Origin of the sequence: Microcoleus sp. F10-B2, from assembly GCF_036704965.1 — a bacterium.
GTDB lineage: Bacteria > Cyanobacteriota > Cyanobacteriia > Cyanobacteriales > Microcoleaceae > Microcoleus.
On record NZ_JAUBTB010000039.1, the window covers coordinates 1 to 57,671 of the forward strand.

Sequence of the window (57,671 nt, forward strand, 5' to 3'; positions counted from 1 at the left end):
CTCCCCCTCTCCTATTCTCCCCCTCTCCCCCTCTCCTATTCTCCCCCTCTCCCCCTCTCCTATTCTCCCCCTCTCCCTCTCTCCTATTCTCCCCCTCTCCTATTCTCCCCCTCTCCCTTCAACTCCCCTTCAAACGCTCCAACAGCCATTGAAATCTCGATTCAGCCAAATCGGGATTTTCGACATTTTGCCCGATGGCGCCCTCGTCGTCGGGTTCTTGATATATTAAACCATCACTATCATCGCCGAAGCGTTTGACTGTACCCCGCAGTCTCGACGACAGAAATTTGGTAATCGCCCGATAAAACCGCAGGGAAAAAAGCACGTCTTGCTCGAGTTTTTCAGTTAGCAGCCGCCTCGGAATTGACAGGATGAGGCACTCTTCAATTGCCGTGACGCTAGCAGAAGGAAGCCTCCCGTCTACAAAAGACATTTCGCCCAACACTTCCCCGGAAATAATTTTTCCAATTTCTTTGTCGCCCAAAGATGATACAGCAACGCTCAAAGTTCCCTCCAGAACTATGTACAGGGCGTCTAAGGGCTTACCTTCGGTAATCAGAGTTGTGCCGGGGAGGATTTGGGTGCGGGTGCCGTTGGCGAGCATCCAATCGATGTCGCGATCGCTCAATTCGCCTAATATGACTAGAACTTTGCTCATAAAGTCAGGTTGAGATGAGATAATTTGTATTTTTTTACTTGTTTAGTTGAGTGCTGTTGTGAGATGGTCAGACCATGAGCGAAAGCGAAGGCTAAACTTTACAAATAGAACACTAAATTTTACACAATTCTAATAATATTTAGTAAATTTGACACGATCGAGCTACAAATGTTTGTCCGATTAGTGCTATTCTACATTACTTGTCAGGGACTGTGCAGCAGCCGATCGCGTTGTTTTAACTGCACTTGCTTTGGACGGCGGGGCTGCCAAAACTGTTTTGAAAGCTTGCTGTCTCTTGGTTTCGAGCTGGTGCGCCCTCAAAAACCGGATTTTTTCGGCATGGCTGCGAGTGCAGCGCCCTCAAGTACAGTATTGTAGAATGCAAGCCAGACGCGCGATCGACCCCTCAATTAAACAGGATCGAGGGTGAAATCATCCCTAGGATTGATTTTTAGCCGATCGATAGGTAAATTTAAATTAGCCTCTAAACCGGCCGTCAGTTCTTAAATCTAATCAGCTTGAGAGTTGACTCTTCAACGGTTGAGTGCCAATCTAGGAACAACACAACTCGTATTTGTGTCTTTTTTTAGCAAAGCTCTCGACGGTCGCCCTCAAACACTTACACTTTTAACACACGGTTCATTGAGGAGTTTCTATGAATAGTCTCTTTTCCAAGTCTACTTTCGCGTTAATAAATCTTGCTGCTTTAGCTGTTTGTTGCAGTACCCTGTCAGCGAAAGCTGAAACTGGTAACTTGCCCGATATCGGTACAACTGCAACAATCGCAGCTCAAAATATTGACCAAATTTCTGAGCCTGCGGCAACTTCAGCAGTTAAACCAGACGCAGAAACAACGGCTAGTAATAAAAAAATTGATTCTATCAGTTGGAGCGAACTAACAGAAACGGCAGAGCCAGCAGCCTCTGAACCGGCAGCCAATTTGCAAGTATCTATTGCAACACCAGAAAAATCGGAAGCAGCAACATCTGAAATAGCTGGAACAGAAACTGCGCCAAGTACCTCCATTGCTGCTGAGACAGAAAAGTCGGAAGAAACCGCTAAAATTGCTGATAATAGCGTCAAAGTGGAGTCAACGGTCGAGAATGCCAAAAAGAACGATCGACCTACCTCAATTGTTGCCGAGAGCAATAATCTGGAAGTAACAGCAACGAAGGAAGAAAAAGAAGTCAAAACAGCACAAGAATTGTTGAGCAATCCTGTCAGCACTTCCGCCTCAGCTTTGACAAACCAACCGAAAGTTGCTGAAAAACCGGCAACTGTCTCAGAACCAACTAAAAAAGTGGCTCAAGGAACTCAAATCCGACCGGGCCGAGCTACCCGTTCGGGGCCCAGCTACATCGGCATTGGCGGCAATCTAGGTTTTGGCGGAGATACAGCCTTGGGCGACGGTTCATTTGCGATTGTTAGCAAAATCGGTTTGACCAACAATTTCTCGGTGAGACCGACTGTTTTGTTCCGCGACAACTTAACTGTTCTAGTTCCCGTTACCTTCGATTTTGTATCTCAAGAGGCCGTCGAAGTCAGCGATGATTTTGTGATTACTGCTGCTCCTTATGCAGGTGCTGGCGTTGCATTTTCTACCGGTGATAACAGTAATTTTGGCTTCCTGATTTCGGGTGGTGTAGATGTGCCGCTGTCGAGAAATTTTACAGCCACAGCGGGACTGAATGTTGGTTTTCTCGACGGAGCTGAAGTGGGATTGTTAGTCGGTGTCGGCTATACGTTCCCTAATGTTGTCAGGTAGTGTGGCTGTTTGAGCAAACGCAGGACAAATAAATACGTGCAGAGTTGGCTGTAGGAATACAGTCAACCTTTTTTTTGATGAGGGAAAATCTGCCAATTCGATCGATGTAGGGTGCGCCACAAGCAGAGAGCGCCGAGATAGATTTTTGTGAAGGATATAATGATGGTTGGATCGATCTTATATTTTGCACCATTTTCAATAAGCTTTTTATGGACGGGCAGGATGCCCATCCCACAATCAAATTCACTCTTTGTGGAACAGGCATATTGCCTGTTCTAGAAAATGGTGCAAGATATGAGATCGATCGTACTTTCTCACCAACCACCCGAAAAAACCGTGACCAAAACAGAAATCTTAGCAGCACTCAAAAATCTGACAGCAGAAGAACGCCTAGAAATCATCGAAACAGCTTCGCGGATGATGCGCGAAGAAATAGAAGAAAAAGCCCAGCGCAAAACTGAGAGAAAACGGAAACTCAGAGCCGCAGCAGAAGCAGCAGTCAAAGATTATATGCCGGGAGGTGCTTTACATGATTTGTGGTCGGCTGATAGCGAACCCTACTTTGATTCCGAGGAAGAATGCCTTAACGCAGGGATAAAAACTAATGCGTAGAGGTGAAATCTGGCTGGTTGCGCTTGAACCTACTGTGGGCGCCGAAATCGGCAAAACCCGTCCGGTAGTAATTGTCAGCGATGAAACGGTGGGAATTTTGCTGCTTGAAGTTATTGTTCCCATCACTGACTGGAAAGAGCGATACACCGAGAGAAACTGGATGGTTCGACTAGAACCCAGCGGCGAAAATGGCTTGACTAAAGTCTCCGCTGCCGATACTTTTCAAGTCCGTTCCGTTTCTCAACAAAGATTTGTCCGACAACTCGGAACCTTGTCCGAGACAATTATGGAAGAAATTGCAGAAGCACTGACAATTGTTCTGGATCTAGATTGAATAACTAGGCAACAGCGTACAAATAGTGTTATTTATAGATAGATTGTATGGCGCGATGGCCTAAATGATTCCTATACAACTTACGCTCAAAAATTTTCTCAGCTATCGCGAAGCTGCTTTAGACTTTCGCGGCTTGCACACTGCTTGCATTTGCGGGCCTAACGGTGCTGGCAAATCCTCCCTCTTAGAAGCCATATCCTGGGCAATTTGGGGCTGTTGTCGCAGCGATACGGAAGACGATATCATCCATATCGGCGAAACTGATGTGCGCGTTGATTTCACTTTCTCCACAGGCGGCCAAATCTACCGGGTGATTCGCAACCGCCGGCGCGGACAATCGGGAAGTTTGGAATTTCAAGTAGCAACAAACCCCCCCTTCCCCCCCCTTGGTAAGGGGGGGCCAGAAGAAGTGAATTCTTCCCTTAATGAAGATCCAGAAAACTTAAATTCTTCTCCCCCCCTTGGTAAGGGGGGGTCGGGGGGGGTGAATTTTCGCACGCTCACAGACAAAGGTCTGAGAACAACTCAGCAAAAAATCCTCGAACACATCAAACTAGATTACGATACTTTCATCAATTCGGCATATTTGCGGCAGGGGCGAGCTGATGAATTTATGCTCAAAAAGCCGATCGAACGCAAACAAGTTTTAGCCAACCTGCTCAAACTCGACTCCTACGATACTTTATCCGACCAAGCCAAGGATACCTCCAAACAATTTAAAGCTCAAGTCGAAGTGCTCAAACAGAGTTTGCTAACCGTACAAGAGCAACTGCAACAAAAAGAGACCATCGCCTCCGAACAAACTCAATTGCAGCAAGCAACCGATTTGCTTCAGCAGCAGCAGCAAGCCGACACAACCGAGTTACAGCAACTGCAACTCCAGCACCACAACCGCCAAACTTGGCAAAAACTCCTCGCAGGCCACCAGCAACAGCACTACAATATCACTCAAGAATGCCGCCGCTTGCAGCAAGAACTCAGCGCAGCCAAACAGCAGCAAAATGAGCTACAAGCCCTCCTAGGGCAAGAAAAGGAAATAACAGCAGGCATCGCGTATTTCCACAGCTTGCAAGCGACAGAAGAGACTCTGGCTGGCAAATTCAAAGCTAACCAACAAGCTCAAAATCAGCGCCAGCAATTGCAAGAACAGCAGCGGCAAGAACTGAGCTTTTTGCAAAGCAAAATTCAGCAGTTGCAAGCTCAATTAGAGGTTTTAGAACAAGATGAAAAAGATGTTCTGGAAATTCTCAAACAGCAGCCGGAGGTTGATAAAGGACTCGCACAGTTGCAAGCAGTTCGATCGCGCCTCAACGAACTAGAGCAACTGCAACTGCAAGTTTCGCCGCTGCTACAACAGCAGCAGCAAAAGCAACAAAAGCTCGATCGCGCCCGCGCCGGTTTAACCGCCCGGTTAGAGGAAATCAACCGACAGGTGCAAGTTCAGCAGCAGCAGCGACAACCGCAATTACAGCAGGAAATCTCGGCAATCGCCAATCAAATTTTGCAGTTGGAAAACAAGCGAGTTTATCAGCAGCGAGTCCGCGAAAAAGGTCAAGAAAGGCACGACTTTCTCGGAAACCTGCAAGCCAAAAGCCGCGACTATCAAACCAGACTCGCCGAGATCGACCAAAAACTGCAACTGCTGCGGAAACATGAAGGAGAAAAAACCGCAGGCGAAGGTAAAGCCTCGAATTTTGCGGAAAACGAGCCATCGAATTCGCATTTAATGGTGCGGGATGCAAATTTTGGCAATTGTCCTTTGTGCGATCGACCTTTAGACGAACACTACTGGAATTTGGTAGTCGCAAAACACCACACCCAACAGCAGGAAATCTGGAACCAACTGTGGGTTGTCCGCGAACAATTAGCCGTCTCTGAGCGCGAAATTCAAGTCCTCAGACATGAATACCGCGAACTAGAAGAGGAATTAGCGCCCTACCAAGAATTGCGGGAACGCCGCAGTCATTTACAAGCACAATTAGATAGCCTGGGTCAAGATGAAAACCGACTGCAAAGTATGCGTCAAGACGCTGCAGAAATAGAGCGGTTGCTGCGCACCGGCGAGTATGCAGCCGATGATTTGCGCGAACTCCAGCACATCGAACAGCAACTGCAACAGCTCAATTACAGCGATCGCAGCCACTCCCTCGCCCGCAGCGATGAAAAGCGCTTGCGGTGGGCGGAAATTAAGCAAGCTCAAATCAAAGACGCTCAGCAAAAACTGAATAAAATTAATGCCCGCCGCCCGGATTTGCAAACTCAATTAGCCACGGTACAGCAACAGTTAGAACAGCAAAAAAATAGCTCGGAAATACAGCAGCAAATTCTATCTTTAGATAGATACATTGCGGAAATTGGCTATAATTTGGAACAGCACGAACACGTGCGGAACGAAATGCGCCGAGATCAGTTTTGGATCGCCCGCGCCGAAAAATTGCGCTCGGCAACTGTGCAGTACCCGCAAGTGCAGCAGCGGGTTAATGAAATAGCAAATTCCATCGCCGTGCGCGATCGAGATTTGCAAGCTGTCAGCGCTCAAACTGCCGCTATGAACCAGCAATTGCAAGAACATCCCGATCCCGCAGCCCGCATCAGTGCGATCGAACAGCAAATCAGTCGCCGCCGCCAGCAGCTAGACCAACATTTGGGAAGTCTCGGACGCCTCCAGCAGCAGCAGCAAAATCTGGAAAATTTGCAAGTTCAGCTAGTAGCTCAAAAAGAGCAAATGCAAGTTGCAAAACGCCAGCAGCGAGTTTATCAAGAGTTGGGTCAAGCATTTGGTAAAAACGGCATTCAAGCTTTAATGATTGAAAATGTTTTGCCTCAACTAGAAGCTGAAACAAATCAGATATTGTCGAGATTGAGCGCTAATCAATTGCACGTTCAATTTATTACTCAGCGGGCGGCTGCTTCTAAAAAAGCAACTAAATTGATTGACACTTTAGACATTTTAATTGCTGATGCTCGCGGTACTCGCGCCTACGAAACTTACTCCGGCGGTGAAGCTTTTCGGATTAATTTTGCGATTCGGCTGGCGCTGGCTAGACTGCTGTCTCAGCGGGCGGGTACGGCTTTGCAAATGTTGATTATTGATGAGGGATTCGGGACTCAGGATGCTGAAGGGTGCGATCGGCTGATTGCTGCAATTAATGCGATCGCCTCCGACTTCGCCTGCATCCTCACCGTTACCCATATGCCCCACTTGAAAGAAGCTTTTCAAGCTAGGATTGAAGTAAGCAAAACTGCTCAGGGTTCTTGCATCAGCTTGTCAATTTAAAAGGGTTGACGAGCAGGATGTAAGGAGGAGAAGAAAAAAGTTGGAAATAGCCGTATTTTCACCTTTTGTTTTCTTTCCGCCTTCGGTATTTTCACCTGTTTTTTATGGATAAGTGCCGAATGCCTTCTGTTATCATACTTTCAAACAAGAAGGCCGCTTTATGCCCCTGCTCTAAACCATTATGGAATCAGCCATTGCCAATCTAAAATCTACAATCTAAAATGGTATTAGTCGTTTCCCCCGCAGGCTTTTGTGGAATGCTGACTTTGTTAAAAAAGCTAAATTAAAAAGAAAATTATAGAATAAAAATGGCTCAAGCTATTTATAAATTTTTATTGTTCTGTCCGATTTTCGGGAGTTTGGATCTTGCCACCGATGACAACAGACTCTTTCAACCTGTCTCTCCTAGAGCGGGCGATCGCAGCGTCGAGCAACAGCATTCTCATCGCCGATGCTCGCCAGCCTGACATACCGATTATCTACTGCAATCCTGCTTTTGAGAAACTGACCGGTTACAGTGCCGAAGAAGTTATTGGACGCAACTGCCGATTTTTGCAGGGCCCCGATACCGATCGGGCCGAATTAGACAAACTTCGCAGCAGTTTACGATCGGGAACGGAAATTCAGGTAGTTCTCAAAAATTATCGCAAAGACAAAAGTTCTTTTTGGAACGAATTAATGGTTTCCCCCATCCTAGACAATGAGGGTAAATTAACTCATTTTATCGGAGTTCAGAACGATATTAGCAAAAGAGTAGCAGCCGAAACAGCCAGGGAAGAAAGCGAAGAAAGATTGCGCGCGATCGCCCGCACGACTCCCGTTCCCCTGTTAATTACGCGCCTAGAAGATAGCCTGATCTTGTATGCAAATCCTGCTCTAGGTGAAAGTTTAGGGTTGAGTTGCGAACAACTTATTGGTGAAAAAACAATTGATTTTTATGCCAATATCAACGATCGATGTCACTTGCTAGAATTAGTCAAACAAAACGGCTTTAGCGACAGCAAAGAAATCTGCCTCAAGAAAGCAAATGGCAGTTTTTTTTGGGTAAAAATCTCGATGCGAGCGATTAATTTTAACGGCGAAGCCGCAATTTTATCGGCATTTTACGATATTACCGATCGCGTAGAAGCAGAAACAGCACTACGGCAAAGCGAAGCGAGGTTTCAAAAACTAGCCGCCAACGTTCCGGGGATGATTTATCAATTTCAGTTAGCAGCAGACGGCACTATGTCATTCCCCTACGTCAGTTCCGGCTGCCGCGAACTCTGGGAAATAGAACCAGATGTACTCCAAAATTCAGCTATTCCCGCTATAGAAATGATTCATCCAGACGATGCGCCCAGCTTCCACGAATCTTTTGCTATCTCAGCTAAAACTTTAGAACCTTGGCGGTGGGAAGGCAGATTTGTTTTTCCGGGCGATCGGATTAAGTGGATTAGCGGGGCTTCGCGACCCGAACCGGGCGAAAAAGATGACATTATTTGGGACGGCTTGTTGATTGACATTAGCGATCGCAAACTTGCAGAATCAGCACTGCGGCAAAGCGAAGCCAGATTCCAAAAAATGGCCGCCAATTTGCCGGGAATGATTTATCAATACTTGCTGCATCCAGACGGTTCCGATGAATTCATTTATGTCAGTTCCGGCTGTTGGGAACTCTACGAACTAGATCCAGAAAAACTTCAACAAAACTCCGATTTAATGTGGTCAACGGTGCATCCAGACGACCTAAAAAATCTGTTAGAATCAATCGCAGTTTCCGGCCAAACTTTAAAACCTTGGATATATGAAGGGCGGATCGTAACCGGATCGGGAAAACAGAAATGGATTCGCGGCATCGCCCGCCCCGAACTGCAACCTGGGGGCGATATACTGTGGGAGGGGGTAACAATCGACATCAGCGATCGCAAGCTAGCAGAAATCGCCCTCAGCGAGTCAAAAATCGCCCTGCAACAAGCCAATCAAGAACTTGAAAAGCGCGTCCTAGAACGCACGGAAGCCTTGGAAACATCCCAAAAAATGCTGTGGTCGGTAATCAACAACATCCCTCAGTTAATCGCCTGGAAAGATCGAGATTTAGTTTACTTGGGAGGCAACAAAAACTTTGCTAAACTCGCAGGTTTCAATCACCCCAGTGAAATCGCCGGTCTCACCGACTTCGATATGCCCTGGAAGCCCGAAGAAACAGAAGTTTTTCGAGCCTGCGACAGCCGTATCATGGCAACAAACACCCCAGAATATCACATCATAGAATCCAAAATGCAAGCCGACGGCACCCAATGCTGTCAGGAGACAAATAAAATACCTTTACACGACAATTACGGCAATGTTGTCGGCATTTTGTCTACGTTTGAAGACATCACCGACAGGCTTTCCCTAGCAGCTAAAGTCCGCGCCAGCGAAGAACTATTTCGCACAATTTTTGAAGATGCTCCCATCGCTATCTACTTAGCCAATTTAGACGACAACAAGTTAGTGCGAGTCAATAAAACTTACTGCGAAATGCTGGGATATACCGCAGCAGAATTGCTCGACAAAACATTGATTGAACTTGGGCATCCCGAAGACGATCCCAAAAATATCCAAGTTGCTCATTCTCTTGAGCAAGGAGAAATTAATAGCTATCAAATCGAACTCCGCCAGATTGCCGCTACAGGTAAAATTGTTTGGGTAAACGTTACAGCTACTTTGATTCGAGACGGCGAAGGACAACCTATTTACAACTTAGGGATGATTGAAAATATAACTAATCGCAAAATTTCCGCCGCCGCACTCCAAGCTTCCGAATCTCAATTAAGAAAACAAGCCGCCCAATTGCAAGAAGCCTACGAACACCTACAAAACGCTCAAATCCAATTAGTTCAATCAGAAAAAATGTCGAGCCTCGGTCAGATGGTGGCTGGCATCGCCCACGAAATTAACAATCCCGCAACTTTTATTAACGGCAATATTTCACATACATACACCTATTTTCACGATTTAATTGAACTCTTGAATCTCTACCAGGACAGTTACCCATCCCCAGTGCCTCAGATTGCTGAAAAAGTTAAGGAATTAGATTTAGATTTCCTCAAGGAAGATTTGCCAAAAATGCTCAACTCCATGAAAATCGGAGTAGAAAGAATCAGTAAAATTGTGTTGTCTCTGCGTAATTTTTCGCGGTTGCACGAATCAGAAATGAAGTTTGCCGACCTTCATGAAGGAATTGAAAGCACGCTGTTAATTTTGCAACACCGATTGCATCAGAAAAATCAACAAAACCCGATCGAAATTATTAAAGACTACGGAAAAATATCGAAAATTTACTGTTGTGCGGGGCAGTTTAACCAGGTATTTTTCAACATTATCAGCAATGCGCTCGACGCACTAGAAAACCAACCGCAACCTCGGACGATCGTGATTCGCACTGAAATGAAAAAAGCCGGATTGAAAAGCCAAAGTAAAAGCCAGCTCGTTAATTGCGATCGCATCGTCATTTGCATCGCCGACAGCGGCCCGGGAATGACTGAAGACGTTCGCAAACGGCTGTTTGACCCCTTCTTCACCACCAAACCGGTAGGGTCTGGAACAGGCTTGGGATTGTCCATCAGCCATCAGATTGTGGTAGAAAAACATAGGGGAACCCTGCGGTGCATCTCAGCGCCCGGACAGGGAGCGGAATTCTGGATTGAAATCCCGTGCTCCGCTAACGGAAATTAATCTAAAAGTTTCAATATCTAACTTTTAATTCTTCATTGCCGTCGGTGCTTGAGTTATCAGGGTTTTGAATTAACCGCACTCAGAAGCCGAAATAAATCGCATTCAGCGGTGTGCTAATCTGCTGCCCTTATTCGCTAGGCAATTATGCTCAAAAAACTACCTTTATCCTGGTCTCGCTACATTCCAGCCGGGTTGACGCTCGCTTTGGGTGTAGGACTGTCGACCCTGGCATTCGCCTTGGTTTGGGACTGGGAAGACAACCGCCGCGACTACGAAATGCACCGCCGCATTGACGATATTTCGATCGGCATCGAACGCCAGCTAAACTCCGACTTAGACGCAGTTCTCGCCCTCAGCGACTACATGAAAGCCTTCAGCGCCGTCGAGCGTTCCTCTTTTGCCCGGTTTGTCGCGCGTCCCCTATCCGTCCACCCCAGCCTGCAACTCCTAGCTTGGGCCCCCCGCATCCCCAATGCTCAGCGGCGCAACTACGAAGCCAAAGCCAGAAGCGAAACCGACTCCAGCTTCGAGATTACAGAGCGCGGCCCCCGAGGAGAACTGCGCAAGGCCCCTCAACGTTCCGAATACTTCCCGGCTTTCTACGTCGAACCAACAGCCGGAAACGAGACAGCATTGGGCTTTGACCTCGCCTCCCACGCAGAAATCCGCGCAGCGCTCGATCGAGGCCGCGATACTGGAGAAATGATTGTCACCAACTACGTCGGCCTAACTCAGGGCCATGTCCCGGAACTGGGTCTTTTGACAATAGTTCCGATTTACGAAACCAGCACTAAACCAACTACCCTAGAATCCCGCCGCCAACTGCTGCAAGGATTTGTTCTGGGCGTATTTCGAGGCAAAGATATTTTCCAAACCTCTTTAAAAGGACGCAATACCGACTACCTCACTATTTATCTCGCCAGCCAGACTCCAGACAAGCAAGAAGCACCGCCGCTGTTACCGCAAACGGGCAGCCCCGTTCTCAAAAATCTGCCTGCTGACGGCCCGATTCAGCAATTTGCGGTGCTGTTCCAATCCGCCAACCAACAAGTTCTCCCAGCATCAGCCGCTGCGGAACGATCCCTCAGACAAAACTGCCCGATTCTTTACAATCCAGGCCCGGAGTATACAGCTTGCAAAAGGCTGCTGAAAATTAGCGGCCGCCAGTGGTCTATGTACGTGTCCGCAACGCCGGAAATTCGCAGGATTCGCAAGCACTGGCGCTCTTGGGGAACTCTGACGATGGGGATGCTGTGGACTCTGATTCCGGTGACATATATGCTGACAGCTTTGAGCCGCACCGCCCAAATCGAAAAGCTAGCCCGAGAAAGAATTCGCCAAGCCGAACAGTTGCAGGCTGCTTACCTGCAGTTGGAACTCGAACAAGCTAAATCCGAGCAACTGCTGCTGAACGTTTTGCCGGCAGCGATCGCCCTGCGCTTGAAGGACAATGAACATAATATCGCCGAAAGTTTTGGGGAAGTGACTGTGATGTTTGCCGACATTGTGGGGTTTACAGAACTTTCGTCGAGAATTTCAGCGACTGCGGTGGTGGAAGTGCTCAACGATATTTTTTCGGCTTTTGACCACTTGGCCGATCGCCACGGTTTGGAGAAAATTAAGACTATTGGTGATGCTTACATGGTTGTCGGCGGTTTGCCTACGCCCCGAGAAGATCACGCCGAGGCAGTTGCGAATATGGCGATCGATATGCTGCACGAAATTCGGCTTCTGAGTTTAGAACATTCGGAACCTTTCAGCATTCGGATCGGGATTAGCAGCGGCCCTGTCGTTGCCGGCGTGATCGGCTTAAAAAAGTTTATTTACGACCTCTGGGGCGACACAGTAAATATTGCTTCGCGCATGGAATCCCACGGAATTACCGGCTGCATTCAAGTCACCGCCGACACCTACGAGATATTAAAAGATAAATATACTTTTCAGAAGCGAGGCGCCATTCAAGTTAAGGGCAAGGGATACATGGTTACTTATTTGCTGACTGGCAAAAAGATTATTGAGCCAGCCCAAAAACAAATACAAGCCTCCGAATCCCCGATCGACTAAGACTTGCGATCGCCAAGCTAAAATAGTATAAACTCAAGGTATTCTATCACCCATGCACCAAAAAAAGGAAAAACCATGACGACGCTGCTAATTCAAACCGAAAGCGTCCCACTGACCGTCAATTTCCCTGCGATTCAATCGATGACTGTTGAACAGTTCTATGAATTCTGTCTAGTTAATCGCGATTTGAGAATTGAGCGTACTGCCAGTGGGGAAGTTATCATTATGTCACCAGCTTTTTCAGATACAGGGAACCGCAACTTCAAGATTGCCCTACAATTGGGGAACTGGGCAGAAGAAGATGGCACAGGTGAAACGTTTGACTCCAGTGCAGGCTTTACCTTGCCAAATGGAGCAACCCGATCCCCGGATGCCTCATGGATTAAACTAGAGCGCTGGAATGCCTTAACTGAAGAACAAAAAGCCTCATTCGCACCGATTTGTCCAGACTTTGTGATTGAATTGCGGTCTGCTAGTGACACTCTCAAGGGATTGCAAAACAAGATGCAAGAATATATTGACAACGGTGTATCGCTCGGCTTTTTGCTCGATCGCAAAAACAGAAAAGTCTACATCTACCGTCCCAATGGCGAACCTGAAATCTTAGATAATCCTGAAACAGTCAGCGCAGATCCAGAGTTACCGGGATTTGTCTTGCGGATGGCAAAAATCTGGTGATTTAGATCGTTATACCATACTCAATGACATCAATTCATCTGTCATTTCAAAATTCGCCGTCACGCTTTGCACGTCGTCTAAATCTTCCAGTGCATCCATTAACTTAAGGAGCGATCGAGCTTTTTCAGGAGTGTCTATTTCCACTGTATTGCTAGGAATCCAGCGAGTTTCCGACTGCAAAACAGCAAGTTTTTTTTTTCAAATGACACTCTCCGCTCTTTCATAGACTGGGATTCTTGGTTCATAGATACCTTATTTTTTAGCTCGCATCACTAAATCAATTAACTGTTCTCTTCCCCAGAGTTGTACCCCATTCGCTAGAGCCAGTTTATGAGCATTGGATGTAAACATACTGTTTGTAATAACGATCGCATCTTGCGCCCCGTAATACTTAACCGCACTAACCACTTCTTGCACGGCGGAATTTCCCACTTTTCCTTGATAGCGTTTTGCCTGGACAACGGTTTTCTTGCGGCCTTTAGAGAGAATCAAGTCCGCACCAAAATCCCCCGTTTTGGGTGTCATTTCGACCGCATAACCGAGATTGCGGAAACAGCAGGCTAAAAATTCCTCAAACTCTGCTCCCGTCATGCGATCGACTTGATCGATTAAATACCCAATCTCTGCCACTTCTAACCGCGTAGAACCTGCTAAAATCTGCTTGAATTTTTTCAGCAGAATTGCACTCAACTTAGTAGAAGGAGAATGAGAAGATAAGGGGGGAGCTTGTGATTCAGTATCTATTAAATTCGCAATCTTTGGCACGTCTAATCGCCCAGCAACTTTTATGATTTTTTGGAAATTTTGCAGCATACTCGAACTCAAATTATTAGTAGAAGGAGAATTAGAAGATAAAGAGGGAATTTGTGATTCAGCTTGGACTTCAGTTTGTGCTTCAGTGGGTGGCGGTACCGCATCCTCGATCGAAGTTGGCTGGGCTGGCTTTTGAGCTTGCTTTCTTTTGCTCAAAACAGCCCGTTGAATTGCCAGCAAAATTTTCCCCTCTTGTTGATTAATTTCACCGTCAGCCTCGATTATCTCAGTGCATCGCTTTAAAAGTGGTTCGGCAAAGTCAAGTTCGAGTTGTGCGAGTAAAATATCCAACTTGGGAAGCAATTTAGACTTATTTGTCACAGCTTCAATCTCAGCTAAAGTCCTGGGATTTAAATTCGCCGCTCGTAATTCCGGTAATAACTCATCCCATCGGGTGAATTTTTTGCTGGCATAGACGACATACACCAAAATCCAATCCATCACCGTTTCTTGTGCGATCGCTGTCTCTAAATATTGCTCACTTTCCGCTTGCAATACCTCTTGTAAATCTTCGAGCTTGGTTTCGATTTCCGAGGAATCGAGATGCGCTTCATAAAACCGACAAGCACCGTATCCCAGCGCGTAAATCATTGTCGCACTGGCGCTAGCATTAATTACCGCACCCGCCAAGGGAATATTGCTGACAAGCGTAACTCCAGCTTCGATCGCTAAATTGCTACCCAAGGACAAACCAAAAATAGCGACAACTTCTGCTTTGCGATCGCTCGATCGCAAATCCATGCCATAGGCGGCAGCAATTTGATAAACCAACTCGGCAGATAACGCCGTCATTGCCGCTAAATCCATGCCAGACAACGCCAAAGCCACGCCGGGAACTAAACTGCTCACCAAGCCACTTCCTGCCGCTAGCAAGGCTTTTTCCACCATCAAGTGATGTGCGATCTCTTCGGGTTTCTCGTGAGGATATTGGCGCTGTAACTCTCGAACTTGCGCCTCGGCATTTACGACATCAACAGCATCTATAGCATTAACTAACCAGTCGATTTTGAACTTTTGGGTCAGTTTTTTCAGGATAGGACTCTGCGAAATAAAAACTAGGGATGAACCAAAAAAATTGGGAACTTGCATTGCTGCACTTCCCGCACTCGCCGCTGCATTCCCCACCGCACTCGCGGTATTAACAACAATCGCACTTCCAGCACTGACGGCGGCATTCCCCACCGCACTCGCCGTATCAACAATCGCACTTCCAGCACTGACGGCGGCATTCCCCACCGCACTCGCCGTATCAACAATCGCACTTCCAGCAGTGCCGGCGGCATTCCCCACCGCACTCGCCGTATCAACAATCGCACTTCCAGCACTCGCCGCCGCACTCCCCACCGCACTCGCCGTATCAACAATCGCACTTCCAGCACTCGCCGCCGCACTCCCCACCGCACTCGCGCTTGCAGAGACGGCTCCGAACACGGAACCGAACCAATTGGATGTATCCTCTGGTTTAGCCGGCACATTCGATTTGGCTCGATCCTTGGTTTCTGAGACTTCGGTTGCTGAGAGAACTTCTTGTGAGTGGGTGCTGTCTATTTTGCTTTCGTTGTTATCTAGCATGGCTTTACTGTGGGTTGAGATTTTCAATGCAGCTTTTTGAGCAATGCGTTGGATTGACACTCCCCACTCGCGTACAGATAGGGATTCGTTTCCTGGTAATAGTGTAGCGCGATGTCCCGCTGGCGATTTTTCGTCTTTTGCAGTGCCAGCAGGACGCTCCCCATCCCTCATCTTTCAACCATTAAACCATGACCGAAGACATCAATTCATCCGTCATTTCAAAATTCGCCGTCACGCTTTGCACATCGTCTAAATCTTCCAGTGCGTCCATTAACTTAAGGAGCGATCGAGCTTTTTCAGGAGTATCTATTTCCACTGTATTGCTCGGAATCCAGCGAGTTTCCGACTGCAAAACTGCAAATTTTTTTTGTTTCAAAACATCAGCCAACTGTTCCAAATTAGCCACGCTTGTAAATACCTCTGCACCTTCAGTATCCTCATCAATTAATATCAAATCATAAGATTCCGCAGCCGCCTCTAGCGACGCTTCAAACAATTGTTCCTCATCAATCGGGCCGCCTACCGTACAAACCCCTTTGTGGTCAAACATCCAGCCCACACAACCAGTTTCGCCCAAGTTGCCGCCATTTTTAGTAAAAGCTTCTCGCAAGTCAGCCGCTGTGCGGTTGCGATTGTCTGTCAGCGCTTCAATCAGAATTGCAACCCCGCCAACGCCGTAACCTTCGTAGCGAATAGCTTCTAACTCCGAACTCCCCCCGGCCAAGCCAGCACCTTTGGCGATCGCCCTTTCTATGTTTTCATTAGGAATACTCGCCGCCTTGGCTTTTTCTATAGCCGTCCGCAGTTGAAAATTGCCAGCGGGATCGGGAACTCCGCTGCGGGCCGCGACAATAATTTCGCGAGATATTCTAGCAAAAACCTTGCCTTTAACGGCATCAACTCTCGCTTTTTGGCGTTTAATATTCGCCCACTTACTGTGTCCTGCCATACCTATTTAAGATTTTCGATTTAAAATGTCCGATCGAGATTAAACAATAACACCCAGATTCTGACAAATCAGAGTAACGTAGGGTGCACCTCGGCGCACCTTACACACATAGCATAGAATGGGATTTTTCGCACGAATCTCAACTTTAATTAAACCGGATCGCGGCTTCAGAGTCAGTCAGGTGAGAAGTATCGCCATTAAGTGCGATCGACCATTCTCCCTCACCCCGCACCACTTTCACCAAACAGCACAAAGAAGCGTTAATTTCCGTTTCTGCACCGCCCGCCAGCCCGATCGCAGTGCCTAAAACCGACGCACCGTGACCTACTAATAACATATCATCGGGAAACTCAGCCACGAGGCGTTTAGCAGTTTCCCCCGCCCTTTTGAAACAAGCTTCCACGGTTTCGGGATAGTTAGCAATACCGCCTTTATAGGAAGCATCAATCCTGGGAAAACGCCTGCACAAAGCTTCGACTGACTCAGTTTCCGGCATTTCTGTCATCCATTCCGGATTCAGCCATTCGCACAATCCCCACTCTAGTTTAATTGACAAATCGAGAGCTTCTGCCGCGTGATTTGCTGTTTGGACAGTTCGCAGAAAAGGGGAAGCAAAAATATGAGAAATTCCTTCTCCTTTGAGGCGATTGGCGAGTTGTTTTGCTTGAACGTGACCGTCTTCGGAAAGGTGAGGATCGTAGCGGCGTTCTGCGGTGAGAAACCAGTCGGGGTTAACGAAGTCGATGCGGTTTCCGTGTCGTGCGATCCAGACTGTTTGTGGCATGAGTTGGTTTGAATTTGGCTTCTTGATGTAATATTATATCAAAGATGCTGATTAGGGATCTTTATGAAATTCGAGTGGGATGAAAACAAGGCTGCGGTAAATTTGTCCAAGCATGGCATCTCATTTGAGGAAGCCAGAACGGTTTGTGACAATCCCCTCTACGTCGATTTCTACGATGATCCGGAGCGCTCTGATGAAGAAGAGCGCTATATTATTGTTGGAGAGTCCTAGCAAGGTAATTTATTGATATTCTCGTATACAGAAAGATCAAAATTAATTCGTTTGAGTAGCGCCAGAAAAGTAACACGAGTGGAGCGAGAAGTTTATGAAGAAGGATGAAACAGGGATGGACGATGAGCTGCGGTCGGAATATGATTTGAGGAAGTTGCGTGTAAGAAGCGTAGGCTCTGGACGAAAGACCTTTGGTGGTGTAAATATTCGTTTGGAACCGGATGTTGCAGAGATGTTTCCCGATTCTGAAGCAGTAAATGAAGCTCTGCGGTTTTTGATGAGAATTACTGGAGAAATTGACACAGCAAACGAGTTTCAACCCCTCAGCGAAGAAGAAACGATCGGGAGCATCTCAATGAAAGCAGTTAAGCTAGAAATTGGAGTTTTAAGGCCCGAGGCTGCGGGGCAGGAGGCAGGAGGAAAGAGGAAGAAGGAAGGAGCCAGAAGAAGTGTTTTTACAAATATGAGATGCTCCCAAACGATCGCCAAGAGTCTCGCAGCCTTGCAAGATTACCAGACAAACAAGATGGGCATGGGGCACGATCGGGTTCAGCAATGGGCAGATAGTCTAGGGAGCGATCGTTTTGGCTACCTATGCCAAAATAAAGTTAGACAATAAAGTTAACCATTCATCATAACTTTTATGACTCTTACACTCACCTTACCCCCCCAAATCGAAGCACTGCTGCGCCAACGGGCGGAAAGTACAGGACAAGATATAACCAGCGTTACCCTAGCTGTTATCGCGTTCGGACTTAGCTTTGATGAAAGCGATTTCTTCGAGGCATTAGAAGGGATTCAACGCGGACTTGATGACTTCGATCGGGGTCAGTTTTCTACTCTGGAAGAGTTTGTCGATAGACAAAACCAGAAATACGGACTTTCTTTGGAAACATAATGTATCGCATTGACTTTTCCAGTACAGCTCAATCTGAAGCTGATGCAGCGTTTCTGAACTTTTCCCAATTCACGACTCCCGAACGCGCTCAAGCATGGTATCAGGGCCTGATTAAAGCGATTTCCTCACTCCAAGAAATGCCGCGTCGTTGTGTTTTAGCCCGTGAAAACGCATTTTTCAGCCAAGAGATTCGCCAGCTTCTGTATGGAAGTGGTAAAACCACGTATCGGATACTCTTCACTATTTTTGACGATCAACCCATACCAACGGTGAGGATTATCCACATTCGCCATGCAGTCCAGCGTGCGATTGGCGAACCACAAGATGAGGCATGACCTTATGCTTAGCTTATCTAATTTTTTTGAAATAAGCGATCGCAAATTGCCATGCCCTCCGCAGCCGCGCATTACATTCGCCCGCTAACTCGCAGCATCTTATTCCCGCCTTTTTGAAACTCGTAGGGAGCCTCTTGAATTTCTACACTAAAACTTCTCTTTTTCAATTCTGCGATCGTCGGATTTAAGCGATCGGATTCCTCCCCGCTAAAACTTTGCAATAGAGGGAATACCCGGACTTCCTTCGCAACCCGACACATTTCTGTAATTGCTGCCAGATGAAATTCTTCTGAAAGCAAGTGAGAATAAGCAAATAAGAAATGGCTGCACAAAGCTAAATCGAACTGGCGGTCATTGAAAGGCAAAATCGGCAGATCAGCATTCATGTAGCGGCCTTGCTGCAAGCCAGATGGAAAATCTTCTAAAAATTCCTGCATCGCCTTCATCCGCACTTCGCCTAGCTGGTACGGCGATTCAAAATTGTTCCACAGGTAGCCGTCTACATTGGCTTTAACACCGTCAATCACAGTTTGATATGTTTCTTGGATGCGATCGCCAATTTCCACCGCAGTAAACTGATAAACTGGATCGCAAGAAATTACCTTTTTACCTTGGCGAGTCATTTCGGCATTGAAACTTGCCGGGCCGGCGGCACAATCAAGAATGTTTAGCTTGAGGTCACTTGAGGTCAAGCTAAACATTCCTATGTATTCATCCAAGCAGCGTCCCCAGGGAATTACTTTATCCAATTTTAGTGACACTTGTCTTTGTCCTGCAGAGAGAATTATTTAATATTTTACCTCAAATCAGGGCGGTTTTTTCCTATCTCCTTTCTGTGGCGGGTTGATTTGTATCGCGAGTTATGTATGAAAAATTTTGCTCAAACGAGATCCTAATCCTGAAAACAGTTGGGGGGCTTTACACTTTCTTTACAAAAAAGGTGCAAAATAGTTAAGTGCGATCGCACTATTTTTATGCTTCCACCTGTGGATTTTGCAGCGAAGCGAGGCTACACTGGACAGCAGGGAAAATAAACTACAATCAACTAGCTAAATTGCTCTCGTTCATTGGCAGGCTGCAACCAGGGAAGAAAAATGAAACATACCGTTCAAACCGCTACAAGTCTGAGTTTGTCAGCACTCCTGGTGCTATTGAGTTCGCTGCCCAGTATAGCTCAGTTGCCTGCCATCAGAAATCCTGCCGCCACTCCTAACCCAAACCAACCGAGAGTACCGCCGCCGCCACCTCGGGGTTCGAGTTTGCCGCCGATCGGCAATTCTGGTGCGCTGACACCAGAAGCAGCTTATACTTTAGGCCCGGGCGATCGCATTGCTTTAGATATCTTCGGCGTTCCTGAATTCAGCAAGGAATATCAAGTGTTAGTTGACGGGACGCTCAATTTGCCAATCATTCGCAGCGTCTCAATTCAAGGGTTGACGCTGCAACAAGCCGCTAACGTGATTACCCAGCGATACGAACCCTTCATCAATGTTCCCGTTGTTACCGTGACTGTGATCGTCGCTCGCCCCCTTAATATAGGCCTTGCCGGTGAAGTTACTCGCCCGGGTTCCTACAAGATTAATCCCACTAGAGAAGGAGGAGGAGTAAAATTCCCGACTTTGATGGAAATGCTGCAACTTGCACAAGGGGTGACATCAGCAGGAGATATGCGAAATGTCCAAATTCGCCGTCCGGCCCGCAGAGGCGGGCAGGAGCAAGTTACTACGGTAGATTTGCAGAATTTTTTAGAGACGGGAAATTTGCGTCAAGATGTCACGATTCGAGATGGAGATACAATTTTTGTACCGACAGCAAGTGCCCTGAATACTCAAGAAGTTCGTCAAAGAGCCAGTGCTAATTTTTCCGCTGATATTACTAAACCAATTGGCGTGGTAATTGTCGGCGAGGTAAACAGGCCTGGGCCTTATACTATATCTGCTGCTGATTTGCGATCGACCAACCAACAAACAGAACTGGGTTTTGTCAGCATCGAGCAACAGCAAGGAGCAGTTGTCGGTTTACCAACGATAACTAGAGCGCTCAAAATTGCTGGCGGTATCACTACAGAAGCTGACATTCGCCGCGTGCAAATCCGCCGCCGAATCAGAGGTGGCAACGAACAAACTATCATGGTAAATCTGTGGGATTTGCTGCAAAAAGGCGACGCGACTCAAGATGTTTTGCTGCAAGAAGGAGATAGCGTGATTATCCCGACAGCCGCTACTGTAGACTTAGCTGAAGTTTCTCAAGTCGCCAACAGCAGTTTTTCTCCGAACGCGATTAGCATTAATATTGTAGGAGAAGTAATTAGGCCCGGGGCTGTGCAGGTGCGGCCTACTACATCCCTGCACCAAGCTTTGCTGACCGCAGGCAGTTTCAATCAATTGCGGGCCAAAAAAGACAAAGTAGAACTGCTGCGTTTGAACCCCAACGGTACTGTTTCTCGCCGCACGATCGAGGTGGATTTTGCTCAAGGGTTGAATCCTGACAATAACCCAACTCTCCGCAACAACGATGTGATTCTGGTAGCGCGATCGGGCTATACTAGGGTAGCAGACAATATCAACAGTTTCTTGCAGCCGATCGCAGGAATTGCAACTGGGATCGGCGCTGTTAGCGGCGTTCTTACTGGGTTTGATACAACGATCAGAACTTTTCAAAACTTATTTTTGGGAGGAGATTTCGAGCGGCAAATTCAGCTCAGACAGCTTCGCGAACAACGTCAAGACAGACAAGAGCAACGTGAAGACAGACTGCTAGAAAGAGAGCTCCAACGTCAAGATAGATTGCAGCAAGCAGAAGACAGAAGACTGCAACTTGAAGACAGAAGACTGGAGCTTGAAGACAGACAGCGACAAATAGATCTTGAGAATCGGCAAATTCAAATCCAGGAGCAGCAACTTTTGCTCGAGAATCAGCAGCAGCAAATGCAGCTACAGCAAATGCAGCCAACTACTCCTTAATATCTAGTCATGTAAAATAACCTTTATAATTTTGTAGTGAGGACTTCAGTCCTCCCTACAAAACAATTTGATTGCGCTCGTTAAGCTCAAACTACACGCATCAAGTCCCAGTCTACGGAATTTAAAGTAATAACTTAAACACAGATTATTTCGGAAATAATGCACGTTGTTAGGATCGTCAATTAAATAATTTCCCTTTTTTATTGTGGGATGGGCGGGACGCCCGTCCCCGATAGACGGGCGTCCCGCCCATCCCACAACAGTCATGAAAAGTGGATTTTATTTAATTCTCATCCTTTAAATAATAATTTAAAATATTTAACAAAACTTTTCTGTATATATCTAAACCTTTCGCATTGAGGTGAATGCCGTCAATTGTTAAATCTGGATTGAGAGCTTGTTCCTTAAACAATTCTTGTATGCCGCGAGATTCAACAGTCACATTTTCGGCGGCTGCTACTCGATCGATGAGAACATTGATTTCGTCAACTCTAGCAATTGTTCCTGCTAATTTAGGATTGTAGCTGGCGGCAAGAGTGGAGTAAAAAGCAGGGATCAGAATAATCTGTTTTGTTTCGAGCGATCGCATCACGGCGATCGCCTCTTTTAAGTTACTGACAAACTGCTCGTCGCTAATGCCGTACATAGCATCATTTGTACCGATCGCCAAAATCGCTTTTTTGCAGGTAAACCGCTGCGGTACTAACAGTTTAAGCTGTTCTAGCAGCGAAACTGAACTCATTCCGCCGATCGCAAAATTAAAATTTTCTTCACCTAAAGAATCGCCGAGGGCCGAGGAAATAGAATCACCCCACACGCACCCTTGATATTGCTTGTCTTTAATTTGTTGTACCTGATTGTACACCGTAACTTGCCACCACAGGGCAGAACTAACTGTATCTCCCGAAGGTTGCGGGTTAGCTAACACCCGGAAGGGGAGGTACGCGAAAACAAACAAAGCCAAGAAGACCGAGATTAACTTAAATTTAACTTTCATAAACCTCAGGAGGAGACATTTTCGTGCAAGCTGAGAAAACAGTTATGTCAGTTAGATTGAATGAAATACCCTAGAAATTATGTTCCTCAAACAAATATCCTTGAAGGCAGATAAACTAATCGATTTCCCGCAGGGTAAAAAAGCCAATAGCAACGACTCTTCACTTTGAAATTATCTTGTTGGAGCTGCTAACATTGAATTTTCCATAGCTTTTAGCAAACTATTCTGGCAGGATTTTGTCGAACATGAAGGCGGTATCTTTTTGTCCGAAGCCTTTAACAGTCAAATATAATAACAGTGGAAAATCGAGCTGGGAAATGAGATCGCTGCAATTGAGAAGGTGATGAACCACCAGCACGTTGATGACATTCTCCCCGGTGCATAAAATGCTAGCACTGACAATTTATTATATTTGGGACAAGCATTAGCTCAGATGTGGGAAAGTCGCCTAAAATCGCTCGATCCTCAGCGACATTTTCAAGTTAAATGCGATCGCCACGAACACACTGTTGTAGTCACATTTTTTCAGGACAATTAATCAACCTTTTGCCTGTAACAACTGCGGCTGCAAAACCTGATTTAATTTGCCGCTGCGAAATCCCTCCAAATCCAAAGTCGCGTAAACAAAACCAAACTCTTGAAACACCGCCACCAATGCAGGCAAATCTGCCTTTAACACAAATTCCTTAATTTCCTCTGCGGGTAACTCAATGCGCGCCGTATCTCCGTCCGATCGCACTCGCAAATTTTTCAGTCCCAACTGCCGCAAATACCGTTCCGCGCGCCCCACTCTTTGCAACTTTCCAACGGTGATTTCTTCGCCGTAAGGAAAGCGCGAACTCAGACAAGGTTGAGCCGGTTTGTCCCACCAAGGTAAACCCAATTCTTTGGCCAATTGCCGCACTTCAAACTTAGTAATTCCTACTTCGGCTAAAGGCGATCGCGCGCCGCGTTCCTTTGCCGCCTGAATTCCCGGACGGTAATCCTTTAAATCGTCAGCATTCACCCCATCCACCACATAAGGATAACCCTTTGCTAGTGCTAGGGGTTTCAAAGTATCGTGCAGTTCGCTTTTGCAGAAATAGCAGCGGTTAACCGGGTTAGAAGTGTAATTGGGATTTGCCATTTCCTGAGTTTCTACTTCCTCATGGGCAATGCCAATTTCTGCTGCTTGAATCCGCGCATCTTCTAAATCTTCGGGCAGTAGAGACGGGGAAACTGCCGTCACTGCCAAAGCGCGATCGCCCAACACGTCAAAAGCGATTTTTGCCACCAAAGTGCTGTCTATTCCGCCGGAATAGGCAATCAACGCCCGTTCCATCTGTGCGAAAATATCTTTTAATTGTGCGAGTTTTTCCACTGACATAATTTCCACTTTTATTACTGCGAAGCTATCGCAATCTAATTTACAGGGTGATTTCTCTTCAACATCTTGTGGGGCAGGCATAAAAACCCGCCCAAAGGTACTATTTAAATGCAAAACAGCTTATTCGGGATCGATGCCGAGGGCTGCCAATCTAGCCAAAAGTTCTTGATTTCGCTGTCTTTCCTGTTCCAGCAGCGTCTCGGCTGACTCTTTATCTTGCTGTTGGCGATCGGCGCGCTGTCGTTCATTTTCAGCCCGTTCTTCCGGCCACAACAGCAACTCACCGGCTGCATTCCACCAGCGTAGCCAATATCCCGTTCTACCTTCGCGAGTTCCCTGCCACACTCCCAAAAATAGATTTAATCCAGGTATTAAATAACGCCCGTTTTCATCAGGATTTTGATTTTCGTAACGCCCCGATTCTAGCGCATAAACTTCTATTCTGCCTGTATGCGGTCGAAAAATGACATAGCGAGGAACTTTGATTACTTGTTCGTAAAAAAACCACTTGCCGATTTCTTCTGTGTGTTCGACAGAGTATTCATCGCCGTAAGTAGCTGAGAGAAATTCCATCACTACAAAAGGGACAGTTCCTTCGGTATGAGGGGTGTAGCTGTGGCGGGGGTAGTTGTGAGGCCAAGGTTGCACTGGCCTCACGTACATCCAGTCTGGGCCTTTGCAAATAGTGCGATCGTCCACAGCAGCGCACAAAGCAAAATTAGAAACTATGAGTGCGTCTTGTATTAGTTCGGGGGAACCAAATAAAGACTGGCGCAAACCGTTAGCTAGCAACGGATGGTCTATATCGTCTACAGGGTCGTCTGGTAGGATGAAATCATCGGGTAGCAGCGGCCAGGTAATTTTTAGCTGCGATATAGGTTTGTGAATTGCAGCAGTCATAAGTCACCTCATTTTACCAATAAAAATTTTAGTTTTAGTCGAATTTTCTGAGCGATCGCCTCCTTGATATTTTAACGCGATCGTTTGATCTGCTCGAGCTTTTGAAAGTAGCGAAGGCGCGCTTTAAAATTCCCTACGGGAAAATATCGCGATCGCAATTGACAGCAGCAGCACCACATACAGCAAACCGTAGCCAGCATCTGTAATCAAACCTGCCAAGTAAGGAACTTGTCCGTAAACAGCATCGTTTCTCAAATTGAATCTGGCTAAATCCGGCAAAACCAGATAAAGTCCCATCATCAATTGTTCAATACCAGGATTTTTAGTTAACTTGCCCAAAGCCACTAAATCCCGCGTTGAATGTCCCATCAAATAAACGCCAAATGTCAGTAAAGTTGCCAGCAGCGAACTGCTGAACACGCCAAATAAAATCCCGACACCAGCCATGAGACACAGCTCAAACCAGACAAACAACGAAGCGATTAAAATGCTTTCCAAAGGGAAAGGAATCCGGCTCAAACTCAGAATAGCCAGATAGATAACAGTCATTGCTGCTACAAGCACCGCCAGCACCGCCGACAGCCCTAAGTGCTTGCCCACAATTAACTCAGCCCGACTTATCGGCTTGGCAACTAACAGGTAAACAGTCCGCTTTTCAATTTCTTTGTTGACCAATCCGGTAGCCACAAAGACTGTGGCAATTAGACCGAGAATGGTCATAGCAGCCAAACCGACATCTAAGATAATTTTCTTCTCGGTTGTCGCCGCCAATTCCGGTATCAACCGTACAGATGCTCCCATCAACAGAGCAAAAATAATAATTAAGTAAAGGATGCGATCGCGAATTACTTCCCAAAATACATTGGTCGCAACTGTCAAGATTCTTCTCAAATTCATCTAGTTATTAACCCGCTGGAAACTTTCACCATACTTTAATATAAGGAAACAAGAAGTTCGGCAACGAAGCAGTGTAATGGATTTAACGGATTTAACTGATGGGATGTTGACTAAAGAAGTCCAAGATTCTTCCCCATCTGTCCATCTGTCCATCTGTCCATCTCCCACTCTCGGGCTCGGACACTGTTCCCATCTCCCCCTCTTCCCCTTTCTTGTGGGACACTCTGGTAACTGCCTGAGACAAGCTCAAACTTGACTCTCCCCCGCAGTTCCATCTTTTTTCTGTCCGGGTTGAGAGCGTTTGATCGCATCGCAGGTTACAGTCGCCCTATTGCCTATATCGAACACCTCGCAAGATTTGGTAAACGAATATATTTCGGGTCTAAAAACCAGCCCCAGCCAAGTTGCCTGCATCTCTAACTGATAGCGGGACTCTCCTTGGACGATCGAAGTTTTGACATCCCAGCTCGCATCTTCTGGGACTACCCCAATTGTTTTTAAGGCTTGATTCTTCAGAAAAAATCGCTCGTTGTCAATATCTATTAACATTTGTTCTACCTGCGCCCACGGTTTTGTGCGGGCTTCATTTTGCAGGTATCGCTCCATTGCATTCAGGATGACAACACCTCGGGAGCGATTAATAGTTGGCTGTTGAAATGTCACCACATAATCGCTTTGCCTCAAATCCTGCGATAAAACGCTCGGATACTGCTGTATCCAACCTTGAATTAAAAAGTGAAATGCAAACCAACAGGAAAACAGCAGGTGAACTAGAGTAATCATCAAAAACTGAGGGCGCACCAACGACCTGATACCTTCCCGTTTTGACTCGCTCTTCCAAATCTCTATTGTCGCAAGAATTACTACTGCTATAAGCGGGCCGGATATCCATGCTATTTCCTTCCTGTCTGACGGCAATCTTAGCAGCAACCACAAGCCAATTAAGATGCTTGTCACCCACGGACTCAGACTTACTCCTTTAATAACAAAAGGTTGCTGGCTGGTCAGCAAACCCATTGAAAGTGTAAAAAATAACCAGCTCATATCAAAAAGCAGAGTTCTCGTCCGCCAGTCAGTGACTGCCGCCACCGACAGCAAAGCTAAAAAGATGCTGAGCAGTAAAGGCGTCTTCCAGTGGACAACTTTAGGCGGAATCATCGCCTTTTGGATTTTTTTATTGGCTTCCCAAAGGTTGTTCGTCAGCTTAGTGAGTTGCTGAGTGACATCCAACAATTGCTTCATCATAAATTTCAATTAATTATTGACGCTTTGCAAAAACAACACGGTTAAAATAACGAAATTGCTAACAGTGTGGGCGATTAAAATTCCTCCAAACTGGGTAGTTACTTGAAAAGTTTTTTTGGGAAGGCGGCGGCTGAGGGTGGGCGGCCCTATAAACTGAGGCTTGGAAGCTTTTTTATTGCCGGAAACTATGTTTTCTATAATTTCTAATCCCTGCCATTTAGCTAAAAAAGTTACTGCTAATACTGAGACGGCTATCAGAGTTATTGCCGGGTAAATATCCTGCGCTCCCCCTAATAAGATGTAACCGATCAGCCGTTCCCGCAAATCTTTTGAAATAACGCTTTCAATGCCAAAGAAAACTAACCAGCCTACGCAAGTACAAGAGAGATTGAGGATAGCTGTATATTCAACGCTGGTTTTGGGTTCGAGTTTAAGTAGTTTTTGCAGAAACCACGCTTCGATCGCGATCGCCAAAAACATAATTAAAATTTGCACCAAAACAGTCCGAAATGGGAAAACATTGGCAATCATAGGATTCAGGTATATCAGCCCGTGTTAGATTTTAATTGTACATCACAAGCGCAATAATCTTAACTGCAGGTTTTAGCCCTTGATTGCGTTCGCTCGTCGCTAGTAAAATAGGGGGTAGAGACTGTATCTTATAATCTTTTGAGATCGGGCAACAGAATGGAAAAATTAAACATTCAATTCGCGCGATCGAATACCCACCCCGAGACAGACTCAATAACTGCTGATTATGGTAAGGAATGGCATTGGTATTCGGACAGCCTCATCCCGCTCGGAACGCGCCGCGGGTCAGATTCACGTCTACGACGGCGCTGGGAAAGGCAAGTCTCAGGCAGCTTTGGGAGTAGTGTTGCGCTCGATCGGGCTGGGTATCAATTCGGCCTCGCCCACGCGAGTCTTGTTGCTGCGCTTTCTCAAAGGCCCCGGCCGCTCCTACGACGAAGACGGGGCAATAGAAGCCTTGCAACGGGCATTTCCGCACTTGATCGACCAAGTGCGCACCGGCAGAGCCGAATATTTTGGGGCCGAAGCAATCACCCGCTTCGATCGCGCCGAAGCTCAGCGAGGCTGGGATATTGCCAAAGGAGCCATCGCCAGCGATCTCTATTCCGTCGTGGTACTAGACGAACTAAACCCTGTATTGGACTTGGGTTTGCTGCCAGTTGACGAAGTAGTCCAAACCCTCAAAAACAAACCAGAATATTTAGAAGTAATCGCCACAGGCCGAGCGGCCCCGTCCGCTTTGCTGGATATTGCCGACTTGCACTCAGAAATGAAGCCCCACTATCACCCCGCAGCGGCCGAGCATCAGATTGCGGGTATCGAAATATACACTGGAGCGGGCAAAGGCAAGTCTACGAGCGCTTTGGGCAAAGCTTTGCAGGCAATAGGTAGGGGTATCAGTCAAGACCAATCTCACCGGGTGTTAATCGTGCAGTGGCTCAAAGGCGGCAGCGGTTATACAGAAGATGCGGCGATCGCAGCATTGCGGCAAAGCTACCCGCAGCTAGTAGACCACCAGCGGTGCGGCCGGGATGCTATAGTTTGGCGGGGGCAACAGCAAGAGTTAGACTGCATCGAAGCAGAACGCGGCTGGGAAATCGCCAAATGTGCGATCGCCAGCGGCTGGTACAAAACGATTATTCTCGACGAACTCAATCCCACAGTAGACTTAGAACTGCTGTCGGTAGATCCGATCGTCGAAGCGCTCCTGCGCAAGCCCCGCGATACAGAAATCATTATCACCGGGCGCTGCCACAAACCCCACGCTTACTTTGACTTGGCAAGCGTACACTCCGAGGTATACTGTCACAAACACTACGGCGATCGGGGCGTAGAACTAAAGCGGGGCGTAGACTTTTAGCTCGCCCAGCAGTTGGCGAGTTCGATCGTACCAGTTATTTAAAGACGGCCTGCCTGGGAAACCGGAAATTGCCACAAAGCCTTGTAACCAAGTAACCAATCTCCCAATTTTCCTTGTCTTCCCGATCTCCCCGATCTGCCTTTTTTAATCTTTAATTTCCGCCCCCGGACGCGATCCCCGACCGCCAATCCCGAGTGGAACATTAAGAATATGAGCCGCGTCTTCTTGAGCGTGAGCACCTGAGACTGTGCAAAAGGAATATTAAAGGGTGAAGACATTGAAAATAAAAGCTTACAAGCAAAAAGTCCGCGATGGAGAAAGTCTAGACAGGGTTAACGCCAGTAGGCTAGACTTGCGGCTGGCAAACAGGTTAAACTACAGCGGCATCCAAACATTCGGTGTTCTAGGCAGTGTCTGTAGTCGCACAAGCGATGACCAACAAGAAGTAGAGGAGTGAAGCTGTATGACAACACTAAATGACAATCCTAATCAAGTTGATTTAAACCTTCCGGGACTGGGCCCGGATACAATCTTCGCCGGAGCCGGGGCTGATTCGATTAGAACTTCCACCCTGGGTGGCAGCTTAATATTTGGCGAAGCCGATAACGATACTCTGATTTCAGTTGGCCCGAACGATACCCTCGTAGGCGGCGAGGACGAAGACTCAATCAGATCCCAGCGCACTCCGGCTTTGCTGTTTGGCGACGGAGGCTCGGACACAATAATCGCTGAAGCCCAGGCTTCGTTGTACGGCGGCTCGGGCGAGGACTTCCTCCAAGGTACTGTCGAAGCTAACCTCATATTTGGCAATGAGGACGCAGATACCATACTGGGAGGGTCGCAGAGAAGAGACTCCCTCTACGGCGGCAAGGGCAATGACGCCATCGGCTTCTTCATCGCAGGCGGCGGCAACAACCTCTCTTTACCTGGTGGCTTGGCTATTGGCTTCGCTGGCAATGAAGGCAGCAACTACTTGCGGGGCGACTTGGGCGACGACTTGATTGTAGGTATCAATCAGAGAGACAGTCTCTTCGGCGGTAAAGACAAGGACACGCTACGAGGTGTGGCCAGCAGCAGCTACCTGTCCGGCGATCTTGACGACGACATCTTAGTCATTACAAACACTACGCAAGCCAGCCCGTTTGATGCGAGGGCCATCACGATCGGCATTGAGAGAACCACCTTGATCGGCGGTGGGGGCAACGATTCCCTCTACGGCCCGATCGGCAATTTTGGCGAAGGCAGAAACTTTTTTGACGGCGGCGACGGCAACGACACGATCCGGGTTTTTGCCACGCAGGATACCGCGCAGGGAGGTGGAGGCGACGACTTCATCGTGTCGGCGACAGTGAGTGCACTTTCGAGTGTAGGCGCATCGAGTTCATTTCCAGGCTTCGCCGGTCGGAACTTGCTCGACGGCGGCACGGGCAACGACACGCTCGTGGCAGCTTTTTCGACTGATACAATGATCGGCGGCGACGGCAATGACAGCTTGAGCGGCATCTTTACTCAAGCCTCCGGTGGAGACGGCAACGATACGCTCAATGCCTCTTTTGCCGGTACTAATGCTGCGCTGATTACTCTCGACGGCGGCCTGGGCAGCGATCTGTTAATTGCCAACAGCACCCCTGGCGTCACCAACTTCATGAACGGCGGTGAAGGGGATGACAGAATCGTGTTTGGCACCACGCGCGATCGATTAATTGGCACCCTTGGCGGTAACGACACCATCTCCTATGCTACTGGTGTCAACTTTAGCGGTGTCCAATCAACGCCAAACATCATTACTGATAACTTGGGCAGCAACTTCATCACTGGCAGCAACGGCAGGGATTCCATAACTACCGGTGCTGGCGATGACATACTGTTCGGCGGCCCCACCAGTCTTGTTACCCCAGGAATTGACGGGGACGATACCTTAGATTCCGGCGGCGGAAACGACACGATTTTGGGCGGCTTTGGGAACGACTATTTGCTCGGGGGTGACGGCAACGACTCTCTCGGCGGCGGGCCCGGTGAAGACACGCTGATTGGCGGCAGTGGCAATGACAGCTTCTACTACAACAACTTCGGCGAGGGCGTCACGGTCAACTCCAACGGCAGCCTGGGTAGTAACCCAGACCGAATCGGGGATTTTACACCCGGCCAAGACAAGTTGATACTCGAGTACGATTCGTTCCTCTTACCACCATTAGACAATACGCTGCCAAATCGACCCGGTTCTAACGTGTTAGTAGTGCTCGACAGCGGGACTTACAACAACAATCTGACTCCGATAGGGGGAAATCCATCGCAACCGTTCCTCGTTTACGAAGGTGCCAGCGGTCGCTTGCTGTACGACCCTGACGGTGCTGGGAACAGGCAAGGCATTGCACTGGCAGTGTTCAACGAAAACCCACGCTTGACTGCATCAGATATTGTGCTGATTTAATTTAGGTGGGAGCGTGTACGGTAGGTTTGGAAAAAGCCGATCGTCGCCCGCACCAACTCTAAAAACTAATTGTGCTATGTTTCGAGCTAGGGAGATCAATCCCTAGCTTTTTTATTGCAGCGATCTTTAGTCGAGCATTCTGCATCAGGGAGCCTGAGTTTCTTTGCGTCGCGACATTCCCCCTGACGCACCCTACAAGTTGGGGCGAGCATAAAAAAAGCCAGCAAACGATATGTTTGCTGGATTGAGTAGGCAGGAAACTTGTAGCGAATACTGTTACTAAGCTTTGTCTACAATCTCTTTTGCTTTATCTTTGAGGTCTTCTTTCAGGTGAATTGCTGATGCTTCGTCCTGCTTGGCTTGACCTTCTAATTTATCTTTCTGATTGCCTGTAACCTCGCTAACAGCCTCTTGGATTTTGCCTTCAATATTCTTAGCAGTTGCTTCGACTCTATTTTCAATGCTCATTATTTTTTATTTTAACTCTACAACTACTAAGGTATGATTTTAAAGTTGAGGTTGAATCCCTCTTTAGTATGATTTTAAAGTTGAGTTTGAATCCCTCTTTAGATAGATTTGTTCTTAACTTTATAGCGACTTTCCGTTGAGTGAAGTACATATATCCGGTACGGACATGGCAATGCCGATTGGTGTCAACTTAAGCAGTTAACTCCCAACGTTCCTGATAGTAACCAGCCTTCTCAAGAGTATTGCTTAGGTTGTTTAATCAAGCCAAACATTTTAGGAGTCTCAACAACATAGCTAACTACCTTTGTACTTTTATCCCGCCACACAGCTAGCGAAAAATCGTACATTCCACAAAATACTATATCTAAGGTATGATTTTAAATTTGAGTTTGAATACCTCTTTAGATAGATTTGTTTTTAACTTTATAGCGACTTTCAGTTGAGTGAAGTAAATATATCCGGTACGGACATGGCAATGCCTATTGGTGTCAACTTAAGCAGTTAAGCCCCAAAGTTCCTGATAGTAACCAGCCTTCTCAAGAGTATTGCTTACGTTGTTGTTTAATCAAGCCAAACATTTTAGGAGTCTCAACAACATAGCTAACTACATTTGTACTTTTATCCCGCCACACAGCTCGCGAAAAATCATACAGTCCACAAAAAACCATCTCTATTGAAATGCGTGGATGGGGTTGAGCTAATTCCACAGCTACTGACGAATATAAATCATTGAGAACTACATAAAATATCCAAGTGGCATAGAAGCGCGAACCGTGCTATTTTTTGCGTACCGAGTGGCGACGAGCGGGTGGTGAAATCCCTCTACAATCATGATTCGACCCCCCAATCCCGTTGTTGAGTCTCCATTGGCTGTGAGTTTTATTCTCACAGCTTCGAGAGTTGAACCCTCCGCAATCCCGATCGCACTAAAATTTTGGTACACCGATTCCCAACCAATAGGAATAGGCAATTTATCGGCTCGGGACTGGACTTTTGCGATGACTGGCTCAAATACTTGTGCAAATAAGTCTGCGGGTAAACAGGCAAGTCGTTTGGATAACGCTTGTTTACTGACTTTAAATGGCTCTACCCACAGCAAACCTTCTGACTCTAATACCCGTATCACTTCACTTAACCGTGAAATCCTACGGTATACCAAGCTCAAGACTACTGCCATCATCACTGGTAATGTCAACACACTGTCAATGTCGTAGCTTGCCAGGCCCGAGGCCATCGCCCAGTTTTGGCGATCGGCGGGTTAAGCGTAACGGCTTCAAGCTTTCAGGAGTCAGGCAACACAACAACTTGGCTTGTATTTCTTCTATGGGTGGGCCTGGTACTTCCCAGACTCGACGCAGGTATGGATTACCTGACGCCCGCCGGACGTTTTTGGCTCGTAAAATGCAGTGCCGATTCGGCATCATCTCATACTTTTTCGGATTTTAACTCGGTTCGGGGGGCGTGATGCGCGCTCGATCTGGCGTGGCAGAGGTAAGATCGAGCGAGGGTGAGCTCTGTCTTAAAATAGCAATCGTCATCCCACGATCGTCCTTAAGTTGACACCTGTGGACGCTGCCGTGTCCTTAGCCCCAGCCAAGTAATACAATATTTAGTCGCAAGTCAGAATATCGTTTAGATAGAATTGTTTTTTTGAAGGTTCAACTAATAAATTATGAACACCAAAACTTCTAAATCGGGCAAACTGATGAGGGGGATTGCTGCAAGCGCGATCGCCTCCTGTGCCCTTTTTTCGCCTCAAGCAAGCTTCGCTCAAGCCAGCGGTTTAAATAATGCCCAACCGCTGCAAGACTTTCAAACTCAAGACAATACCGACCCATTTTCCGGCCGCAGCAGCGGCAGCGGAATATTTGATTTAATTCACAGATCGAGATTGGGAAACGGCCGCAGCATGGAAGAATTTAATACCGAACAGCGCCAAAATTTGAACGATGCTGCCGCAGAATATCGGAACAAACAGCGCCTACTACTGGAAAAGCAAGCTGTACCTTCTGAAGGGGCGATCGCACCTACAGAAATTACCGCCCCTGTCCCTTAAATTGCTTTCTTAGTCCGCCTAGGCGGACTTCGTTTGTCTAGCAGCGGTTTCAACCGCCGAGTTTTAATCTTTATTTCTTAGTCTCGCGTTGCGCGGACTTCGTTTGACTCTCGACAGCGGTTTCAACCGCCGAACAATCTAAAAACCATCGCCCTTAATCCCGTTCCAACCACGCCCGCATTTTACCCGGATTCAGCAAACCGTAAGGATCGACCAACTCTTTAAACTGCAACTGTTCCACATTAATACTTTTCATCCCTCCATCTTCCAATATATAAGTGTGAGGATTAGCAATCAGTGCGCCTTGCTCTTCGTGATAGCGAATAATTTCATTGAGCCGTGATTCCGTAGTGTAGCGAACTATTTGCAAAGCTGCGGCGATCGCCCTGCCGTTCATCCGCAAAAACTCCAAGTGCATCATCACCTCATCCCCATAATAATTGTACAGTTCCTCAATCAATTTCAAACCTCGATCTGCGGGAAAAAGCGTCTGCAAATAAGTCAGAGACGGGTCAGCGCTGCGAGCGTGCAGAGTTGTATGATTCCAAGTAAATTCAGCAATGGCTGCACCTTTGCTCGCTGCTTGCGCGTTTTTTTGATAGCAAATTGTGCCGCCATATTCGCGCACCAAAGCTTGCAGCGGTTCCAGACAAGATTCAGCTACCATTAACAAAGCGCAGTGCTGATCTTCAGGAATAGCATCGCGGAAAGCAGCAAAATAAGCAGGAATCGGCCAAGCACAAACACAAATTAGTTTTTTGATAATCCCGTCAGCATCGCCCAAAGCTTGACCGAAGTTTGCCGATGTCATAAAATCGTCAAAACCGACGATGATTTCCGCCCAAGCATAAGCAGGGGCGAGGGGAATTTCTAACTCAGTAATAATTCCATTTGTGCCGTAAGCGTGATTGACTTTCTGCACTTCATCGCCGCGCAATTCGATGACGCGGGGATCGTCTTCCATTGTAACGACTCGAACAGCATGAAGATTTCCGCGATCGCGCAATTGCCCGTAAGTTATCGAACCAATTCCCCCGCTACCCCCGCCAATAAATCCCCCAATCGTTGCGGTACGGTAGGTTGAGGGAACCATCCGCAATTCCCAACCGATTTCTCTGGCTTGTTTGTCGAAAACCGACATTTTCACCCCCGGTTCTACGCAAGCTAAACCCGGTTTTATCCAGCGGATACTGTTCATTTTGCTGGTATCTAAAATGACGCCGCCGTTGAGGGGGATGCACTGCCCGTAATTGCCCGTTCCTGCACCTCTAACAGTTAGCGGAATTTTGGATTTGACGCAGGCTGCCGCAATCCGCAAAACTTCGGCTTCGCTGGCGGGACGAACTACTAAATCTCCTGTTTTATCACTTAAGAGAGGTTGCAAAACTGGACTGAAGTGATAATAATCTTGAGATAGCTTGACAACTTGCGCGCGATCGCTAATTATTTCGATTCCCGAGAGTTCCGAAGAAAAAGCATCCCAGTCAATACTTTGAATCGCAGTTGCAGTCATTTTGTTTCCTCAATCCTGACAGGATTATATATTTTTTCAAGCATAACTTAGTAACCTAAAATACTAACTGCAATCTTTCTTTAAGCAGTAAGGTGCTGAGGTTTCATCCTACATAGCAGGACGGCTTTTTTCAATTAACAAATCCCCCAAACACCGCCATACCGTAGTATTTCCAAGGAACTGCAACAGTATCAAATCCAGATGAGGCCAGCATTTCTAACTGTGCCGAAAGTGTAGCTAGGCGATCGGGATTAGAATACCCGTAAGAGACACTCTTCCCCACATTTGCGCGAATTTGTGCTAATGTTTCCCCCTGATTTAGCGCCCAATCTTCTCGCGCCGCTTGATAAATATCTTTCATTGCTGCCGATTCTGCTAAAAGAGGATCGGCATTCCAAAAACAGCCACCAGCATTTAAACTTTCGCGAATGCGTTGAAACAATTTCAACTTCATCTCATCCTCAAGATGGTGAATTGCCAGAGATGAAATGCCAGCATTGAATTTATCACCCAACCCTGAAAAATTTGGATTGTTCGCCCATTCTCCAAAATCCATTTCTATGCCCGTCCACCGGGCTGCGTATCCTGCCAACTCTATTTTGGCGCGGGCAAAATCAAGCATTCGCGGCGAGTAATCGACAGCAACTATTTCCGCAGACGGGTAGCGTTGGAGAACTTTTAAAGTGAGTTCCCCCGTACCGCAGCCGAGTTCTAAAATGCGGTGGTTTGCACTAGCAATGCAGGCTGTTAATACATCCAGCATTTCGTCATATTTAGGTAAAAGTCGCCGAATGCCGGTATCAAAATCGGCAGTATTGACGAAAACTTCTCCCGGAAAAATTTCGTTGTTCGTAGGTAAGACAGTAGAGTCAGAATTCACATCGCCAACCATAGACTACAATTGCTATCCTAACCGAGATAGAGCAAAAAGTTCGTGAAGTAAGGACACGGCTGCCGTGTCCTTAGCTGATATCTCAACTGAAAACCGTTATAAAGTTATGCGTACTTTTACGGAGAACCCCTACAGTCGCTGTAAATAACAATAAACAATCCCTTGCACTACGCCGTCTGGGTTTAGCCCGACGCCGACAAAGCGACCTGAAAAAGCAGTGTTATGTTAGTAGTGCGTAAAATCACTTAAAGATTCAACCTCACATTTGAGGATACCATGCGCCAGTTAATTTCTCGCAGTCGGGCTGCCATCAGCCAATTAATTTACAAGCGAATTATCCTTGCGGTGACAATTTTATTTTGTGTAGGTGTAGGAGTAGCGATGGCAAATATGTCTCGTCTGTCCTCCACCCTAATTGAATCGCAAGCCCTCCAAAATGCCACCCTCTATGCCCAAGCTATTAAAGAAGCCCGCACCCTTTACAGTTCGGATGTTGTCAATCCTCTTAACACTGCTAAAACAATTAACTTTACCCACGACTACAAGCCGACAAAAGTAACAGTTCCCGTACCAGCAACCTTTTTGGTAGAACTCGGTAAACAGATCAGCCAAAAAAATTCTGACTTGTCAGTTCGTTTGTACAGCAACTACCCGTTTCCTTGGCGAGAAAAAGAAGGTGGGGCTCAAGACGATTTTGAACGAGAAGCCATCAAATATTTGATGCAAAATCCGACACAAAAATTTTTTAGGAGTGAGGAATTTCGCGGTAAGCCAGCTTTTCGCTATGCAGAAGCCGACCCTTTAACGGCTAGCTGCGTTAATTGCCACAACACTCATCCCTACAGCCCTAAAAAAGACTGGAAAGTCGGAGATGTGCGGGGGATATTAGAAATTACTCAACCTCTCGACACCATCACTCAAAAAACTCGCGACGGACTAAAAAACTTGTTTTTCTTGTTAGCCGGACTTTCAGTTTTAGGTGTCTCAGGATTAAGTTTAGCTATCAGCAGGTTGCGCCAAAATGCTAAACAATTAGAACAGCGCGTCAGGGAACGGACGGCACAATTGCAAGAAACTAATGTAGAATTGGTAAAAGAACAGGAAAAGTGCGATCGCCTGCTGCTCAATATTTTACCCGAGTCCATTGCTGCTAAGCTAAAAGATGGTCAAAGCAGTATTGCTGACGGCTTCGCAGAAGTCACGATTTTGTTTGCAGATATCGTAGGCTTTACCTTGCTGTCAGCACAAATATCTCCCGAAGAATTGCTCGAGTTTCTCAACGAAATTTTTTCTGCCTTCGATGGTTTGACGGAAAAGTACGGCTTGGAAAAAATCAAAACAATTGGAGATGCTTACATGGTAGTCGGAGGTTTGCCCAACCCCAGCACCAACCACGCCGAAAGCATTGCGGAAATGGCTTTAGATATGCAGGAGGAATTAGCAAAATTTAATGCCAAACATCATGCAGGAATTAACATTAGGATCGGCATCAATACCGGCCCTGCAATTGCTGGGGTTATTGGCACTAAAAAATTCATTTACGACCTCTGGGGCGATGCCGTTAATACAGCAGCCCGCATGGAATCCCACGGAATTGCCGGCGCGATTCAAGTCACACAATCAACTTACGATATCTTGCAAAATAAGTATCTGTTTGAAGACAGAGGAATTATCCACGTCAAAGGCAAGGGCGATATGAATACTTATCTGCTTGCAGGCAGGTTAGTCAGCGCAGTTTCGGTTTAATTTGTTTATTATATTATGAAGGGGTCTGCTAGTTAGTCCGGAGTCATCAGTCATCATATCATGTCCGGTCGATCGACCGCGATTTTCGTAGGGGCGGGTTCACCAACAATACCTGCCAATAATTGACAATCTCAAAAACCCGCCCCGACCGGGATATTATGGTTAATCAATCGGACATGATATTAGTCAACAGCCAGCAGCCAAGAAGTAACAGTTAATGGCTGCTGGCTGTTGACTGCTGAAAATTACAGGAATTACACAGGGGATGTGAAAAACTCGGTTTCTGTGCAGTTGCTTTGTCGATCGATCCCAAATTTATTAATTACCAGAAATCCGGTTTCTTTTTGTATGTCCTAAATTAGCCCATTGCCAAATAGTAATTTTTATGCAAGTGCGAATGTTCTCATTTTTAAAATTTTTCCAATCTCGCTTGTCTAGGCAAATAGCTTTGTGGATATTTGCTAGCATTCTTGTCATAGAGGGAATTATTTTAGTTCCCTCTTATTTTCGGCGAGAAAATGAACTTTTAAGTCAACTGGAACAGGTATCTCGGGCGACTGTTGATTCCCTAGAATTTTTGCTGCAACAAGATATATCCGATCGCACTTTTTTGCAAGAAGAAGTAAAAAATATTACTAAGGATTCTCAAGTAGTCTTAGGACTGTCTATTTACCATGCTAACGGTGAGCTAATATATACACTTGGCGAACCCCCAGAAATCAGTTTAAAGCAACTAAAAAGAACTCGTATAGTTCACAATCACAATTTCGATGGCAAGCGCTACGATATTGCTTGGACGGAGCGACATTTGGGAGGCGATTACATCTTAATTGTGCGCCACGATGCTTCCACCGTTCAACCGGAACTCTACGCATTTATCGGGCGGATTGCGGTTCTAGTCATCATTATATCAGCCTTTGTCACTTCGGTGACTATGTTTTTTTTAGGGGTGACAGTAATTGCACCTCTCTTGAGCTTGCGCGATGACTTGATCGCTGCCGGAGACGCTTTGAGCAAAGATCGAGAAAAACCTGATTTCTACTCTCTCTCTGTCAAACGCGATGACGAGTTGGGAGAACTCATGGTCGCATTCAATCAAATGTTTCACCGAGTATACAAGGAAATCGCACAGCGGAAACAAGCTGAGGAAATATTGCGCGCCGAACAAGAAAAGTCGGAACGTTTATTACTCAATATCTTACCAGTAATGATTGCCGATCGCCTAAAACAAGGCCAGATCAATATTGCGGACGGATTTGCCGAGGTTACGGTTTTGTTTGCTGATATTGTGGGGTTTACCGAAATATCTTCGCGCACGTCTCCTGAAGAATTAGTCGAATTGCTTAATAAAATATTTTCAGCTTTCGATCGCTTAAGCGAGCAATACGGCTTAGAAAAAATTAAGACAATAGGCGACAATTATATGGTAGCAGGCGGTTTGCCGCTTCCCTGTACAAATCACGCCGAATCTATTGCCGAAATGGCTCTGGAAATGCAGCAAGAAATTATGAAATTCCGCGACGAATGCGGTAAACCTCTCAATATCCGCATTGGCATTAATACTGGGCCTGTTGTAGCAGGTGTCATCGGCACTAAAAAGTTTATTTACGATTTGTGGGGAGATGCTGTGAATACAGCAAGCCGCATGGAATCTCAGGGACTTCCTGGTAAAATTCAAGTTAGCAGCTCAACTTATGAGTTGCTGTGCGATAAGTATTTGTTGGAAAAGCGCGGTAAAATTAACGTTAAAGGCAAAGGAGCTATGACGACTTATTTGCTCAAAGGCAGAAAATTGTAACTGACAATTTTAACCATCGCCCGCGAATACGTGGTATGGGGGCTGACGTTCCCAGGCAGCCGCCCTCGACACCAAACTAGATTTTTTTTAACGAACCGCGAAGACGCTAAGGGCACGTTAGGAAGAGAAGAAGAAATAATCAAAAATAAAAAGTTCATAAGTGAGTTAAAATTGCTATATTAAAAGGCGACTTGATATTAGTTGTATGGGTAAAAATGACTGCGAATCAGGAACATAATTCTTCAACTTCACCGATTTGGCAGCCCTTCACGCAAATGAAAACGGCTGCCCCGCCGCTGAAGGTAATTCGCGGCAAAGGATCGGTGCTGGAATTAGCAGACGGGCGGCAAATTCTTGACTGCATTTCTAGTTGGTGGGTGACTGTTCACGGACACAGCCATCCGGTTCTCGCTGAGGCTCTTTACGAACAAGCTCAAAAGTTAGAACACGTAATCTTTGCGGGATTTACTCACGAACCGGCCCAGAAACTTGCGAGTAAATTGCTAACTCATACGCCTATTTCTTTAACGCGGATTTTCTTTTCTGATAACGGATCGACTGCTGTTGAAGTTGCTCTGAAAATGGCATTTCAATATTGGCGCAATCTCGGAGAAACTAACCGTACTAGCTTTATTAGTTTTGAGGGAGGTTATCACGGCGATACTGTGGGCGCGATGTCTGCTGGCAGAAGTTCGCTGTGGTGGGAATCTTTTGCACCTTTAATGTTTGCTGGGGATGTTGTTCCTTTTCCTGCGACTTTTGACGGCGATGAGGAGGTGGAAAGCAAGGAGGCGGCGAGTTTAGAGAAATTGGAGTTTTTGTTGAAGCAGGGCGGCTATGCGGGAATTTTTATCGAACCTTTGGTGCAAGGTGCCGGGGGAATGCGAATGTGCCGCCCTGAGTTTTTGCAGGCGATCGCACAACTTGCCCGCCAGTTTAATGTATTGTTGATTTACGATGAAGTAATGACGGGTTTTGGGCGCACGGGCGAACTGTTTGCCTCGGTTAAATCTGCAACTTCACCGGATATCCTGTGTTTGTCTAAAGGATTGTCTGGCGGCTGTTTGCCACTTGCTGTCACAATGGCATCGGAGGATATTTATCAAGCTTTCTGGCGAGATGAATCGGACAAAGCTTTTTTTCACGGTCATTCTTACACCGGAAATCCTTTAGCTTGTGCGGTGGGTGTAGCATCCCTAGAGCTTTTGGAGCAAAACCCAAATGTTTATCAAGGGATGGAAAAACTCCACCGCAAATACCTGAATCAATGGCTGAGAAATCATCCTAAACTCGAACGGATTCGGACTTGTGGAACCATCGCAGCAATGGATGTGAAAACCGAAAGCGTTTCCGGTTATTTTAATGACATCGGTTCTGTGTTGAAAGCCAAATTTCTCGAAGCGGGGTTTTTGCTCCGCCCGTTGGGAGATACGCTTTACTTGATGCCTCCCTACTGCATTTCTCCTGATGAACTAGAATCGATTTATCGGGTGATTCGTCAGGTTTTGGATACTCTGTAAACCCTTTAATTTTCGTAATGAATTTACCCAATTGGAACGATTTGGCTGACGAAGCGCTGGCGGGCAAATGTCTCTCTCGCGAGCAATCTTTAGCCGTATTGCGCGCACCGGATGAGGTTTTGCTGGAACAACTAAACGCAGCTTATCGGGTGCGCCGCCACTACTGGGGAAACCGAGTCAGGCTGCACTATTTGTTAAACGCTCAAAGCGGCCTTTGTCCTGAAGATTGCCATTATTGTTCTCAGTCAAAAATTTCGACTGCGGAAATTGAGAAATATCCGCTTTTAGCTAAGGAGAAAATTCTGGATGCCGCCCAACGCGCAGCAGATTTAAAAGCTGGTACGTTTTGTTTGGTGATTTCTGGCCGCCAACCCAGCGCATCTACTTTCGATCGCGTTTTGGATGCTGTCGAGACTGTGAAGGCAAATTATAACCTGAAAATCTGCGCTTGTTTGGGATTGTTGAGCGAGGAACAAACTCACCGTTTGGCAAAAGCTGGAGTCGATCGCGTAAATCACAATCTCAATACTTCCGAATCATATCACTCGGACATTTGCACGACTCACACTTTTGGCGATCGGGTTGAAACCGTCGAACACGTAAAAGCAGCGGGAATCACAACTTGTTCCGGCGGAATTTTGGGGATGGGCGAATCGGATGATGATGCGATCGATTTAGCGCTTTCGCTTCGCAAGTTGGGCGTTACTAGCGTACCGGTCAACTTTTTCATTCCGATTCCCGGAACGCCATTTGCAGATGTGAACAGGTTAACTCCCCGCCAATGTTTGCGAATTCTCTGTTTGTTCCGATTTTTGCTTCCCAGTCAAGAAATTCGGATTGCTGGGGGACGGGAAGTGCATTTGCGATCGCTGCAACCTCTCGGACTCTACCCCGCTAATTCTATCTTTGTTGGCGATTATCTGACAACTCCCGGACAAGCTGCCCATCAAGATTGGGACATGATTCGAGATGCGGGATTTGCGATCGAATCCCCCGAAGGTTCTCTCTTAGAAGTTGATTCAGCAGTTACCAAACCCGAACAAAAAACCCTGGTTGTTTAACTATTATAGTAGTTTTCAATCGAATGAAATAGAGTAGGACACGGCAGTGCCGTGTCCCTACCCAATATCTATACTTCACGCTTACGCATGGGGTAGAGAAACCGGGCTTTATGACGTAGCAAATGCCTCAGCCTTAAGTTCTTAGATTGTAGCCAGAAACCCTTATTCTACCGTTGACATTCTTCAATCTAAAATCTAAAATCTAAAATCTAAAATCATACAAGAGGGGGAAATTGTGGACAAACGCGAAGAAATTACGATCGCAGAATACCAGCTAACTGCCGAATCTTTCCGAGAAGGAACTTGGCATCACGACGTATCCCAAAATCGCAACGCACTGACGGCTGCCATGCCCCGCAATCCCGGTAAAATTCTCGATATAGGATGCGGCCCGGGACGAGATTTAGTAGCGTTCAAGAGCCAAGGACACACAGTTGTAGGCTTAGATGCAACTCCAGCTTTTGTAGAAATAGCTAAGAAGTTATCGGGATGCGAAGTTTGGCAGCAATCTTTTCTGAATCTCGACTTGCCAAAGGCAGAATTTGACGGTATTTTTGCCAATGCTTCCCTGATTCACGTTCCCAGCGACGAGATGGTGAAAGTGCTGCAAGATTTGCACAAAGCCTTAGTTGTTAGCGGTGCAATTGTCATGTCAATGTGCCGGGGAAATTGGGAGGGATACGACGAGCGGCCAACCGGAAAACGCTATACTGCCGGATGGGAATATCATACTTTAGCGCCTTGTTTAGAACAAGCGGGATTTGCCGTTGTCGATCGCTACTATCGCCCACCAGGCTTACCCCGCGAAGCTCAATCTTGGGTAGTAATAGTGGGCAAAAAAATTTAATACAAATCGGTAATTGCCAATCTTTCCCCTCTCTTCCTCTGCGCCCTCTGCGCCCTCTGCGGTAAAAAAAAACTAATGCACAAATTGACACAGAATAGTCATATAATACTCCACAGTCAAGAAAACCAATTTCTGCACAAATTAAAACAAAATTAATATGACAGAGAAATTCCACGTTTTTTTAGCGGGTGCTAGTCGAGGCGTCGGCTTAGAAATCGCGAAATGTCTGACAGCACAAAAGATGCAAGTAACTGCACTTTTGCGATCGCCCGCCACCAGCACCGAATTAGAAGCAATGGGCATCAAAGTCGTGACTGGCGATGCTTTGGATGCAGCAGCTATGGAAACTGCGATGGCTGGCGGCGATCCAATTCATGCCGCAATCAGCACAATTGGCGGCTTGCCCAAAGATGGAGAAAGATCCGATTATTTTGGCAACAAAAACTTGATTGATGCGGCCGTCAAAGCAGGCGTGCAAAAATTTATTTTAGTTTCATCAATCGGCAGCGGTAATAGTGTCGGCGCTTTGCCGCCCCAAGCTTTAGAAACTTTGGGTCCGGTTTTAATTGAAAAGGAAAAAGCCGAAAATCATTTGATAGCAAGCGGGATGATTTATACAGTGATTCGTCCCGGCGGACTCAAATCGGAACCTGCAACAGGCAACGGTATTTTAACAGAAGATTGTCTAGTTGCTGGAACGATTCACCGTGCCGATGTAGCGCAGCTAGTTTGTCAGTGTTTAGTTTCTGATGCTGCTAACAATAAAGTTTTGTCGGCGGTAGACAGGCAAATGCTTTACGGCAATCCAGAATTTGAGGTATTAAATCTTTAGGGGCGGGTTTAGCGCAAACATAAGCTGTATCGCATCTAAATTGTTTTTTTTTTGCGGGCTAGAAGCCTTGTCATTACCCACATTTATGATAGTGAACAAGTAGTGCTGCAGATTAAATTTATGAACCTGGAGAACTTCACAGACCCCCAAAAATAGGCATTGGAGCAATGGGGAGATGTAGACCTTGGAGATAGCCGCCGGACCAACAGAGCTCTCGAGGCTGGAGCAGCGTTAGCTCAGAATCCATCAGCCAACTTACCAACACAAATGGAAAGTTGGAATCAATTAAAAGCCGCCTACCGACTGCTAAGGGAAAAGGATGTCACTTACAAGGCCCCATCGTCAACCCCATTGTTTAAGCACTCTTTGTCCAGCTCAACAAAGTGGCGCACCAATCGTACTCTCCATCCAAGACACAACGGAACTAGACTATAGTGCCAAAAAGCGCACGAGCGGGTTTAGGGCACATCGGAGATGGTAGAGGTCAAGGGCTCATGCTCCAGACTTGCCTAGCTGTCGTACCGAGACCCCTCAATCCAGAGAGCCTGGGTATCGCCCGACAATTGCCGTGGATGCGACCGTCCATGACAAAAGCTCAAAAACTTGCCCTCAAACAGTCAAAAAAAGCTTCAGCTTTAACGATATAGCATACAGAAGGCGATATTTGGGGAGATGCGGCAGTAGCAAAAGAACAATTGGATTGGTATGCTGCACGCTGGGTAATCGAAGAGTATCATAAGTGTCTCAAAAGCGGTTGTGGGATTGAACAACGCCAATTGGAGACTGGAGACGGACTACTGAGATTGCTAGGATTTTTGGCAGTTGTAGCTGTCAGGTTATTGCAGTTACGTACTGCTAGTAGAGGCGGGCGGGAGTTAACCTACCATTGATTATTGCTTCAATGCTTTGCCTTGATAAGTCCATTTGAAGGGTTTAGCCATAGTGCAATTGAAGTAATCGATGAATTCCAGGAGACGAGTTTTGAGTTGAGCTTTACTGATGAAATTGGCTCGCCTGAGTAACTTACGAACCAAAATACCGAACCAAATCTCAATCTGATTGAGCCAAGAACAATGCTTGGGGGTGAAGTGAAACACGATTCTATGAGTGGGGTCACGCAAGAAATCGGATCGAGTTGGCATCGATTTAAGAATACCCGATACCCCTTTCACCCCGAGAGGAACCTCCAGCCCTTCAAATTTTGCCACAAACCGAACCAAGGATTCCGATTGATGAGTATTCAAACAATCCATCACCAGATGCCATTTGACAGCATCAGGGTCACGGGCAATCAGGTTTTCGATGTGACGCATGATAGTCCAATTCGGTACGGGTATCGCCAACGGTCGCTTCGACTATCCGACCTTGAGCGACATCAAAACTCGCGATTAAGGTTTGAGTGCCGTGGCGAATATACTCAAATTCTCGCCGCTCCCGTTTGCCGGGACGCATGCTCAGGTCGGGAGACTTGCGCTCTATAGCTTGAATTCCAGTCATCTCATCAATCGAAATCGTCCGCTCTCCCTGCTGGGCCTGCTCCATTGCACTCAGGTAGACCTGGCAGATATCTTTGATTTTTTCATCAAACTGTGGATCGGGGGGGGATTCAACCAGTATTGTGATTGGTGCGGTTTTAAATCGGCTTCTGCCATCAATCGTCCAACATGGCGAGGGGAGATGCTGGTGACTAGACCTTGTTTGAGCGCTTCATCTGCTAGCTCTCTGGCACTCCAGTGGCTGATGGGTCGTCCATAGACTTCAGGTTTCTCGCAAGCCAGAGCAAATAGTTGAAGAATCTGTTCTAAGCTGAAGCTCATTGGACCTCCCGGTCGCTCAGCATCGGCTAATCGCTCCAGCACTTGACTGTTTTTTACACTCAACTCTAACCAACGATTACGCCATAGCGAAGCCATCTCTCGACTGATTTTGAGATCCCGAGCAATTTCTCGATGATTGCATCCTTCGTCTGCCAACAGAATAATTCTGGCTCTTAAGGCTATTTGCTGGGAAGTCTTATGGCGGCTGACAATCTGTTGTAATTGCTCTCGTTCTTCCTGTGTCAATTGCAAGGGTTTTGGGGCTAGTCTGGGCATGGGTCTGTCCTGTCTCTAAGTCTCCCTATCAATGGTAGCTCTATTTCCGCCTACCTCTACTAGTCGTATGGATGGAGCAGCAGACGCTCGTCAATTCGTCCCTAATTATATGTTAAAAGTCCTTTGGGCCCGCCGAGGCTTGTTTAAGGAGCAATTGACGAGGGTCTGAATTTGGGAAATCTGCAGCTCGCTTGGGTGGTTTTATTGGCACAAAATCGGATGGGAATCCAGGCTGGCAGACGTTATGGCGTGGTTGGACAAGATTGCAAGATATGTGTTGGGCACTCCAATTAGCAGCCCAACACTTTTGAAAAATGTGGGTAATGACAAGGGCTAGAAGCCCACCCACAAAATCAATACACAAAATAAATTTGTTTGTGGAACGGGCCGGAGAGCCCCTTGCTGAAAGCTTAGCTTAAACCAAATTTACTAAGGCTTTGCTTTTTTCTGAGCAGCGGCATAATGCTCGCTCATTAACTGATTAACTTCTGGATTGTAAATCCGCAGATAATTCCAGTAATTCTCAAACACCGATTTCACGTATCCTTTCGTTTCAGGAAACGGAATCTTTTCCGCAAAAGCATCCGGGTCACTAAAATCAAACCTCTTCAACCAATCTGATACTGCATTCGGCCCGGCATTGTAACTCGCCACAGCTAACATCGAGTTATTCTTGTACTCGTCGTGAGTGTGATCCAAATACCACGTACCGAGTTTAACGTTGTCGTCCACATTCTCCAATGAATACTTTTTGAGGCTGATTTTATCAGCAACCCAAGCTGCTGTTTCCGGCATTACTTGCATTAACCCTGTGGCACCAACTGATGATTTGATAGCGGGCATAAACCGCGATTCTTGCCGGATTAATGCGGTTACTAATACTGGATTTATTGTGCGTTCTTTTGACCACTTGACAATGGTTTCTAAGTAAGGAAAAGGATAAAGCGCTTGCCAGTAAATCGGTTGCTGTCTCAGAGCGAGGTATTCGGTTCTATCGTCGGGTTTTTCTCGCTGCCGCAAACTCCCAACCATCCACAAACCGTCTAAATTGTCTCCGACTGCTACTCGCATTAAACCGTCGGTAAACTGTTCCGCAATACTTGGTTCTACGCGATTGATAAATTCTATTTGCCACAGCTTCCAAGCATCTCTATCTTGACCTAATTGATAGAGTTCTTTCAACGCAGGAGAACCGGCGGTTGGTTCGGGGCGCTGAGGGGGCCGCACTACATTGGGAGACAAATCTCGGACTGTGGTAAAGTCGCCTACGGGCCAGCCGAGAAGTACAGCCGATCGCCACGCAAAATATGATTCTGGATAGCGTAATATAGTGTACTCAAATGCAGTCTTGGCGTCTTGTTGGCGACCGAGTTGCTGTGCCCATTTTCCGACCCAAAATGCGGCTTCTGGAGCTGGTTCGCTGTCGGGATTGTGGGTGGTTAATTCTCTCGCCCACTGCCAAGCTGATTTTAAATCTCCGCCTTTGGCATACTGCTGGGCGATCGTCCACCGCAGTTCGCTTGCTTTATCAGAATTGTTGTATTTTGTCAATAGCAACTTGCGGGTATCTGAGGCGGATTGACCGCTGCCTAATTTGTCGAGAAGTTTGGATTTATCTAACAAAGCTTCGGCGGCATAATTGGGGAATTTGCTAATAACTCGATCGAGCAAAACGATCGCTTCTTTCGGTTCGTTCAAGCGCGACAGCCGAATTAAACCCAAACCAGTATCTTCGGCATCGGGGAAATCCCGCACTAATTCTTGATAGGCAATTCTAGATTCCGGGATTTTTCCGTCGAGCCACAAACCGCGAGCTTTTCGGTAAAGATTTTGGGGGGTGCGGGGAGCTTTCCCGTAAGCAATAGCTCCTTTACCGTAATCCTGTTTTTCCCAATAGCCGAAGGCAATTTCTTCCCAATCTTCCGGTTTCAAAGCAGCGCTGTTTCGCTGCACGAGTTGTTCCAAAATTGTACCGTAATCTTTGACATAATGACCGTATTTTGCTACGAGCAGCATCAACTCCGGCTGATTGGGATTTTCTTTTAACTTGCTGAGGGCAATTTCGACGCTGCGAGGATGAGCGGGAAATTCAGTAATTGCCTGTTGCCAATATTCCGGTTTTGACTTGCCTAAAACATATAAAGCTTCCGCTGCTACGGGGTCGCTCGGATAGTTTTTGAGCAGTTCCTGCCAAGCTTTTTGGGCTTTGCCTTTGTCGCCGCTCAATTGGTAGGCTTCCGCCTTTTTTAGGGCAATGTGAGCAGCTAAAACCGGATATTCTTGCTCTAATTTGTCCAATAATTTTAATGCTTTGGCGGCATTTCCTTGCTGGATTAAATCGCTGGCAAGCAGGTAACGGGCGCGGCTTTGAGGGGAGATTTGCTGCTGCGGGTTCGTATTTACCGACTCACTGGCTGCGAGTTCAACTAATTTTGCCGATCGCTCGATCGGTGATAGCGACACCAGCATCTTGACTTCCGATTCGGAATTCGCTGCCTCCAGGGGCTGCTGGGCCTTCTGGAACGAGTCCAAACCCGTCCATTTCGTCCCAGCAACCAAAGAGCCGATCGCAATAACGCAAACTGAAACGCTGATTAATACAGAAACTTTGGCCTGGCGTCGTTTTACCATGGGAAAATTTAAGAGAATAAGAATAAAGAACCGATCGTTTGTCAAGAGCTATCACAGGCAGGATGGGTGTTCCACGCCATCACAGGCAGGATGGGTGTTCCACGCCATCACAGGCAGGATACCTGTTCCACGAGAAATAAATGTTAAGAGTGGGGCGGGTATGAACAGCCGGCCCTAAAACAGATTATTGAGATTGGTGGAAGATCCGATCGCAGGCGGACTTGGCTGATATAGTAGCAGAATTTATTTCGATGCGGAGCGGAGAATTTGTGCGATCGATCTATTTACCCGCACCTGCAAAAAAAGCACAAACCACCAACTACAAAGTACAATCAAAAATCTCAAATCTAAAGTGTAAATCAAAACATGGAATTTCTAGTCACCGATACACCCCGCTCTGTTTGGACGGGAGACGCCCTGGCAATTGGTCTGTTTGAGGACGCCCTGGAACTCACAGGCGACCTGGCACAATTAGATGAAAAGCTTGCAGGCACTTTGAAAGAGCTGCTACTGGAAGTAGATTTTAAGGGCAAAGCGGGCACGAGCGCCATCACCCGCGTCGGCGGCAATAATCCCATCCGCAAAATTGCGATCGTCGGTTTGGGAAAAACAGAGGATTTAAAATTAGACACCGTGCGGCAAGCTGCGGGTATTTGCGCCAAGTTAGCCAAAAAGGAGAAGTGCAAAACCCTCGGAATTAGCTTTCCTGTGTGGAAAAGTGCGCCGGATTCTACAGCAAGCGCGATCGCCGAAGGTGTAGAACTCTCCTTGAATCAAGACAACCGTTTCAAATCGGAACATGAAGACAAAAGCCCGCAACTCGAACAAATTCATTTGCTCGGTTTTGCCGGTACCGAAAGTGCGATCGCCCGCGCCCGCCAAATCACTGCCGGAGTCATTTTAGCACGGGAATTAGTCGCAGCGCCGGCAAATTTTGTCACCCCGATTACCATGGCAGAAACCGCTCAAAGTCTGGCTGCCGAATGCGGTTTAGAATTAGAAATCCTGGAGCGGGAAGACTGCGAAAAACTAGGCATGGGAGCCTTTCTCGGCGTGGCCCTAGCATCTGATTTACCGCCCAAATTCATCCATTTGACTTACAAACCCGAAGGCACGCCGCGCCGCAAAATAGCAATTGTCGGCAAAGGATTGACCTTTGACTCCGGCGGTTTGAACATCAAAGGAGCCGGCAGCGGCATTGAAATGATGAAAATAGATATGGGCGGCGCTGCGGCTACTTTGGGAGCGGCAAAGGCGATCGGTCACATCAAACCAGATGTGGAAGTTCACTTTATCAGCGCCGTCACTGAAAACATGATCAGCGGCCGCGCCATGCGCCCGGGAGACATCCTTACAGCTTCCAACGGCAAAACAATTGAAGTCAACAATACCGACGCTGAAGGCCGTTTAACCCTGGCTGATGCTTTGGTATTTGCTGATAAATTGGGAGTTGACGCAATAGTCGATTTAGCAACTCTAACCGGGGCCTGCGTAATTGCTTTAGGCGACGAGATCGCCGGTTTGTGGAGTCCTCAAGATAGCGTCGCCGCCGAAATAGTCGCCGCCTCTGAATTGGCAGGTGAAAAATTTTGGCGGATGCCGATGGAAGAGAAGTATTTTGAGGGCTTGAAAGCATTGCACGCCGACATGAAAAACACCGGGCCGCGTCCCGGCGGTTCGATTACGGCGGCGCTATTTTTGAAGCAGTTTGTGAAGGATACTGCTTGGGCGCATTTAGATATTGCCGGCCCGGTTTGGACTGACAAAGAAAATGGCTACAATGGCCCTGGGGCTACCGGTTTTGGAGTTCGGACTTTGGTGCAGTGGGCGCTGGGCGGTGCTTAATTGTCGATTTCCAGCGGAAAAATTGAGATTTTCTCTGCCTTCAAAGTCCGCTAGTCGATCAGTGAGCCTGGGGTTTAAGACCCCAGGCTCACTGCTTAAGCAATCTCAAAGAAAATTTAATATAGCAATCCTTGCAGGAGTCGTAAATTTTTTACCCCACCCCGACCCTCCCCGAACCCGCTAGGAGTCCGTAAGAAATTCACAAATGATTTAGGATTGCTATAGCGATCATTAACAAATTAAATCTTTCAAAAGCCATAAGCAGGCAAACCTATGTATTCCCTGACTGGGAGCAACGCTTAGGTTGCTCCCAGTGACGCTCGCCATTCCTCATAGGGAAAAGCTTTGTTGCCGCGGCCCAACCTCGACAGTTTTGACATTCCCTGAAAAAATAGCTGTTTCATAAACAATGAAAAAAGTATATAATTTTATCTAAATATTTCACTAGCCGAAATCAAATAATTAGATTTGATCGGATTTGCATTGGTACAGATAAATTTTTTCTTGAACTTTATGCAAGAACAATTAACAATTTTTTTTTCAACACTTGCTGTATCTTCCGCACTCGGCTGCAACGCGGTACCGGAGTTGCGACTGTACGCTGTTTTTGACTCGCTGACGGCACTGGCTTATTGCTCGATCGCCCTATCTTTAGTTTATTTTACCCGCCAAGGTTCTCACCCCAAAATTTTCCGGCTGTTTGCCGTTGCTTTTTTTGCCTGCGGCGCTGCTAAATTGACGGAAGTTTGGACGCTTTGGCATTCCGTATATTGGCTGTCGGTAACTCTCAAAGCTGCCAGTGCTTTGATTTGTTTGCTTTTAGCCGCATTCGCCCTCGCCGTCATGCCGAAAGCACTTGCCGAGTCTGGTTTAAATCCAAAAGCAAATCTTCCAAAACTGCCGTTAAAACAGGTAGAAAAAAATCAGCACCAGCATGATATCCAAAAAGGAGAATTGGCAAAAGAATCGATCGAGCTTTCCGATCCAGACACTATTGTCGATCGCGCTTTAGATATCAATTCGCTTAACGAACAGTTAGAAAAAGAAATTGCCGACCGCCAGCGGGTTGAGGAAAAGTTGCAACTAACTCAATTTGCGATCGACCGATCGGCAGATGCGATATTCTGGATCGGGCCAGACGGTAAATTTTTGTACGTCAACGACGCCGCTTGCTCTTCATTGGGATATTCTACCGCTGAATTGCTATCGATGACAGTGCACGACATCAATCCAGATTTTCCCCAAACTGCTTGGAGTTTGCACTGGAAAGTCTTAAAAAGGTGCGGTTCGGTTAATATTGAAGTTCACCATCTCACTAAGTACGGTCGAATATTTCCGGTAGAAATTACGATCGACCATTTGGAATTTAACGGCAAAGAATATCAGTGCGCGTTTGCTCGCGACATTAGCGAGCGCAAGCGGATTGAGGCCGCTTTGCGGGAAAGAGAAGAAGAATTTAGATCGTTAGTTTCTAGCATTCCCGGTGCAGTTTACCGTTGCAGTGCTGCGGGGCGAGCGAGCTTAACTTTTATCAGCAGTGGCATCGAAGCTATTTCTGGCTATCCCGCAGCTAACTTTATGCAAAAACCGGTGCAGGCTTTTCCGAGTATAGTTCATCCCCAGGACGCTGAGTATATCGATAAAACTATCGATCGGGCTATTAAAACAAAACAACCTTACACGCTCGAATATCGCCTGATTCACTGCGACGGAAATGTGCGGTGGGTGGCAGAGAAAGGTCAAGCCATTTTCAACGCAGCAGGTCAAGTTTTATCCCTCAACGGTGCGATTTTTGACATGACAGAGCGCAAAGCAGCGGAGGATGCTTTGCGCCTCTCCGAGGCGATCGCCAACAACAGAGCCCAGCAGCTAGAAATCGCCCTCAAAGAACTCCGAGAAACTCAAGCTCACCTAATTCATACCGAAAAAATGTCAAGTCTCGGTCAAATGGTAGCTGGAGTAGCTCACGAAATTAATAACCCTGTCAGTTTTATCTACGGCAATATTTCCTATGCCAGCCAATATATCAGAGACTTGTTGCAGCTTGTGGAACTTTACAAAAAACACTATCCTCAGCCAGCGGTAGAAATTCAACAATGTATTGATAATATCGATTTAGATTTTTTGACAGAAGATTTGCTAAAAATATTATCTTCCATGAAAATGGGAGCCGATCGCATTCGCGAAATAGTTCTGAGCTTGCGAAACTTCTCGCGTTTAGACGACTCAGTAAAGAAGCCGATTAACCTTCACGAAGGCATAGACAATACGCTACTAATTTTGCACAACAAACTGCGAGCCAGAGGCGACTATCCCGAAATAAAAGTAATCAAAGATTACGGTAAACTCCCCTTAATAGAATGTTATGCAGGTCAGCTAAATCAGGTATTTATGAATCTGCTTAGCAACAGTATTGACGCCTTGGAAGATGCTTGCAACCAAAAAAGGCGAGCGGCGGTCAGCAACGATTGGGAACCAACTATTAGCATTCGCACAGAAGCCCTGAACGAAAATAGTATTTGCATCCGCATTGCCGATAATGCGATAGGCATGACAGAAGACGTGCGGAGCCGATTGTTTGACCCATTTTTCACGACAAAACCGATCGGGAAAGGCACCGGTTTGGGGTTAGCCATCAGTTACCGAATAGTCGTGGAAAAACACGCCGGAGCCTTGAGCTGCCGTTCCGCCATAGGAGAAGGTACGGAATTTGCGATCGAGATTCCTTTATGAAAAATGTGTTTGTAGTGAGGACTTGCATTCCTCACTACAAACCAATTTTGCGGACATAATATTATATCATGTCCGGTCGATTACTGTTGATATGGGCGGGGCGGGTTTATGAATTTGTTGGCTTTGAATTTGAGAATACTGGTGAACCCGCCCCTACAAGATATGGAATTAGATCGTAACAGATCGATCGGACATAATATTATTCCTGCTTTTTCCTTCGCCTTCCCCTTCCTCATTAATTACGATCGCACTCCCCGTTGCCGCAACAAATTATCTGCCCATTCCCTATCTGCTGCTTTCAAAGGCGGGCGGGGTTCTTGACAGTAATCAATCGCTAAATCAAATCTAGCTTGATTGTAAACACTCATTAATATAGCCTGTAAATCGAGTTCCGGTTCTGCATCGGACGGTTGCAAAGGTACTCGCAAGCAAGGAATCTGGTCTCGCACGCTAAAGGCATACAATTCAGCTTGAGGAAGTTGAGAACCGCGACTGACTAAAATCCGATAATCGGTGCGCTGCGTAACTCCTAAAATCGGCATGGGTTTGCCGCTTCTGAGCAGGTCAATTTCGACTAAGTTGGTGCGACTTCTCAACACTTGCTGCCGTTTAGTTTCATAAGCATTTCGTCCTTCTCCTGCGGTTTTATTCTTGGGGGAAATAACTTCAATAACGGTGATAACTCGATCGCTAGGCATTTCTCTAATTTCTAAATAGCTTTCTTCTATGGTTTCTGGCAGCGGGAGTTGAACGGGGATGGGTTCGGTGCGGGTGAGGGTAGCAGTAGCAGAAACCGGTGGAGTTGGGTTTGACTGTTTGGAGACGAGGGAAATGTCGGGAATTCCTACTAATTCAGAGGATGCGCCCAGATAGATCCGCTTTTCTACCGCAACTCGATAGTTCGGATTTAATTCAGGTTCGATCGCGATCGCGGCCGCTACGATCGCGCGGCTGCGAACTTCTGACCAAAATTCCGGTTTTTCTAAATAGGGATTCATTCCCGGAAATGGGGAGGGCATTCGAGATCCTCGCTGGTTAACTTTGCTTGCTGCAATACTTATTTTAGAACTTCGGCAGGGATTAAGAAAATGTTTGTGCGATCGCCACTTGTATTAACTGTGAAACGGAACAGTTAGTAAAGGCAAAAGCGTTAAAATCAGCCAACTCCAAAACCACTTATTCGATTTTAGCGGCGTTTCTGCCCCTGTCAAAAGCGCATCTATTCTCTCTCCCAATCTATTGGGCGCTCCCGCAGCACCAACCACGCAAGCTATATCAAAATATCGGTGCGGATAGCTGGCTACCAACAGCAAAGCTTCTGCTAATAACAAAGAATCTACTCCCGCCGCAGCCTTAGCGTCAGCCCGCAATTCCCGCAGCGTTAATAACTCTTCCCACAAAGCTTGCGTATTCGGCAGCCAAGCCGTGATTTGCCGCAGCCATCCCAGCCAGAAAAACCAGAAAGTATCGCGGTAATAGTAGTGCGCTTGTTCGTGGGCAATTACTGCTTGCAAGTGAGCTGGGGCGAGGGTTTTCAACAAACCCGAAGTGACTGCAAATTCAGGTTGCCAAAAACCAACTAAAGCCGAAAATAGAGCTGGCGTGTTCATAACTCTGACTGTTTTTCCGGCTATTTCTTTCTGCGGGCAATTGCGAATTTGATTTAAAAATAAAATGCCCTTGGAGGCTAGCTTAATGCACCAAAATGCTGCTATTATTAAAAAAGTTACAGCTAGCAAGTAGCTCAACCACCCTTCCTCAATTCCTACGATCTGGATTCCTACCATTTGTCCTTGAATTCCCATGAATAAAATTGCTAGAGCTGTGGCGAGCAATAACAGGGGGGGAAACAGGAATAACAAGAGCGATCGTTGCCAGCGGCAAGTCCAATTTCCGTGAGGAAAAGACCATCTCAATCTCAGGCAGCAAGCAGCAATCAGTGCAGTTAAAATTAGGATTAAGTGCATTATTTTTGATCCTCCCTAGCTTGGCGGACAGCTTGAATGCGAAGGGCAATTTCTTCTAATTGTTGGACAGTTGCTTGGTCGAGGCTGTCAGCAAATGCTGCTACAATATCGGGATTGCCTACTGCTAGAAATTTCTGCAATCGATCGTAAGCCAAGAGCGATCGAGCTTCTTCGCAAGAAACTAAAGGTTGCCAAGTGAAAGTCCGTTCTGTTTTGTCGCAAACCAGCCAACCTTTGTCTGTCAGGCGCCGCAGCACTGTTGTTACTGAAGCGTAAGCCAATTCTCGATCGGGATCGGACAAAATGCGATCGTGCACGTCTTTCACTGTAGCAATTTCTAGTTCCCAAACTATGTTCAAAATCTCTGCCTCTAAAGGGCCGAGGGAAAGTTGTTTGGGGCGGTAATTAGGCAGAGGATTCATGCTATTTTAGATTTTAGATTTTAGATTTTAGATTTATTTACCGTATGGTAATTGTTTGTATAGCTTACATCATTTACGGTGATGAGGAGTGTTTCTTTAGAAAAAATTAATCATAAATCCTGTTATTTACAAGTTTTACAAGCTGTCATTTGACAATTCAAGCGAAGAAGTGTAAGAATCAGGCAAAAATTACCAAACTCAGTATATTGGGCATCCATTCAGCCCGAGCTTAACCTCAAATGAAAAAACAACTAATACAGGCTTCAACTGCGGCAGCCATCGCTATTTTGTGTACCTATTCAACTGTCGATAGGCATCAAGCCACAGCGGCAGAAACTCAAGAATTGGAGATTAAATTTAGCGCTGCCGTGGGGGAAAAGCCGTTTAACTGCGGGGAAAGCTACAGTAACTTAGGCACGCCGGCTGCTACCGTTACTCCTACTGATTTCCGCTTTTATATATCCGATGTTGCCTTAATTGACAACAGCGGCAAAGCCGTACCGCTAACTCTCAAACAAGACGGCAAATGGCAGCATCAAAACATTGCTTTGCTGGACTTTGAAAATAAATCCGGCGCTTGTGCAAACGGCACTGTAGAAATTCGCGATCGAGTTCTTGGCACAATACCAAAAGGCAGCTACAAAGGGCTGCAATTCACCCTCGGCTTGCCATTCAATCTCAATCACGGAGACGCAAGTCTAGCACCTTCTCCCCTCAATTTAACCTCCCTGTGGTGGAACTGGCGGGGAGGCTACAAATTTGTGCGAATTGACCTAAAAAATCAAATGGCTAGCAGAATGCCAGCCGGAAAATCGGGCCGGCAAAGCAGCCAAATTTCTCGCACAGAAGGCAGTCACGGCGGCGGAGTTCAGGGTTTTGCCATTCATTTAGGAAGTACCGGATGCAAAGCTGAAGGCAACAGTCTGAAGCCGAGTAGCTGTGCTAATCCCAACACCGCAAAAATACTTTTTAGTAACTTCGATCCCGCAAAAAACACAGTTGTTGCCGACATCAAATCGCTAGTTTCTCAAACTAATTTGGAAGTCAATCAAGCCAATACTCCTCCCGGCTGTATGTCAGAACCGAATGACGGCGACTGCGCTGGAATTATGACAAATCTAGGTTTGCCCTTTGGAGGCAAACCCGCTGCCGAACAGAGTTTCTTTAAGGTTAAATAACAGAGGAATTACGGATATATCCCTTCACAAACCGGGTTTTTCCAAAAAACTCGGTTTCTGCGTCCAGGACTGTAACAGCAATGGTGGGCAGTGACCGCCCTGCGATAAAAAGAATGAAATTAAATCGACTGTTAACTTTTACTGCAATCTGCATTATCTCATTTTGCTTAGCAACGAGCATTAGCGAAGTTTGGTCGCCCGAACCAAGCGCGATCGCAACTTCTCCACCGCCAACTTACAATTGGAATATCCCCGCAGCATTGCCAAAACCAATTGTACCAGCAGATAACCCAATTACCAAGGAAAAAGTCGAACTGGGGCGACATCTTTTCTACGAAAAACGCCTGTCAGTTACAGGAAAATTTTCCTGCGCTACCTGTCACATTCAAGCCAAAGCATTCACCGACGGCAAAACATTAGGAGTCGGCGCTACCGGAGAAAAACACCCGCGCAATGCCATGAGTTTAGCCAATATCGGCTACAATTCAGTGCTGACTTGGGCAAATCCCCTACAGAATCAACTGGAATCTCAGCTATTAGTTCCCCTGTTTGGCGAACACCCGATCGAAATGGGAATGGTAGGTAAAGAACAGGAAATTTTAGCAATGCTGCGGTCAGATTTACAATACCCCAAAATGTTTGCAGCGGCCTTTGCAACCGGAGACAATTATATTAGTATTCACAACTTAACCAAAGCTATCGCCTCCTTT

Annotated in this window: 48 protein-coding genes and 3 pseudogenes (1 of these 51 running past the window's edge); 29 read left to right on the forward strand and 22 right to left on the reverse strand. The window is 46.6% G+C overall.

The genetic code is table 11. The annotated features are described in order from the left end of the window. Positions 1-118 precede the first annotated feature (118 nt). On the reverse strand, positions 119-658 hold the full coding sequence (locus QUA99_RS16510) for a cyclic nucleotide-binding domain-containing protein (protein WP_333238758.1): 540 nt from the start codon (positions 656-658) through the stop codon (positions 119-121). 655 nt (positions 659-1,313) lie between these two features. Here QUA99_RS16510 and QUA99_RS16515 point away from each other — a divergent pair. From QUA99_RS16515 to QUA99_RS16545, 7 genes are all read left to right on the forward strand, one after another. Continuing rightward, the gene (locus QUA99_RS16515) at positions 1,314-2,423 is read left to right on the forward strand and encodes a hypothetical protein (protein WP_333238760.1); all 1,110 of its coding nucleotides are present in this window, start codon (positions 1,314-1,316) and stop codon (positions 2,421-2,423) included. A gap of 294 nt (positions 2,424-2,717) precedes the next feature. After that, the gene (locus tag QUA99_RS16520) at positions 2,718-3,035 is read left to right on the forward strand and encodes a hypothetical protein (RefSeq protein ID WP_333238762.1); all 318 of its coding nucleotides are present in this window, start codon (positions 2,718-2,720) and stop codon (positions 3,033-3,035) included. Continuing rightward, the gene (locus tag QUA99_RS16525; protein ID WP_006631034.1) at positions 3,028-3,369 is read left to right on the forward strand and encodes a type II toxin-antitoxin system PemK/MazF family toxin; all 342 of its coding nucleotides are present in this window, start codon (positions 3,028-3,030) and stop codon (positions 3,367-3,369) included. Before QUA99_RS16520 ends, QUA99_RS16525 begins: the two co-directional genes overlap by 8 nt. 64 nt (positions 3,370-3,433) lie before the next feature. Next, positions 3,434-6,646, forward strand: coding sequence for an AAA family ATPase (locus QUA99_RS16530; protein ID WP_333238763.1), 3,213 nt, complete (start codon positions 3,434-3,436; stop codon positions 6,644-6,646). Between the two features lie 375 nt (positions 6,647-7,021). Next, entirely contained in the window at positions 7,022-10,345 is a 3,324-nt protein-coding gene (locus QUA99_RS16535) for a PAS domain S-box protein (RefSeq protein WP_333238764.1), read from the forward strand. A gap of 144 nt (positions 10,346-10,489) precedes the next feature. Beyond that, the gene (locus QUA99_RS16540; protein WP_333238765.1) at positions 10,490-12,409 is read left to right on the forward strand and encodes an adenylate/guanylate cyclase domain-containing protein; all 1,920 of its coding nucleotides are present in this window, start codon (positions 10,490-10,492) and stop codon (positions 12,407-12,409) included. Between the two features lie 75 nt (positions 12,410-12,484). Then, entirely contained in the window at positions 12,485-13,087 is a 603-nt protein-coding gene (locus tag QUA99_RS16545; RefSeq protein ID WP_333238767.1) for a Uma2 family endonuclease, read from the forward strand. Positions 13,088-13,096: 9 nt separating this feature from the next. Here QUA99_RS16545 and QUA99_RS16550 read toward each other — a convergent pair. The 4 genes and pseudogenes from QUA99_RS16550 to QUA99_RS16565 form a co-directional block, all read right to left on the reverse strand. Beyond that, positions 13,097-13,270, reverse strand: a pseudogene (locus QUA99_RS16550) (YebC/PmpR family DNA-binding transcriptional regulator); the annotation flags it as partial. A gap of 69 nt (positions 13,271-13,339) precedes the next feature. Continuing rightward, a complete protein-coding gene (locus QUA99_RS16555) occupies positions 13,340-15,532 on the reverse strand; it encodes a restriction endonuclease (protein WP_333460383.1) in 2,193 nt (730 codons plus the stop codon). Positions 15,533-15,653: 121 nt separating this feature from the next. Further along, entirely contained in the window at positions 15,654-16,421 is a 768-nt protein-coding gene (locus QUA99_RS16560) for a YebC/PmpR family DNA-binding transcriptional regulator (protein ID WP_333238770.1), read from the reverse strand. Positions 16,422-16,566: 145 nt separating this feature from the next. Next, the gene (locus QUA99_RS16565) at positions 16,567-17,205 is read right to left on the reverse strand and encodes a histidine phosphatase family protein (protein WP_333238772.1); all 639 of its coding nucleotides are present in this window, start codon (positions 17,203-17,205) and stop codon (positions 16,567-16,569) included. A gap of 63 nt (positions 17,206-17,268) precedes the next feature. Here QUA99_RS16565 and QUA99_RS16570 point away from each other — a divergent pair, with 63 nt between their 5' ends. From QUA99_RS16570 to QUA99_RS16585, 4 genes are all read left to right on the forward strand, one after another. Further along, entirely contained in the window at positions 17,269-17,436 is a 168-nt protein-coding gene (locus QUA99_RS16570) for a BrnT family toxin (protein ID WP_333238774.1), read from the forward strand. A gap of 94 nt (positions 17,437-17,530) precedes the next feature. Next, on the forward strand, positions 17,531-18,055 hold the full coding sequence (locus QUA99_RS16575) for a hypothetical protein (protein WP_333238776.1): 525 nt from the start codon (positions 17,531-17,533) through the stop codon (positions 18,053-18,055). A gap of 24 nt (positions 18,056-18,079) precedes the next feature. Further along, positions 18,080-18,334, forward strand: a complete 255-nt coding sequence (locus QUA99_RS16580; RefSeq protein ID WP_333238778.1) for a hypothetical protein — start codon at positions 18,080-18,082, stop codon at positions 18,332-18,334. After that, the gene (locus tag QUA99_RS16585; RefSeq protein WP_333238780.1) at positions 18,334-18,669 is read left to right on the forward strand and encodes a type II toxin-antitoxin system RelE/ParE family toxin; all 336 of its coding nucleotides are present in this window, start codon (positions 18,334-18,336) and stop codon (positions 18,667-18,669) included. Before QUA99_RS16580 ends, QUA99_RS16585 begins: the two co-directional genes overlap by 1 nt. Positions 18,670-18,740: 71 nt before the next feature. On the opposite strand, the gene QUA99_RS16590 is transcribed toward QUA99_RS16585, so the two are convergent. Next, a complete protein-coding gene (locus QUA99_RS16590; RefSeq protein ID WP_333238782.1) occupies positions 18,741-19,430 on the reverse strand; it encodes a class I SAM-dependent methyltransferase in 690 nt (229 codons plus the stop codon). A gap of 333 nt (positions 19,431-19,763) precedes the next feature. Here QUA99_RS16590 and QUA99_RS16595 point away from each other — a divergent pair, with 333 nt between their 5' ends. After that, a complete protein-coding gene (locus QUA99_RS16595; protein ID WP_333238784.1) occupies positions 19,764-21,632 on the forward strand; it encodes a polysaccharide biosynthesis/export family protein in 1,869 nt (622 codons plus the stop codon). A gap of 283 nt (positions 21,633-21,915) precedes the next feature. On the opposite strand, the gene QUA99_RS16600 is transcribed toward QUA99_RS16595, so the two are convergent. The 6 genes from QUA99_RS16600 to fraC form a co-directional block, all read right to left on the reverse strand. Beyond that, positions 21,916-22,629, reverse strand: coding sequence for an SGNH/GDSL hydrolase family protein (locus QUA99_RS16600; RefSeq protein WP_333238786.1), 714 nt, complete (start codon positions 22,627-22,629; stop codon positions 21,916-21,918). A 538-nt stretch (positions 22,630-23,167) separates the two neighbouring features. Then, a complete protein-coding gene (larE, locus tag QUA99_RS16605; RefSeq protein ID WP_333238845.1) occupies positions 23,168-23,995 on the reverse strand; it encodes an ATP-dependent sacrificial sulfur transferase LarE in 828 nt (275 codons plus the stop codon). 120 nt (positions 23,996-24,115) lie between these two features. Continuing rightward, positions 24,116-24,895, reverse strand: coding sequence for a Uma2 family endonuclease (locus tag QUA99_RS16610; protein ID WP_333238788.1), 780 nt, complete (start codon positions 24,893-24,895; stop codon positions 24,116-24,118). Between the two features lie 123 nt (positions 24,896-25,018). Next, entirely contained in the window at positions 25,019-25,792 is a 774-nt protein-coding gene (locus tag QUA99_RS16615) for an ABC transporter permease (protein ID WP_333238790.1), read from the reverse strand. A 246-nt stretch (positions 25,793-26,038) separates the two neighbouring features. Continuing rightward, positions 26,039-27,037 (reverse strand): DUF5357 family protein, encoded by a 999-nt coding sequence (locus QUA99_RS16620; RefSeq protein ID WP_333238792.1) that lies wholly within the window; start codon positions 27,035-27,037, stop codon positions 26,039-26,041. Between the two features lie 9 nt (positions 27,038-27,046). Beyond that, positions 27,047-27,568 carry a filament integrity protein FraC gene (gene fraC / locus QUA99_RS16625; protein ID WP_333238794.1) on the reverse strand — a complete coding sequence of 174 codons (522 nt, stop codon included), beginning with the start codon at positions 27,566-27,568 and terminating at the stop codon, positions 27,047-27,049. A 226-nt stretch (positions 27,569-27,794) separates the two neighbouring features. On the opposite strand from fraC, the gene QUA99_RS16630 reads away from it, so the two are divergent. The 3 genes from QUA99_RS16630 (at position 27,795) to QUA99_RS16640 (ending at position 31,359) form a co-directional block, all read left to right on the forward strand. Continuing rightward, positions 27,795-28,928, forward strand: a complete 1,134-nt coding sequence (locus QUA99_RS16630; protein ID WP_333238796.1) for a cob(I)yrinic acid a,c-diamide adenosyltransferase — start codon at positions 27,795-27,797, stop codon at positions 28,926-28,928. A gap of 268 nt (positions 28,929-29,196) precedes the next feature. Beyond that, entirely contained in the window at positions 29,197-29,385 is a 189-nt protein-coding gene (locus tag QUA99_RS16635; RefSeq protein ID WP_333238797.1) for a hypothetical protein, read from the forward strand. A 6-nt stretch (positions 29,386-29,391) separates the two neighbouring features. Continuing rightward, positions 29,392-31,359 (forward strand): calcium-binding protein, encoded by a 1,968-nt coding sequence (locus QUA99_RS16640; RefSeq protein ID WP_333238799.1) that lies wholly within the window; start codon positions 29,392-29,394, stop codon positions 31,357-31,359. Positions 31,360-31,638: 279 nt separating this feature from the next. On the opposite strand, the gene QUA99_RS16645 is transcribed toward QUA99_RS16640, so the two are convergent. After that, positions 31,639-31,827 carry a CsbD family protein gene (locus QUA99_RS16645; protein ID WP_333069342.1) on the reverse strand — a complete coding sequence of 63 codons (189 nt, stop codon included), beginning with the start codon at positions 31,825-31,827 and terminating at the stop codon, positions 31,639-31,641. 736 nt (positions 31,828-32,563) lie between these two features. After that, a complete protein-coding gene (locus QUA99_RS33160) occupies positions 32,564-33,061 on the reverse strand; it encodes a hypothetical protein (RefSeq protein ID WP_445251019.1) in 498 nt (165 codons plus the stop codon). A 438-nt stretch (positions 33,062-33,499) separates the two neighbouring features. Here QUA99_RS33160 and QUA99_RS16655 point away from each other — a divergent pair, with 438 nt between their 5' ends. After that, the gene (locus QUA99_RS16655; protein WP_333238801.1) at positions 33,500-33,883 is read left to right on the forward strand and encodes a hypothetical protein; all 384 of its coding nucleotides are present in this window, start codon (positions 33,500-33,502) and stop codon (positions 33,881-33,883) included. A 154-nt stretch (positions 33,884-34,037) separates the two neighbouring features. Here QUA99_RS16655 and QUA99_RS16660 read toward each other — a convergent pair whose 3' ends face one another. After that, positions 34,038-35,396 carry an FAD-binding oxidoreductase gene (locus tag QUA99_RS16660; protein WP_333238803.1) on the reverse strand — a complete coding sequence of 453 codons (1,359 nt, stop codon included), beginning with the start codon at positions 35,394-35,396 and terminating at the stop codon, positions 34,038-34,040. Between the two features lie 130 nt (positions 35,397-35,526). After that, the gene (locus QUA99_RS16665; protein WP_333238805.1) at positions 35,527-36,288 is read right to left on the reverse strand and encodes a class I SAM-dependent methyltransferase; all 762 of its coding nucleotides are present in this window, start codon (positions 36,286-36,288) and stop codon (positions 35,527-35,529) included. A 390-nt stretch (positions 36,289-36,678) separates the two neighbouring features. On the opposite strand from QUA99_RS16665, the pseudogene QUA99_RS33165 reads away from it, so the two are divergent. The 9 genes and pseudogenes from QUA99_RS33165 to QUA99_RS16700 all read left to right on the forward strand — a co-directional run. Next, positions 36,679-37,179 (forward strand): annotated as a pseudogene (locus QUA99_RS33165) (Tll0287-like domain-containing protein); the annotation flags it as partial. Between the two features lie 138 nt (positions 37,180-37,317). After that, a pseudogene (locus tag QUA99_RS33170) lies at positions 37,318-38,034 on the forward strand (adenylate/guanylate cyclase domain-containing protein); the annotation flags it as partial. Between the two features lie 385 nt (positions 38,035-38,419). Further along, on the forward strand, positions 38,420-39,832 hold the full coding sequence (locus QUA99_RS16675) for an adenylate/guanylate cyclase domain-containing protein (RefSeq protein ID WP_333238809.1): 1,413 nt from the start codon (positions 38,420-38,422) through the stop codon (positions 39,830-39,832). Positions 39,833-40,047: 215 nt separating this feature from the next. Continuing rightward, positions 40,048-41,352, forward strand: coding sequence for an adenosylmethionine--8-amino-7-oxononanoate transaminase (gene bioA / locus QUA99_RS16680; RefSeq protein ID WP_333238811.1), 1,305 nt, complete (start codon positions 40,048-40,050; stop codon positions 41,350-41,352). 17 nt (positions 41,353-41,369) lie between these two features. Next, the gene (bioB, locus tag QUA99_RS16685; RefSeq protein ID WP_333238813.1) at positions 41,370-42,413 is read left to right on the forward strand and encodes a biotin synthase BioB; all 1,044 of its coding nucleotides are present in this window, start codon (positions 41,370-41,372) and stop codon (positions 42,411-42,413) included. Between the two features lie 235 nt (positions 42,414-42,648). Next, positions 42,649-43,260 carry a methyltransferase domain-containing protein gene (locus QUA99_RS16690; RefSeq protein ID WP_333238815.1) on the forward strand — a complete coding sequence of 204 codons (612 nt, stop codon included), beginning with the start codon at positions 42,649-42,651 and terminating at the stop codon, positions 43,258-43,260. A 157-nt stretch (positions 43,261-43,417) separates the two neighbouring features. Beyond that, positions 43,418-44,092: an SDR family oxidoreductase gene (locus QUA99_RS16695; RefSeq protein WP_333238817.1), complete on the forward strand. Its 675-nt coding sequence runs from the start codon at positions 43,418-43,420 to the stop codon at positions 44,090-44,092. A 159-nt stretch (positions 44,093-44,251) separates the two neighbouring features. After that, complete coding sequence (locus QUA99_RS33175) at positions 44,252-44,527, forward strand: IS4/Tn5 family transposase DNA-binding protein (protein WP_445251020.1); 276 nt, start codon at positions 44,252-44,254, stop codon at positions 44,525-44,527. 260 nt (positions 44,528-44,787) lie between these two features. Next, a complete protein-coding gene (locus tag QUA99_RS16700; protein WP_333238819.1) occupies positions 44,788-44,982 on the forward strand; it encodes a transposase in 195 nt (64 codons plus the stop codon). Here QUA99_RS16700 and QUA99_RS16705 read toward each other — a convergent pair whose 3' ends face one another. The 3 genes from QUA99_RS16705 to QUA99_RS16715 all read right to left on the reverse strand — a co-directional run bounded on the left by QUA99_RS16705 (position 44,983) and on the right by QUA99_RS16715 (position 48,816). Then, positions 44,983-45,405 carry a transposase gene (locus tag QUA99_RS16705; RefSeq protein ID WP_445251021.1) on the reverse strand — a complete coding sequence of 141 codons (423 nt, stop codon included), beginning with the start codon at positions 45,403-45,405 and terminating at the stop codon, positions 44,983-44,985. It abuts the gene before it with no gap. Between the two features lie 234 nt (positions 45,406-45,639). Continuing rightward, positions 45,640-46,185, reverse strand: a complete 546-nt coding sequence (locus QUA99_RS16710; protein WP_333238821.1) for a helix-turn-helix domain-containing protein — start codon at positions 46,183-46,185, stop codon at positions 45,640-45,642. Positions 46,186-46,614: 429 nt separating this feature from the next. Then, positions 46,615-48,816 (reverse strand): transglycosylase SLT domain-containing protein, encoded by a 2,202-nt coding sequence (locus tag QUA99_RS16715; protein WP_333238823.1) that lies wholly within the window; start codon positions 48,814-48,816, stop codon positions 46,615-46,617. A gap of 366 nt (positions 48,817-49,182) precedes the next feature. Between QUA99_RS16715 and QUA99_RS16720 the strand changes: the two genes are divergently transcribed. Further along, a complete protein-coding gene (locus QUA99_RS16720) occupies positions 49,183-50,661 on the forward strand; it encodes a leucyl aminopeptidase (protein WP_333238826.1) in 1,479 nt (492 codons plus the stop codon). A 513-nt stretch (positions 50,662-51,174) separates the two neighbouring features. Beyond that, entirely contained in the window at positions 51,175-53,394 is a 2,220-nt protein-coding gene (locus QUA99_RS16725) for a PAS domain S-box protein (RefSeq protein ID WP_333238828.1), read from the forward strand. A 239-nt stretch (positions 53,395-53,633) separates the two neighbouring features. On the opposite strand, the gene QUA99_RS16730 is transcribed toward QUA99_RS16725, so the two are convergent. The 3 genes from QUA99_RS16730 to QUA99_RS16740 all read right to left on the reverse strand — a co-directional run bounded on the left by QUA99_RS16730 (position 53,634) and on the right by QUA99_RS16740 (position 55,783). After that, a complete protein-coding gene (locus tag QUA99_RS16730) occupies positions 53,634-54,413 on the reverse strand; it encodes a DUF4058 family protein (RefSeq protein ID WP_333238830.1) in 780 nt (259 codons plus the stop codon). Between the two features lie 93 nt (positions 54,414-54,506). After that, positions 54,507-55,361, reverse strand: a complete 855-nt coding sequence (locus QUA99_RS16735) for a M56 family metallopeptidase (protein ID WP_333238832.1) — start codon at positions 55,359-55,361, stop codon at positions 54,507-54,509. Then, a complete protein-coding gene (locus QUA99_RS16740; RefSeq protein ID WP_333238834.1) occupies positions 55,361-55,783 on the reverse strand; it encodes a BlaI/MecI/CopY family transcriptional regulator in 423 nt (140 codons plus the stop codon). Before QUA99_RS16740 ends, QUA99_RS16735 begins: the two co-directional genes overlap by 1 nt. 239 nt (positions 55,784-56,022) lie before the next feature. On the opposite strand from QUA99_RS16740, the gene QUA99_RS16745 reads away from it, so the two are divergent. Next, positions 56,023-56,961 (forward strand): MbnP family copper-binding protein, encoded by a 939-nt coding sequence (locus QUA99_RS16745; protein WP_333238835.1) that lies wholly within the window; start codon positions 56,023-56,025, stop codon positions 56,959-56,961. A gap of 113 nt (positions 56,962-57,074) precedes the next feature. Further along, on the forward strand, positions 57,075-57,671 hold the 5' portion of the coding sequence (locus QUA99_RS16750) for an MbnH family di-heme enzyme (RefSeq protein ID WP_333238837.1). It continues 582 nt past the right edge of the window; only the first 597 of its 1,179 coding nucleotides appear in the window; it begins with the start codon at positions 57,075-57,077; its stop codon lies beyond the right edge, outside the window.

Bases quoted from the DNA above. Each gene is read 5' to 3' on its own strand.
- QUA99_RS16510 (WP_333238758.1), bottom strand. From the start codon at position 658: ATGAGCAAAGTTCTAGTCATATTAGGCGAATTGAGCGATCGCGACATC.
- QUA99_RS16515 (WP_333238760.1), top strand. From the start codon at position 1,314: ATGAATAGTCTCTTTTCCAAGTCTACTTTCGCGTTAATAAATCTTGCT.
- QUA99_RS16520 (WP_333238762.1), top strand. From the start codon at position 2,718: ATGAGATCGATCGTACTTTCTCACCAACCACCCGAAAAAACCGTGACC.
- QUA99_RS16525 (WP_006631034.1), top strand. From the start codon at position 3,028: ATGCGTAGAGGTGAAATCTGGCTGGTTGCGCTTGAACCTACTGTGGGC.
- QUA99_RS16530 (WP_333238763.1), top strand. From the start codon at position 3,434: ATGATTCCTATACAACTTACGCTCAAAAATTTTCTCAGCTATCGCGAA.
- QUA99_RS16535 (WP_333238764.1), top strand. From the start codon at position 7,022: ATGACAACAGACTCTTTCAACCTGTCTCTCCTAGAGCGGGCGATCGCA.
- QUA99_RS16540 (WP_333238765.1), top strand. From the start codon at position 10,490: ATGCTCAAAAAACTACCTTTATCCTGGTCTCGCTACATTCCAGCCGGG.
- QUA99_RS16545 (WP_333238767.1), top strand. From the start codon at position 12,485: ATGACGACGCTGCTAATTCAAACCGAAAGCGTCCCACTGACCGTCAAT.
- QUA99_RS16560 (WP_333238770.1), bottom strand. From the start codon at position 16,421: ATGGCAGGACACAGTAAGTGGGCGAATATTAAACGCCAAAAAGCGAGA.
- QUA99_RS16565 (WP_333238772.1), bottom strand. From the start codon at position 17,205: ATGCCACAAACAGTCTGGATCGCACGACACGGAAACCGCATCGACTTC.
- QUA99_RS16570 (WP_333238774.1), top strand. From the start codon at position 17,269: ATGAAATTCGAGTGGGATGAAAACAAGGCTGCGGTAAATTTGTCCAAG.
- QUA99_RS16575 (WP_333238776.1), top strand. From the start codon at position 17,531: ATGAAGAAGGATGAAACAGGGATGGACGATGAGCTGCGGTCGGAATAT.
- QUA99_RS16580 (WP_333238778.1), top strand. From the start codon at position 18,080: ATGACTCTTACACTCACCTTACCCCCCCAAATCGAAGCACTGCTGCGC.
- QUA99_RS16585 (WP_333238780.1), top strand. From the start codon at position 18,334: ATGTATCGCATTGACTTTTCCAGTACAGCTCAATCTGAAGCTGATGCA.
- QUA99_RS16595 (WP_333238784.1), top strand. From the start codon at position 19,764: ATGAAACATACCGTTCAAACCGCTACAAGTCTGAGTTTGTCAGCACTC.
- QUA99_RS16600 (WP_333238786.1), bottom strand. From the start codon at position 22,629: ATGAAAGTTAAATTTAAGTTAATCTCGGTCTTCTTGGCTTTGTTTGTT.
- larE (WP_333238845.1), bottom strand. From the start codon at position 23,995: ATGTCAGTGGAAAAACTCGCACAATTAAAAGATATTTTCGCACAGATG.
- QUA99_RS16610 (WP_333238788.1), bottom strand. From the start codon at position 24,895: ATGACTGCTGCAATTCACAAACCTATATCGCAGCTAAAAATTACCTGG.
- QUA99_RS16615 (WP_333238790.1), bottom strand. From the start codon at position 25,792: ATGAATTTGAGAAGAATCTTGACAGTTGCGACCAATGTATTTTGGGAA.
- QUA99_RS16620 (WP_333238792.1), bottom strand. From the start codon at position 27,037: ATGATGAAGCAATTGTTGGATGTCACTCAGCAACTCACTAAGCTGACG.
- fraC (WP_333238794.1), bottom strand. From the start codon at position 27,568: ATGATTGCCAATGTTTTCCCATTTCGGACTGTTTTGGTGCAAATTTTA.
- QUA99_RS16630 (WP_333238796.1), top strand. From the start codon at position 27,795: ATGGTAAGGAATGGCATTGGTATTCGGACAGCCTCATCCCGCTCGGAA.
- QUA99_RS16640 (WP_333238799.1), top strand. From the start codon at position 29,392: ATGACAACACTAAATGACAATCCTAATCAAGTTGATTTAAACCTTCCG.
- QUA99_RS16645 (WP_333069342.1), bottom strand. From the start codon at position 31,827: ATGAGCATTGAAAATAGAGTCGAAGCAACTGCTAAGAATATTGAAGGC.
- QUA99_RS33160 (WP_445251019.1), bottom strand. From the start codon at position 33,061: ATGGCCTCGGGCCTGGCAAGCTACGACATTGACAGTGTGTTGACATTA.
- QUA99_RS16655 (WP_333238801.1), top strand. From the start codon at position 33,500: ATGAACACCAAAACTTCTAAATCGGGCAAACTGATGAGGGGGATTGCT.
- QUA99_RS16660 (WP_333238803.1), bottom strand. From the start codon at position 35,396: ATGACTGCAACTGCGATTCAAAGTATTGACTGGGATGCTTTTTCTTCG.
- QUA99_RS16665 (WP_333238805.1), bottom strand. From the start codon at position 36,288: ATGGTTGGCGATGTGAATTCTGACTCTACTGTCTTACCTACGAACAAC.
- QUA99_RS16675 (WP_333238809.1), top strand. From the start codon at position 38,420: ATGCAAGTGCGAATGTTCTCATTTTTAAAATTTTTCCAATCTCGCTTG.
- bioA (WP_333238811.1), top strand. From the start codon at position 40,048: ATGACTGCGAATCAGGAACATAATTCTTCAACTTCACCGATTTGGCAG.
- bioB (WP_333238813.1), top strand. From the start codon at position 41,370: ATGAATTTACCCAATTGGAACGATTTGGCTGACGAAGCGCTGGCGGGC.
- QUA99_RS16695 (WP_333238817.1), top strand. From the start codon at position 43,418: ATGACAGAGAAATTCCACGTTTTTTTAGCGGGTGCTAGTCGAGGCGTC.
- QUA99_RS16705 (WP_445251021.1), bottom strand. From the start codon at position 45,405: ATGCGTCACATCGAAAACCTGATTGCCCGTGACCCTGATGCTGTCAAA.
- QUA99_RS16710 (WP_333238821.1), bottom strand. From the start codon at position 46,185: ATGCCCAGACTAGCCCCAAAACCCTTGCAATTGACACAGGAAGAACGA.
- QUA99_RS16715 (WP_333238823.1), bottom strand. From the start codon at position 48,816: ATGGTAAAACGACGCCAGGCCAAAGTTTCTGTATTAATCAGCGTTTCA.
- QUA99_RS16720 (WP_333238826.1), top strand. From the start codon at position 49,183: ATGGAATTTCTAGTCACCGATACACCCCGCTCTGTTTGGACGGGAGAC.
- QUA99_RS16725 (WP_333238828.1), top strand. From the start codon at position 51,175: ATGCAAGAACAATTAACAATTTTTTTTTCAACACTTGCTGTATCTTCC.
- QUA99_RS16730 (WP_333238830.1), bottom strand. From the start codon at position 54,413: ATGCCCTCCCCATTTCCGGGAATGAATCCCTATTTAGAAAAACCGGAA.
- QUA99_RS16735 (WP_333238832.1), bottom strand. From the start codon at position 55,361: ATGCACTTAATCCTAATTTTAACTGCACTGATTGCTGCTTGCTGCCTG.
- QUA99_RS16740 (WP_333238834.1), bottom strand. From the start codon at position 55,783: ATGAATCCTCTGCCTAATTACCGCCCCAAACAACTTTCCCTCGGCCCT.
- QUA99_RS16745 (WP_333238835.1), top strand. From the start codon at position 56,023: ATGAAAAAACAACTAATACAGGCTTCAACTGCGGCAGCCATCGCTATT.